This window comes from Gammaproteobacteria bacterium (assembly GCA_003696665.1).
Taxonomy (GTDB): domain Bacteria; phylum Pseudomonadota; class Gammaproteobacteria; order Enterobacterales.
In genome coordinates this window covers 1-46,014 of the sequence record RFGJ01000527.1, presented here as the reverse complement: position 1 = coordinate 46,014, position 46,014 = coordinate 1, and the positions used below count along the sequence as shown (strand labels likewise).

Below are 46,014 nucleotides of genomic sequence, written 5' to 3'. Positions count from 1 at the left end.
CTTAGGCCTCATCTCTTAGTGCTTGCAGAGCCGTCATCGCAAGTTGGGCTTTATCTTCAGGGACAAATATGTGGTCATGATAAAAACCGGCGAAGACATTGGCACTGATGCCCTCTGACGCGAGCCGTTCAGCGACGACCGCGGTCAAACCCACCGCCTCTAAGCTTGAATGCACCATCAAGGTGATCTGCTTGAATGTACCGTGAAATTCCAAGCCAGCCGCTTGAGCCACTGAGACATCGAGCACGACCGTCGTCCCTTCCGGCTCGTTGATTGTCGCCACTGGGCTGAGTTTCATTTCGTCTATTTGGCCATACGGCAAACAGCAGAATACGAAGGTGCCATCGTTCAATTTTGGCGACATAAAACGGATGAGTTCACGCAAATCCACAAGACCTGGCATTCGTTGTCTCCTCCCTGCTACAGTGCATTGACATCGACCTGGGAACGGCAACATGAAAATATTTCTACGCTACGCATACTCAGGCACCAACGCAAGGAATAGACACAAGCAAATAATTTCAGCTTCCCAACGGCATAGATAATTCGCCTAAAAAACTGTGTGATTTCACGTGTGAAACGCAGCCGAGACTAGAAACAACCCTTGCAATACAAAGGGCCTATGCAAAAAACGCGACTCGTCCCAGCACAAGTAAGTAATACTTTACTGAAGAGACCGAATAGGCCGGATTAGGGCTGTACTGAGCGCGGCGACCATGACTATGAATCGCGAGGTGTGTAAATAAAAAAACCAGCAGAAGCCGGTTTTAGATTTGGAGCGGGAAACGAGACTCGAACTCGCGACCCCAACCTTGGCAAGGTTGTGCTCTACCAACTGAGCTATTCCCGCTTAACATGGTCGGGGCGAGAGGATTTGAACCTCCGACCACATGCACCCCATGCATGTGCGCTACCAGACTGCGCCACGCCCCGATTGTGGTTGCGCCAAGCCGCGCGAAATGATAACCGATTGGTGCGAATTTGCAAGCTTGAAACGCCACCTATTCAACGCGCTTTAACAATTCGACAATTTGCTCCAAGTCGTTGATCAGTGCGTTGATCGTTTCTTTATCCGGCGCATTGATATCACCACTTTCGATTTTTTGTCGAGCACCACCAATGGTGTACCCCTCTTCGTACAACAAATGACGAATCTGTCGGATCACCAAAACGTCCTCTCGCTGATAGTAACGACGATTTCCTCGGCGCTTGACGGGTTTCAATTGGGGAAATTCCTGCTCCCAGTATCGGAGCACGTGCGGTTTCACATCACACAATGCGCTCACTTCACCAATGGTGAAGTAACGCTTTGCGGGGATCTCCGGTAATTCGTTGTTGTTACTTGTCTCCAGCATAGGCTTCTACCCTGGCCTTGAGCTTCTGTCCCGGCCGAAACGTCACGACGCGGCGAGCACTGATCGGGATTTCTTCTCCTGTCTTAGGGTTCCGTCCAGGACGTTCGTTTTTTTCCCGCAAGTCAAAATTGCCGAAGCCGGATAATTTAACTTGCTCGCCGCGCTCCAAAGCGCAACGAATTTCTTCGAAAAACTGTTCCACCAACTCCTTGGCTTCACGTTTGTTCAGGCCAAGCTCTTCGTACAAACGGTCTGCCATATCGGCTTTCGTCAGCGCCATTGCTACGCCCTCAGCTTTGCATTGAAGTCGTTTTCTAGTTTCGCGAGCACGTGTGATATCTGCTCGTTCACCTCGGTATCATTAAGAGTGCGCGATGGAACTCCAAACGTCAACCCCAACGCGACACTTTTTCTACCAAAATCAATGCCTTTACCGCGATATATGTCAAAGATTTGAACATCAAGCAGGTATTCCGCGCCAGACGCTCGCACTGAATCAAGAATTGCTTGGGCTGACACAGACTCATCAACCACAATCGCCAGATCGCGTTGGCTGTTTGGAAACTTGCCAAGTTCTGGCGCCTCCGGAATTGTCCTTTGGCGCAATGCAGCTTCATCCAACTCGGCAAGGATGACAGATGTTTTGATACCAAATTCGCGCAATATGTTGGGATGCGCTTCGCCCAGCCATCCCACAGGTTGGCCATCCACGGTTATCCGCGCCGTCCGTCCCGGATGCAGTGCCGGATGCACATCGGCGGAAAATCTAGGCTGCTTACCGATGGCCGAGAATAGTGTTTCCACCAACCCCTTTCCATCAAAAAAATCCACCTTTTCTTTTGCATAAAGCGGCTCAGGTAACCGTGTCCCAACGAGCGCAAAAGCAAGTTTCGGCACTTGCCGCCAATCATCCCCTTCGTTAAGAAATACCAATCCCGTCTCAAAAATGCGTATCCGATCGATGCGATGGCGTAAATTGTGAGAAACGGTGTTCAATAATCCCTGCCAAAGAGACGTTCGCATCACGGCAAGATCTGATGAAATAGGATTCAGTAGCGCCTTCGGCTCTTGATTCGGCGAGATGCAGCGCTCACGCTCTCTATCAACGAAAGCGTACGTAATGACTTCGGTTAACCCTCTCGAAATCAAAATTTGCTTGAATGTTTCTCTCGACACATTTGCTTCCGGCTCTGCCACAATGTGCAGCGCCGCCAAAGGCGGCTGTTCCGGAATATTGTTGTATCCGTAAAGACGAGCGATTTCTTCAACTAAGTCAGCTTCAATGGCGATGTCAAAGCGATAGCTCGGCGGCGTGACACGCCAACTCGACTGATCAACACGATTGATATTCATGCCCAATCTTTCGAGTATGTTCTCGACCTGCGCTTGATCAGGCGCGATGCCAAGGCTCCGCCCAATCTGCCCATGTCGCAATAGAATTGGTTCTCTTTTTGGCAAACAGCTTTCAACCACGGCTTCAACAATCGGCCCAGGCTGTCCACCAGCAATTTCAACAAGCAACTGTGTCGCCCGTTCCATCGCTGTGCGTTGCAACTCTGGGTCGACGCCTCGCTCATAGCGATGCGACGCGTCCGTGTGAAGACCGAAGCGGCGCGCCCGACCGGTGATGGCCAATGGATGAAACCATGCGCTTTCGAGGAATACATCGCTGGTCTGGTCACTGACACCAGAATGCTCTCCCCCCATAATTCCGGCCAAAGCGAGTGGTTTTCGCTCATCCGCAATCAGCAAACAATCTTCTGCTAACTCAATTTCGCGACCGTCGAGCAAGACGAGTTTTTCGCCAGACGCTGCCCACCGTACTTGAATGCCACCTTCGATTTCCGCTAAATCAAAGCCGTGCATCGGATGACCTAGCTCAATCAATACATAATTGGTTACATCGACCACCGGGTGGATGGCTCGAATACCCGCTCGTCGTAGGCGTTCCACCATCCAGATGGGCGTGGTTGCGCTCGAATCAATACCCCGAACAATACGACCTAGATAACGTCCACACCCCTCGGTCGCTTTGATTTCAACCGTACGTCGGTCATCAATGACTGGTGTCACGGGCGGCACTTCGAGATCCCGAAAAACAATCGAATTCAGCGCGGCCACTTCGCGCGCGATTCCCCGGATGCCCAAGCAATCACCACGGTTCGGTGTCAAGTCGATATCGATGACCTCGTCATCGAGCAAAAGATAGCGCCGAAGATCTTCCCCCACAGGTGCGTCAGGTGGTAGCTCCATCAGGCCGGCTCCGTCTTCGCTAAGGCCCAACTCCTTGGCTGAGCACAACATTCCCATGGATAATTGTCCCCGGAGTTTGGCTTTCTTAATCTTCAGGCCGCCAGGTAATGTTGCACCAATCTTGGCTAAAGGTACTTTAAGTCCTGCGGTCACATTAGGTGCACCACAAACGATTGGCCATGTTTCGGCACCATCACTCACTTGGCAGAGTTTTAACTTATCGGCGTCTGGATGTGGACGGCAATCAACCACCTGAGCGACCACAACATTCTGGAATGGTGGGGCGACGGGCTCAATGGCATCTACCTCTAGACCAGCCATCGTGAGTTGGTCTGCGATTTCTTGACTGTTTTTCTCGATCCCCGTCCACGCTTGCAACCATGAATATGGTACTTTCATTGTGCTTTGTCCTGCTTTAGATTCGTCTCGATCGTCTTAGTAGAAGGCGCGCAGAAAACGCATGTCATTCTCAAAAAAGCGCCGCAAGTCCCGAACGCCATAGCGCAACATCGTCAACCGCTCGACGCCCATGCCAAAAGCGAACCCCGTGTACGTCTCACTATCAATACCCACATTTTCTAGCACTTTGGGATGAACCATGCCACAACCCAAAACTTCTAGCCAATCGTGTTGCCCGCGCAGCCGAATGTCCACTTCAGCGGATGGCTCGGTGAAAGGAAAATAACTTGGCCGAAAACGAACTTCAAAATCCGACTCAAAAAAATGATTTAAGAAGTCATGAAGCACTCGTTTGAGATGACCGAAGTTAACCCCTTTATCGACCCAAAGCCCCTCAACTTGGTGGAACATTGGGCTGTGCGTCATATCAGAATCACACCGATACACTCGTCCTGGCGAAATAATTCGCAGCGGCGGTTTTTGCGACTCCATCACGCGAATCTGCACATCCGACGTCTGTGTTCTCAGCAAAGTGCCGTCTGCAAAATAAAATGTATCGTGCATCGCTCGTGCTGGATGATGCGGTGGGATATTCAGGGCTTCAAAATTATGGTAATCATCCTCAATCTCTGGGCCTTCTGCCACAGAAAACCCCATACTCACAAAAAATTCCGTAATCCGCGCGATGGTACGATTGACCGGATGCAAAGCCCCAATTTCTGCGCCTCTGGCCGGTTCGGTGACGTCAATGCGCTCAGACTCCAACTGTGCCGCCAAGGCTGCTTCTTTAAGGGCATGATGTCGATTGGCAATCGCTTTTTGAAGTTTCTGCTTGAGCGCATTGATTTGAGCTCCGACCTTCGGCCGTTCTTCAGCTGGCAAACGCCCCAGCGATTTTAGCTGCTCCGTCAATATCCCCTTTTTCCCCAAATACTGAACACGAATGCCTTCTAGCTCATCAATCGATTGGGCGCGATTTATTTTTTCGATACCTGCTTGAGCAATGTCTTCCAATTGCGCCATGCCCGAAACCCCAATTGTCATTTGGTTAACAAATAAAAAGGGAAGAGTCTGGTCGAGACTCTTCCCTTCCCGGTCTTTGCAAATCGTCCAAGTGCACTGTGTTTACTTGGACAAACCCGCTTTCGCCTGCTCGACCAACGCTGCAAAGGTTGTCTGATCGAATACCGCAATGTCAGCAAGAATTTTACGGTCAACCTCAACAGAGGCTTTCTTCAGACCATTGATAAAGCGGCTGTATGACAATCCGTGCATACGGGCTGCCGCGTTGATACGCGCGATCCAAAGACGGCGAAATTGGCGTTTGCGCTGACGACGATCACGATAGGCGTATTGACCCGCCTTAATAACCGCCTGCTTGGCAACTCGGAACACCCGGCTACGAGCACCGCGATAACCTTTCGCTGCCTTTAAAATCTTCTTGTGCCGCCGACGCGCAGTGACTCCACGTTTTACTCTTGGCATGATTCAATCCTCCGTCTCAATTAATCGACCAACATACGACGTACGGCTGGCACGTCAGCTGCTGCCACCATGGGATTGCCACGCAAATGGCGCTTACGTTTGGTGGTTTTTTTGGTCAATATATGACGACGGAATGAATGCTTGCGCTTATAACCGCCTGATCCGGTTTTGCGAAAGCGCTTAGCCGCGCCTCTATCAGTCTTAAGTTTTGGCATGTTTCACCTCATTTTTCTGGCAGGCCGTCGCTTGATGCGACCGTTTCATTGCCTGGCTCAGTTGCACAATCCGAAGGTGGCCTTTCGGCACTTCACCAACCCCCGGCGCCTTACTTTGCTGCCGTTGACAGCGACGCTCATATCAACATGAGCTACTTCTTTTTGGGACTGATGACCATAATCATCTGGCGGCCTTCCATCTTTGGAAAAGCCTCGACAGTCCCGAGTTCTTCGCAATCTGCTTGAACACGCTCAAGCAATTGCTTACCGAGTTCTTGGTGGGCCATTTCCCTTCCGCGGAAACGAACCGTCACCTTCACCTTATCCCCATCTTCAAGGAACCGTTTGATATTCCTTAATTTGACGTTGTAATCGCCGATATCCGTATTGGGTCGAAATTTAATCTCCTTGACTTGTATTTGTTTCTGTTTCTTTTTCGCCGCCGCTTTTTGCTTATTGCGTTCAAACAGAAACTTGCCATAGTCCATCAGGCGGCAGACTGGCGGTTGCGCCTGAGGACTAATCTCAACTAAGTCGAGGCCCTCTTCCTCGGCCCTGTCCAACGCAGTCTGAATATCGACGATGCCAATCTGCTCGCCATCGGCGCCAATCAAGCGCACTTCTGGCACGTTAATTTCCTCATTCAAACGGTGCTCGCGCATATTGCGAGCGTTTCTAAATCCGGCTTTGATGGTTTAGTCCTCCTGTTGCTCTCTACCTTTTGCGGCGATGTCGGCCTTGAGCAGTTCAACAAACGCCTCTAAAGACATGGCCCCCATGTCTTTTCCATCCCGAGTGCGAACGGAAATCGTCTGTGCCTGCACTTCTTTGTCACCTGCGACGAGCAGGTAAGGAACACGCCGCAATGTGTGCTCACGGATTTTAAAGCCGATCTTCTCGTTTCTCAAGTCAGATTTCACTCTAAAACCACTGTCATGCAACTTTTTTGTTACCCGCTCGACATATTCGGCCTGTTTATCTGTAATGTTCAAGACAACAGCTTGCCATGGCGCCAACCACGTCGGCATCTTACCGGCATAGTTTTCGATAAGAATTCCGATAAAGCGCTCAAGCGAACCTAGAATCGCTCGATGCAACATGACCGGAGTATGCTTCTGACCATCTTCTCCTACATACTCGGCACCAAGCCGCCCCGGCATGGAGAAATCGACTTGAATTGTACCGCACTGCCACGCCCGTCCAATACAGTCGAGCAAGGTAAACTCAATTTTCGGGCCATAGAAGGCCCCTTCTCCTGGCAGCTCCTCCCACTTCAGCCCCTTATCATCAAGGGCTCTGGCAAGCGCAGCCTCTGCTTTGTCCCACACTTCGTCCGATCCAACCCGTTGCTCCGGCCGTGTTGATAACTTGATTATCACTTCATCAAAGCCAAAATCACGGTATACCTTAAAAAGCAAATCGATGAAGCTGGACACTTCCTGCTGTATTTGATCCTCTGTACAGAAAATGTGAGCATCATCTTGAACAAAATTTCGCACACGCATCAAACCATGAAGTGCCCCGGACGGTTCATTGCGATGGCAAGAACCGAACTCAGCCATTCGAATTGGCAAATCGCGATACGAAGTCAAACCTTGTTTGAATATCTGAACATGGCATGGGCAATTCATTGGTTTAATGGCGTACTGACGGTTTTCACTTTCCGTTGTGAACATCTGCTCTTTAAATTTGTCCCAATGCCCAGATCGTTCCCACAAAGACCGGTCGACCACCTCCGGCGTGCGAACCTCTTGATACCCGTGGTCCCGTAGCACTTGCCGGATGTAGTCCTGAATAACAGTGTAAATGGTCCAACCATCATTGTGCCAAAAGACCATCCCAGGGGCTTCTTCCTGAGTGTGAAACAAATCGAGTGCTTTACCAATCCGCCGGTGATCACGCTTTTCAGCTTCTTCAAGTCGGCGCAAGTAGGCTTTTAAGGATTTCTTATCTGGCCACGCGGTTCCGTATATCCTTTGCAACATTTCATTACGTGAATCGCCACGCCAGTAGGCACCAGCCACCTTTGTCAGTTTGAAGGCTTTGAGCTTGCCGGTGGATGGAACATGCGGGCCTCGACAAAGATCGATGAAATTTCCCTGACGATAAAGCGAAATGATTTCGCCTTCTGGAATTTCTCTTATGATCTCAGCCTTGTATTTTTCTCCCAACTTTTCAAAAAACGCTATCGCCTCGTTACGATCCCATTCTTCGCGCTGCACAGGCAAATCAGCTTTGGCGAGCTCTTCCATTCGTTGTTCAATGCGGCGCAGGTCCTCCTCGGTGAACGGTCGCTCATAAGCAAAGTCATAATAAAACCCATTTTCAATGACAGGCCCAATCGTCACTTGCGCGCCCGGGAACAAGTCCTGAACGGCTTGCGCCAGCAGATGCGCTGTTGAATGCCGAATAATTTCAAGTCCTTCGGGATCGCGATCCGTGATAATGCTCAAATCGACATCGTTTTCGATCAAATAACTGGTATCCACAAGCCGACCATTGACCCGTCCGGCCAACGCAGCCCGAGCTAGGCCCGGCCCAATATCAGCAGCGACATCGGCAACAGTGATTGGCTTCTCGTACCGACGTTCACTGCCGTCGGGCAGTCTCACGACAGGCATCCGCGATATCTCCCATTACTGTGCTAAAACCAAGAAATTGAGCGCAAGCATACCAACCCAAGGCCAACTGTCAAGCAACCTCGTGCGCTGTGGCTTCGTCTCGGGGCTCTGAGTCCTCGATAGGAACAATTTTGAAATTCAAAAGCGCATACACAATAGCCACAATCGGGTTGACCCAGTTAAAAATCGCATACGGCGCATAACTTAGCGTCGCAATGCCAAGCGTCCCGGCCATATAAGCCCCGCAGGTATTCCATGGGATAAGCACTGAAGTGAGCGTGCCGCTATCCTCAAGCGTACGTGAAAGATTCTTTTCGGCCAACTTCCGCCGTGCAAATTCAAGCCGGTACATACGGCCCGGAATCACGATGGCCATGTACTGATCGGCAGCAATCACGTTCATCCCGATACAAGTGGCAATGGTCGCAATGATCAATGATGCCGTACTGTGCACCACGCCAAGAATGGCATCAACGATGCGTCCCAACATCCCAACCGTCTCCATGACCGCACCGAAAGTCAATGCTGTCAGTATTAGCCAAACGGTGTTCAACATGCTGCTCATGCCACCACGCGTCAACAGTTTGTCCAGGGCTTCAAGTCCTGTATGACTTTCATAGCCGGAAAACAACGCCATCCATGCGCCCTTCACTGCTCCCGCCACACCTTCTGTGCCAGCCAATTGCATGAGCCGTGGTGGTTGGAAAAAAAGCGCAAACAACGCACCGACCAACGCACCAATCATGATTGTCGGGAATGCTGGGAATTTGACTGCCGCCAAAATAAGCACAAGCAATACCGGCAGTAATAACCATAAACTCGGTGCAAATAAATCGGCAATTCTCCCCTGAATCAGGTTAATGTTTTCTACGGCGGCGCCGTGATCGACCCCCAGGCTCAACACTGTAAACGCCGCTAAGGCAATTATGAGAGAAGGCGCCGTCGTCCACGTCATATGCCGGATATGCGAAAAAAGGTCGGTACCAGCCACCGCCGGTGCGAGGTTTGTGGTGTCTGACAATGGTGACATCTTGTCACCAAAGTAGGCCCCAGAAATGATAGCGCCTGCAGTAATCTCAGGCGATAGCCCCATGCCGACCGCAACGCCCATTAAACTCACACCAACCGTTCCCGCTACGGTCCAAGAACTTCCAATCGCGAGGGAAACAATGGCGCAAATCAGACACGTTGCCAAATAGAAAACCTTTGGTGATAACAGATCCAGACCGTAATAAATCATTGTGGGGACAATGCCCGCGGCAATCCAGCTGCCAATCAGCGCACCCACCGCAAGCAAAATCAGTATCGCCGCCAAGGCCATGCTAATGCCTTTGACAATCCCGGCTTCAATACTCTTCCAGTCAAAGCCGAGGCGCAGCCCAAGCAGACTTGCTATTCCGGCAGCGATGAGTAAGGCGATCTGGTTGGCACCATAGGACGAATCGGCGCCAAAAAAGCGAACTGAAAAAAACAGCATGACGACTAAGCAAACAACTGGCAGAAAAGCCTCCCAAAGTTTGGGAGCCCGGCGTTCATGCCTAGCGCCAGCCATCATCATTGGCCTCCAAACAACAGTTTGGCCAAATCGAAACCAAAAAAGCTTGTCGAAATGGTGACTAAAACGATCACACCAAGCACTACAGGGCAGACGTAACTGATAGCAAAGTCAACATATTTCAATAACCACGAGTCTTTTAACCCTGCATCGCTGCCCACCAATTCCGCATTAAAACGTTGTTTTCTCCACACATAAGCAGTAAACACTGAAATCAAGAATCCCCCAAGTGGCAGAAAAGTGTCATTGGCGACAAGGGCAATGAAGTCTAAAAACGGCAATTTACCGGTCTGGCCGGGCAATTGAATAAATTGACTCAATGTCTCCACAGCGCCATAACTGAGCATTGAGGGAATGCCGATGAGGTAAATCAGTATGGCGACTGCCCAAGTCGCCACAGGTCTTGCGATTTTCTTTTCATCCACCAAATAAGCTGTCGGCACCTCAAGCAATGAAATTGTCGACGTGAATGCGGCAAAAGAAAGTAACAAGAAAAAAACGGCACCAATGATACGCCCTAGAATCGGCCCGATTTGCTGAAAAATAGTGGGCAAGGTCTGAAAGATAAAGCCAGGCCCTCCGCCCACTTCAGCCATCTTGTTCATGTCTCCGCCCGTCAAATAGGCCACAAACGGGAACATCATCAAGCCAGCAAGGAATGCCACAGTGACATCCGCGATGGTAATGGTGGCCGCTGCAGATACGATATTGGTTTTCTTCGAAACATATGATCCATAGGTGATAAGCGCCCCCATGCCAAGCGACAAACTGAAGAACGCCTGGCCAAGTGCTTTGAAAATGGTGCGGGCATCGACCTTTGAGAAATCAGGCTGTAGATAAAATTTCACACCCTCCATTGCATGAGGCAATGTCAACGCATAGACCACCAAAATCAACACAATCACCAACAGTGCGGGCATAAGAATCTTCGCAGCGCGTTCGATGCCATGTGAGACACCTTTTGCCACTACATACGCCGTAGCCCCCATAAAAATGAGACCGTAAAGACCGACAGTCACCCAATCCGCCGTGAATTCACCAAAATGATCACCAATGGCAAAATCGCCGATAGCCATCTCGAGAAAATAACCAAATGCCCAAGCGGCAACGACATTGTAGAAACTTAAAATAAGAAATCCGGCAAGGACACCCAAAAAACCCACTGAAGCCCACCGCGGATGCCCCAACGCCCGAAACGCACCAATTGGATTTTTCTGTGTATGCCGGCCGATGGCAATTTCAGCCGTCATCACTGGGAAGCCGAGCAGGAAACAACACGCCAAATAGACCATCACGAACGCAGCGCCACCACCGGCGCCGACCTCAAAGGGAAACTTCCAGATATTACCGAGTCCGACAGCAGATCCTGCCGATGCGAGAATAAAGCCTAGACGAGAATCAAAATGATCGCGTGCAGCCATGTTTATGTCTCTAGTTATCGTTGTTTATTTTTTGGCGGACGCTTCACCCTATGATGATCGTCCCTCCCCACAGCTTTGCTTCATTCGAGCATAGACGCCCGAAGAATTCAACTCCCGGACACGCACGAAGCCAAGCCAAATAAAAGTGGATCAGGCGGGTGAACCCCGCCTGATCTCAGTTGCCCTTGGCCGCCAAAAGCGCCTCTTTCAGCTCTGGCAATGCTTTGAATAGATCCATCACCAATCCATAATCCGCCACTTGGAAGATTGGCGCTTCCTCGTCTTTATTGATGGCAACGATAACTTTTGAGTCCTTCATGCCGGCCAAGTGCTGAATCGCGCCAGAAATACCAACCGCAATGTATAGATCTGGTGCCACAATTTTGCCGGTTTGGCCAACTTGATAGTCGTTCGGCACAAAACCTGCATCGACCGCAGCGCGTGACGCCCCAACCGCTGCCCCGAGAATGTCTGCAATTTCTTCGAGCATCTTAAAATTCTCGGCGCTTCCCATGCCACGCCCACCAGAAATCACTATGCGAGCAGCTGTCAGTTCAGGTCGCTCGGACTGGGTCAATTCTTGTGAGACGAAGCGCACGTTTGAGGGCGCTGGCACAGCCTCGATCTCCACGACTTCTGCCGTGCCGCCTTCTGCCGGAGTCGCATCAAATGCGGTGGTTCGTACGGTGATGACCTTTTTCCCATCTTTTGAACGCACCGTAGCGATGGCATTCCCAGCATAAATGGGTCGCTTAAATGTGTCCGCAGACTCAATTGCCACGATGTCCGAAATTTGTGCCACCCCCAATTTCGCAGCAACGCGGGGCATGACGTTCTTACCAAAGGTGGTCGCCGGTGCCATGATAAAGTCGTAATCGCCAGCGACAGACAAAATTTGTGCGGCTAGATGCTCAGCCAACGGATGGGCAAAGTCATCATGTTCAGCCACCAAAACTCGACTTATCCCTTGTGCCTTGGCCAGTTCTTGAGCCAACGGCTTTTGCTCACTGTCGGTAGCAAACAGGACATCGACCGAATGTGCCAACTGTTTGGCAGCTGTGATGACACTGTAAGTTGCTGGTTGAATATGCTGGGCATCATGTTCTGCTATCACCAAGGCTTTCATTAGAGCACCTTCGCTTCGTTTTTAAGTTTATCCACCAATTCTGCCACTGAGGCCACCTTGATTCCCGCTTTTCGTTCGGCTGGGGGCTCTACCTTCAACACCTCAACATGTGGTGTCAGATCAACCCCCAATGATTCCGCCTCGATAACATCCAGTGGCTTACGCTTTGCCTTCATAATGTTCGGTAACGACGCAAAGCGAGGCTCATTGAGTCGCAAATCGGTCGTGACGACGGCCGGAAGCGACATTTCTAGGGTCTCCAGACCACCATCGATTTCACGCGTCACCAGCAATTTGCCATCGTTGATTTCTACCTTGGACGCAAAAGTCCCTTGCGGCCAGTCCATCAAAGCCGCCAACATCTGGCCTGTCTGGTTATTATCACTATCAATGGCTTGCTTACCCAGCAGCACCAGATCCGGCTTTTCCGATTCAACGATTTTTGCAAGCACTTGTGCCACGTGATAACTGTCAAGCGTTTCTTCTGTATGGACGAGAACGGCCCGATCCGCCCCCAAAGCAAGGGCCGTCCGTAATGTCTCTTGTGCTGCCTGAGGGCCAATGGAAACCACGACCACTTCGTTTGCGACACCCTTTTCCTTCAGTCGCACTGCCTCTTCGACAGCAATTTCACAAAACGGGTTCATCGACATTTTGACATTGGCGGTATCGACACCACTGCCATCTGCCTTCACCCGTACCTTGACGTTCGCGTCCACGACACGCTTGATCGCGACCAGTATCTTCATGCGTTATCTGCCTCACTATTTAGTTCAACTAGAAACATGTTGGCATAGCAAATTGCGCCAGATCATGCCCGCAGTTGTGCAAGAGATCAACAAATCCAAGAAAAATTCGCCACAAATGATACAATCTGCCTTCAAATACTCAACCGAAAAACCATGTCAAGGAGTCGCCTGTGTCACGAGAATCCATGGATTTCGATGTCGTTATCGTCGGCGCTGGTCCTGCAGGATTAGCCACAGCCATTCGTTTGGCGCAACGTGCGCAAGCCGCTGGGCGCGAGTTGAATATTTGTGTCATCGAAAAAGGCGCCGAAGTCGGCGCTCATATTCTCTCGGGTGCTGTCCTCGAGACCCGCGCACTCGACGAGCTTCTGCCGGATTGGTCCTCGCTCGGAGCCCCCATCAACGTACCGGTACGCAAGGAGAAATTCCTCCTACTAGGAAAGGAAAAATCCATACAATGGCCAAATGCCTTGCTCATCCCAGCGCAGAAAAACCATGGCAATTACATCGTTTCTCTCGCCAACATTTGTCGTTGGCTAGCGGAGCAGGCCGAAGCCATGGGCGTCAATATTTTCCCGGGCTTTGCCGCCAACGAAATTCTCTACGAGGGTGATCGTGTCGTCGGCGTGGCCACAGGAGACATGGGCGTCGACAAAAACGGCCAACCTAAAGCCAACTATCAGCCAGGCTTTGAACTGCGCGCTCGCTACACTGTGTTCGCTGAAGGGTGTCGCGGTCATCTCGGTAAGCAGTTAATTCAAAAGTTCGCGCTTAACGAAGGACGAGACCCTCAGCACTACGGCATCGGGATCAAGGAATTATGGGAAGTGCCTGAAGAGGTCCACGAAGAGGGTCTTGTGCTCCATACCGCTGGATGGCCATTGGATAACCACACTTACGGCGGATCATTCATGTATCACCTAGACAACCGACAAGTCGCCGTTGGGTTCGTGGTGGGCTTGAGCTACCAAAATCCGTATTTATCGCCATTCGAAGAATTCCAACGTTTCAAAACGCACCCAGCCATTCGCCGCTATTTGGAAGGTGGAAGAAGAATTGCCTATGGCGCCAGAGCCTTGAACGAAGGTGGCTGGCAATCGTTACCCAAACTCACCTTTCCAGGCGGCATGTTGGTCGGTTGTGAAGCGGGCACCTTGAATCTCCCTAAAATAAAAGGGACGCACACGGCCATGAAATCGGGCATGGTGGCCGCCGACGCCATGGCTGACGTGTTATTATCGGATAAGCCGGAGGATGCACCGATTGAACTGACACAGTACGAGGCAGCCTTTCGCGAGTCTTGGGCATATGAGGAGCTCTATCGAGCGCGAAACGTCTACCCGGCGTTTCATAAGTTCGGCACTTTGGGCGGCATCTTGTTCACAGGACTTGACCAAATCGTATTCCGTGGCAGGCTGCCCTTCACGTTGCATGCACGCACGCCCGACCACGCGATGCTGAAAAAAGCCTCGCAAGCGAAGCCCATTGATTATCCCAAACCCGATAACAAGTTGACGTTTGATAGACTGTCATCCGTCTATTTGTCGAACACCAATCACGAAGAAGATCAACCCTGTCACCTAAAATTGAAGGATCCGGACATCCCCATTAAGGTGAACCTACCCGAATACGATGAACCTGCACAACGCTATTGCCCAGCCGCTGTTTATGAAGTGGTTGAGGACGATGCGGGAAGTCGTAAATTTCAGATCAATTTCCAAAATTGTGTTCACTGTAAAACTTGTGACATCAAGGACCCGTCGCAGAATATCGAGTGGACAGCCCCCGAAGGTGGCGGTGGGCCGGTATATCCGAACATGTAAAAAAAGGCGACCGCTTGGTCGCCTTTTTATTTCAACAGCAACATTACGATGCGTTCAGTGCCGAAAAAATCGCATCTCGAATTTCTTCAACACTTCCTTTACCTGATACCTTGATATACTTTGGCGCGTTGGCATCCCCAGATTTTGCCCAATTCAAATAATAGTCCGTCAACGGGCGGGTCTGTTGATGATAGACAGCAAGGCGCTTGCGCACAGTTTCTTCCTTGTCATCATCTCGCTGCACTAAAGGCTCTCCCGTCACATCATCCGTCATGTCATTTTGTGGAGGATTGTATTCAACATGATACACCCGACCGGACGCCGGATGCACACGCCGACCAGACAAACGTTTGACGATTTCGTCATCATCGACGTCGATCTCAATGACATAATCGACGCCAATGCCATGGGTTTTCATCGCTTCTGCCTGCGGAATGGTCCGAGGGAAACCATCCAGTAAATAACCATTCTTACAATCGTCGGCTTTGACACGCTCTTTGACCAAGCCAATGATGATGTCATCAGGCACAAGGCCGCCACTTTCCATAATCGCCTTGGCCTGAATGCCCAATGGCGTACCCGCTTTCACAGCCGCCCTCAACATATCGCCGGTTGAAATCTGCGGAATGCCAAAGCGCTCCTTGATGAATTGCGCCTGAGTCCCCTTACCTGCGCCCGGAGCGCCTAGCAAAATCACTCTCATCGTCACCCTCTTTTATCTCTTCACAATATCAACGCGAAAATTATGGGCAATAAGATACCGACCTTCGCCAGTTATCACAAGGCAAATATCTGCAATAGACTGGCCTTACCTCTGGCGTGCTGTTGGGTTTCTACTTTCACCCGTCAAAAGGATTCGGCATAATCGTCGCATTACCAACAATCATGTCGACACGATGATAAAAACCATCATAGAACCGTTTCGAATCAAGTCTGTCGAACCGCTGAAAATGACCACTCAGGATGAACGGGAACAATTGCTAGAAGCGGCTCGATACAATCTATTTTCCCTTAAAGCCGAAGATGTGTTGATTGACTTGCTCACCGACTCTGGCACCTCAGCAATGAGCACTCGCCAGTGGGCAGGTATTCAAATGGGTGATGAGAGCTACGCAGGTTCACCTTCCTACTATCGTTTCGAAACGGCACTGCGCGAACTCGCCCCCTTCAAACACATTATCCCAACTCACCAAGGACGTGCCGCAGAAAAGATTCTTTTCAGTATCATCGGTGGCCCGGGGAAGATCATTCCGAATAATACGCACTTCGACACCACTCGTGCGAATATTGAAGCCACAGGTGCTGTGGCACTTGACCTGGTCAAAGAGGAAGGGCTCAATCCCCAACTTGAGGCGCCATTCAAAGGCGATATGGATACTGACCGTTTAGAGGCACTGCTCCGCGAGCAAGGGGATCAGGTGCCGTTGGTCATGCTAACAGTCACAAACAACTCGGGCGGCGGTCAACCAGTGTCCATGGCGAACATCCGTGCTGTCAAAGAAATTTGTGAGAAATACGGAAAGCCTCTTTTTCTGGACGCCTGCCGGTTTGCCGAAAATGCGTATTTCATCAAACTTCGTGAGCCCGGATATTCCGACAAGACGCCCAAGGAAATCGCCCAAGAGATGTTTTCGCTTGCCGATGGCATGACCATGAGCGCGAAAAAAGATGCCTTGGTGAATATGGGTGGCTGGCTTGCGCTGAACGACGATCAGTGGGCTATGGAAGCCCGCAACGTTTTAATTCTCACGGAAGGCTTCCCAACATACGGTGGGCTCTCTGGACGAGACCTCGAAGCCATGGCCGTCGGTCTTCAAGAAGTCGTTGACGAAGACTACCTACAATATCGCATCGCCTCCACTACCTATCTTGGCAAAGCGCTTGACAAAATAGGCATCCCCATTGTGAAACCGGTCGGCGGCCACGCCGTCTACATTGATGCTCGCGCCATGTTGCCACATATCGACCCGTTACAATATCCGGGACAAGCCTTAGCTGTCGAAATGTATCGTGTCGGCGGTATTCGCGCCTGTGAAATTGGCACTGTGATGTTTGGACGGCAGCCAGATGGCTCGGAAAAACCAGCGGCCATGGATCTTGTTCGCATGGCCATCCCACGTCGCGTCTACACGCAAAGCCATATCGACTATTGCATTGAAGTGCTAGAGGAAGTCTATCGAAACAAGGATAAGCTCAGAGGCATGCGCATCACCTGGGAGCCCCCCATGCTGAGACACTTCACAGCCCATTTTGAGCCAATCAAATGATCGGACTCAAAGTGAAAAACAGAAAAGGCGGCATAAGCCGCCTTTTCTAGTATCACCTTAGGTTATTGCTGGCTGAGCAATAGGCGATTCAATCGCTGCGCAAACGCCGCCGGATCTTCAAGAGTGCCTCGTTCGGACAATTGTGCCTGCTCAAAAATCAAAAGTGCCCAGTCAGAGAAAAGTTGCTCTTCCATATCCGACTGCATTTTTTCAATCAAAGGATGTTTAGGGTTGAGCTCAAGGATTGGTTTACCTTGAGGCACTTCTTGGCCCGCGGCTTTTAAAATTTGCGCCATTTGTGGACCAAGATCGTGTTCATTCAGGACGACGCACGCAGGGCTATCCGTCAGGCGATGCGTGAGACGAACATCGGCAACACGATCGCCGAGGACTTTCTTGACCCGCTCAAGAAACGGCTTGGCTTTCTCGAAAGCAGCCTCTACTTCCTTGCGCGCGGCATCGTCGTCGAGTTCACCTAAGTCCAGCTCCCCTTTCGCCACATTTTTCAATGGCTTGCCATCGAATTCATCTAAATAGCTGACCAGCCATTCGTCAATTCGATCCGTCAGCAACAACACTTCAATCCCTTTCTTACGGAAAATCTCAAGATGAGGGCTGTTCTTGGCTGCCGCGAAGCTCTCGGCGGTCAGATAGTAAATGGCCTTTTGCCCATCTTTCATCCGTGCGACGTAGTCCGCCAACGAAACATTCTGTGTCGCATCCGAACCATGGGTCGAGGCAAACCGCAGAAGGCGCGCAATTTGCTCCCGGTTCGCATAATCCTCGGCAGGCCCTTCTTTCATCACTTGGCCAAACTGATCCCAGAATTTTTGATACTTCTCTGGATCGTCTTTGGCAAGTTTTTCAAGCATATCTAATACCCGCTTGGTGACCGCACTTTTTAGGCTTCTCGTCACCGCGCTGTCTTGCAAAATTTCACGAGATACGTTGAGCGGCAAATCATTTGAGTCAATCACGCCGCGAACAAAACGGAGATAAACGGGGAGGAACTGCTCCGCATCGTCCATGATAAAGACACGTTGGACATACAGTTTCAAACCTCGTACCCGTTCACGATTCCACAAGTCAAATGGCGCCCTTGACGGGATATAAAGCAAGGAGGTGTATTCCAGCTTGCCCTCGACCTTGTTATGAGACCACGTTAAAGGCGGTTCAAAATCGTGAGAAATGTGTTTATAAAATTCAATGTACTCGTCATCCGAAATATCGTTTTTCGGACGTGTCCACAATGCCTGTGCTTTGTTGACCTTCTCCCATTCTATTTTGTCAGTTTTTTCTTCTGTCGCCTTCGGCATCTGAATCTCGAAAGCAATGTGCTCTGAGTATTTGTGGATGATCTGCCGAAGCCTATAATCTTCCAAAAATTCCTTGGCGTCCTCTTTCAAATAGAGGATAACATCCGTGCCGCGCTCTGGCTTATCAATGACTTCAACTTCAAATTCGCCGTCGCCTTTGGATGACCATCGCACCCCTTGGTCCGCGTCAAGTCCGCGCGACTCGACAACCACTTTATCGGCGACAATAAACGCACTATAAAACCCAACGCCAAACTGTCCGATCAACTGGGCATCCTTTTGTTTGTCGCCGGTTAATTGCTTGAGAAACTCTCCCGTGCCCGACCGGGCAATGGTGCCCAAATTGCGGATGGCTTCTTCTTTGGTCATCCCAATCCCGTTATCCGAAACGGTCAAAGTTCCTTTGTCCTTATCCGCATGAATTCTGATGACCAGCGGTTCTGCTGCAAGTTCATGCCTTTCAATTGATTTCAAACGCAACCGGTCACAGGCATCGGCAGCATTGGAAATCAGCTCACGAAGAAAAATCTCCCGGTGTGAATACAGGGAATGAACCATCAAATGCAAAAGCTGCTTAACTTCTGTCTGAAAACTATGCTTCTCGACATGGTTTGCCGCTGACATCTTTCACCCCTTCTGTCATATGAATATTCTGTTATGCTAACCATCAAGATGGGGGTAACCAACAGGATTTCAAGGCGTGATTCCTCTCATATCCGAGTCTATTACTGCATACTGCGAATCGATGGGGATGGCGGAACCGCCGCTACTGGCAGAATTAAGGGAGGTGACTAACGCCTCTGTACCACACCCGCAGATGCTCAGCGGTCCACTCGTAGGCCGCACCCTGGCCTGGCTGATTCGCATGCACCGGCCCAAACGCATCCTTGAGATTGGGACCTATACGGGATATTCCGCTTTGTGGATGGCCGGTTCCATGCCATCGGATGCCGAGCTGCATACGGTTGATCGTGATGAGAACGTCGTGCGCATCGCCCGTTCATTTGCCGAGAGGCACGACGCTTATAGGCGAATATATTTTCATATTGATGACGCGGTGCCGTTCGTTAAAAAAGCTAACGAGCATTGGGATTTCGTATTTCTGGACGCTGACAAAAGTCGATATCCTGAATATTTGTCGCTACTCACGCCACGCGTTCAAAGTGGTGCCATTCTGGTTGCCGATAATTGTTTGTGGTCTGGGCGTGTGGTACAGGCCGAGGCTACAGATGATGACACACAGGGCATACGGGCGTTTAATCAAGCGCTAAACAAATCCTCGCAATGGGAAAATGTGCTGTGGCCGATTCGGGACGGACTACATGTCGCCATTCGGCAATGAACAGTTCAGCCCTCGTATTCGGTACGACTGGCCAGCGCGCGTGCCAGAGTATGCCCATCGACGTAATCGAGTTGACCGCCAACTGGCACGCCTTGCGCGATTCGACTCAGTCGCACGCCTGCTGATTTGAGCATTGTGGCGATATAGTGGCAGGTAGCTTCGCCTTCGACTGTTGCGGAAAGCGCCAGAATCACTTCCCTGGGCTTCAAAGTGTCAACACGTGCCGCCAACTCAGATAAGCCAAGTTCCTCAGGACCAATGCCATCCAACGGCGACAAACGCCCGCCAAGGACAAAATACCGTCCTTGAAAAAGCCCACTTCGTTCAAGCATTTCGACATCGGAAGGTGTCTCTACGACGCACAGAAGATTGTCGTCGCGGCCTGGATGCGCACAAAGTCGGCAAATTTGTTCTTCGGTGAAGTTTCTGCACAGTTGACAATGCGTGATGGTATCAATTGCCTGCAATAACGTCTGAGCGAGATATTTTGCCCCCTCGCGGTCACGCTCAAGTAAGTGAAACACCATACGCGAAGCAGTTTTCCTGCCCACACCAGGCAGGCAACGAAACGCATTCAACAATCTCTCAAGTAAAGTAGTTTCAGACACGGTTTGCTTTCACCACATTAGAACGGCAATTTAAATCCTGGAGGCAGATTAATCCCGCCCGTCAGTTCCGCCATTTTTTCCTTAGCCGATTGCTCAGCGCGTCGGACGGCATCATTGACTGCCGCCGCGATCAGATCCTCCAAGATCTCTTTGTCTTCGGAAAGCAGTGACTCATCAATGTGGACGCGCTTGACATCGTGGCGCCCGGTCATGACCACTTTGACCAACCCGGCACCGGCCTGCCCTTCGACCTCCATATTGGCCACTTCTTCCTGAATTTTTTGCATTTTTTCTTGCATTTCTTGGGCTTGCTTCATTAAGCCACCCAATCCACCTTTAAACATCGTGATACTCCTCAATCTATTTCATTTCTGGGTTCGCTCGTCTCGTCGGTCGGACGAACCGATCCCGGTCGCACCTTTCCATCAAATTGTTTGACCAACCCCTGAATCAGAGGGTTGGTCGCCACATGCACTTCCGCTTCCGCTTGACGCTGCGCCAGCTCCTTCTGTCTTCGTTGTGCGGCAGTTTCGCCTTCAGGAATCTCTGTCTGTTCATGGATCAGGTCAAGATGCCATGTTTTGCCGAATACTTCTGCTATGGCCTCCTGAATGCGCGCCAACCGTCGGTCTGTAAACATTGATTTGGCCAGCCCCCGGCAATACAACCGCACGTTTTTGCCATGCACGCCCCCCCACACGCAATGCAGAATGATCTGCTGTGCCGGACCTGACAATGGCATCGCGCGCGCGACATCTGGCCATGTTTCCGGCGTGATGTCCTCAGGGTTCACTTTCGCACCCCCCGTTTGTGGTTCTGGGACTGTCTCGACGACATCACTGACAGGCACTTGTGATGCCGGGTCTACTTCTTCATCGGTCACATGCGCATTTCCTTTGACCTTGTCACCATTTATCCGATTTGACTTGGCGCTTATGTGAGCCGATTGGATTTTACGCACAGTTGGGCGGCTAGGCTCGCTCTTTGGCTCTGGACTAAAGGCCAACATCCGCAACACCAACATCTCAAAACCAATTCGACTGGTCGGTGCGAGGGGTAAATCTCTCCTTGCTCGCAAAGCGATGTCGTACATGAGTTGCACCCACTTCGGATTGACTGTTTCGGCCAGTCTAGCGACTTGCTCGTCAACATCAGTTTGCCGACTGGGCACGACCTGAATAATGGCTAATTCATGCAGTATATGAATGATGGCGTCCACCACTGGCAGGAAGTCTGATGAAAACGCCTCAAATTGTTCAACGCACTCAAATGCCCTATCGCCATCTCCCGCCCATAGCGCCTCGAGTAAGTCATGAACTGGTGCCCGCTCCACACATCCGAGCATCTGGCGCACACCTTCGGTTGTTATCTTCCCCGCCCCGTGCGCAATGGCCTGATCTAACAAACTCAGGGCATCCCGCATACTTCCTTGTGCAGCTTCGGCAAGATCATGTAGCGCGCCGTCCTCAAAATGTACCGATTCTTTTCGCAAAATATCGGCCAGATGCTGGGCAATCTCCTCTGGCGCCAAGTGACGCAAATGAAATTGCAAGCAACGAGACAGCACAGTCACGGGCAGCTTTTGTGGATCCGTTGTCGCCAAAAGAAACACCACATGCTCAGGGGGCTCTTCAAGCGTTTTGAGCAACGCATTAAAGCTGTGGGTCGAGAGCATGTGTACCTCATCAATGAGATATACCTTATAACGACCTTGTGTCGGCCGATACTGGACGTTATCCAACAACTCTCTTGTATCATCTACTCGCGTACGAGAGGCCGCATCGACTTCCAGCAGATCCACAAATCGCCCGTCGGTAATCGCCTGGCAATTGGGACAGGTGCCGCACGGTGTCGCCGTGACACCCTGTTCGCAATTAAGACATTTAGCAATAATGCGCGCAATGGTAGTTTTACCGACCCCGCGTGTGCCGGTAAATAGAAAGGCGTGATGAACACGACCACTATCAAGTGCCGTGGTTAAAGCGCGTTTGATGTGTTCTTGGCCGACCAGTTCGGCAAAATTTTGAGGGCGCCATTTACGCGCCAAGGCGAGATAACTCATAGTCTATCGAATCGGCTCGATGTTTACGCCAGTGTACCACGACGGTGAAGGATTTTATTAGAAAATGGCGGCGGCCCTGCAAGCCGCACCCCGGCACCTGCATCAATCGCTACCGTTGCTCCCTTCCGGGCCTGGCGGGGTTCACGATCTAGCAGTGCGAGGGGACCCACAGAGCCACCATCGCGTCGTGGCGTACTATGCCGCATTCCATCACATTTGACAAGCGGCATTCTGAATGAACTCGTCTGCACAAAAAAACACCCCGTTGTCACGGGGTGTCAATACGACAAAGTTTGGGAGGATTTTTGGTGGGTCGTGCAGGAATCGAACCTGCGACCAACTGATTAAAAGTCAGCTGCTCTACCGGCTGAGCTAACGACCCGAAACAAGTGGCGCATATAATACTGTTTTTTTCTCAAATGACAACCGTTGACCGAAAATTTTTTCTATTTTTCTTCCAACCACGCCTGTTGAATGGCCTCAAGTATCTTCTCTCCACTACGCTTTGGGTCGTCATCAAAGTCAGGCAACTCTGTGACCCATCGATGCAAATCAGTAAAGCGAACCGTCAACGGGTCGACATCTGGATGCCGCTCATCCAAAGCAATCGCAATTTCGTACACATCAGTCCACTTCAAACCCATAGTGCTAGTCCTCTATCAACGGCTTTCAGAGACTTGATTAATCGTGTATTTGGGGATCTCTACGACCAAATCCTCACCGTCCACATGCGCCTGACAACTGAGACGGGACTCCGGCTCCAAACCCCAAGCCTTATCCAGCATATCTTCTTCTAGCTCGTCAGGCGCATCCAGGGAATCATAACCTTCGCGAACAATCACATGGCACGTCGTACAAGCACAGGACATCTCGCACGCATGCTCTATTTCAATACCATGACGCAAAGCTGCCTCAATGATCGTTTCCCCTGGGTTCGCTTCGACAACAGCCCCTTCTGGGCAAAGTTCTTCATGTGGCAGAAAAACAATTTTCGGCATTATTTGACCTCATTCACCTGGTGTCCAACCAACGCAGCCTGAATACTCTTGTTCATCCGCCGTGCTGCGAAGGTCTCAGATTGTGTTTCCAATCGCTTGGCCGCCTGCTCAATGGCTTGCCTGTCCTCTGTCTCCAACTGCCTGCGAAGGTCTTGCATGGCCTGTTCCAAAATATTTCGCTCCTCATCGGACAAGAGCTCACCATCTTGCGCAATGGCTGCCTCCAACGCTTCCAACAGCCGTTGAGACTCAACTTTTGTTTCCTGCAACACGCGGCGGTCACGATCCTGTTCGGCATTTGCAATAGATTCTTCTATCATTTTCGCCACTTGTTCGGGAGCCAATCCATAACTCGGCTTGACTTCGACCTGTGCTTTCGCTCCCGTCGTCGTCTCTTCCGCCGTCACGTTCAACAATCCATCGGCGTCTACATTGTAGGTGACCCGTATGCGCGCCACCCCTGCCGCCATCGGTGGGATGCCTTTCAGTGTAAACCGGGCAAGGCTTCGACAATCCTGCACCAACTCACGCTCCCCTTGAACCACATGGATGAGCATGGCGGTTTGGCCGTCCTTATAGGTAGTAAATTCTTGGGCGCGTGCAACAGGGATCGGTGTGTTGCGTGGGATAATTTTTTCAACCAGCCCTCCCATGGTCTCAATGCCAAGCGACAACGGGCACACATCGAGCAGTAGTACATCATTGTCACGGCTATTCCCTATCAAGGTTTCTGCCTGTCTCGCCGCGCCAAGCGCTACTACCTGATCTGGGTCAAGTTCAGTCAGCGGCTTTCGGCCAAAGAAGGCTTCCACAGCCTCACGCACATGCGGGACCCGTGTGCTTCCACCCACCATGACAATATCTCGAATCTCCTCCCGTGCCACTTGGGCATCCCGAATGACTCGCTTACACACACGAATCGCTCGTTGCACAATCGGTTCAATCAACCGATTGAATTGGTCACGTGTGATTGTCACCTCGCCAAAATTCCGTTCTCCAAGCTTCAATTCGGTCGTCACGGTCTCTTCGTTGGTCAAACGCTCCTTGATTGCTCTTGCTGTTTCCATCAGGTATCGCTCTAGCGGATCTTGACTTGTTAATTGCAAGGATTTCTCCTGCATCAACCATTGTGCCAATGCCTCGTCCATGTCATCTCCGCCGAGCTGAGTATCACCACCGGTCGCGATGACTTCGAAAACGCCTCTGGTAAAGCGCAGTATGGAGACATCGAAGGTGCCCCCGCCCATGTCAAAAACCACATGGATGCCTTCTTCCCCACTGTCAAGACCATACGCGACTGCGGCCGCAGTTGGCTCATTCAACAGCCGTAAAACTGGCAGCCCCGCTAAACGAGCAGCGTCCTTGGTCGCTTGTCGTTGGGCATCATCGAAATAAGCAGGCACCGTGATGACAGCACCTTCAATCTCGCCGCCAAGCCGAGCTTCGGCGAAACTTTTCAAATAACGCAAGATGTCTGCCGATACCTCGACCGCTGTTTTCGGCCCTTGGCGAGTCAAAATGGCTGGGGGGTTCTGATCGGTGACTTGATAAGGAAAGGCGCCATCAAGACCTTTCAGTTCTTCACGGCTACGCCCCATCATCCGCTTGACCGACACAACGGTATTGGCGGCATCACACACAGCAAAAGCCCGCGCACTTTTGCCAACCCGCACCTCCTGATCGCCGTAATGCACCACAGATGGTATCAGCCATTCGCCTGCCGCATCTTTTAGAACTTCTGGTGTTCCGTTTCGAACTGTGGCCACAAGGCTGTTCGTTGTGCCCAGGTCAATGCCTACAGCCAAGCGACGCTTGTGCGGCTGACCACTCTGTCCCGGCTCGGCGATTTGCAGTAAGGCCATGGTTTATTCGCACTCCACTATATGTTTTACCAATCGCCATCGTCCAACGCCGCTTCAACTCGAGCACATTCATTTTTCAATTTGCCCAAGAAGCGCAGCCGAGTGAGAAGCGCATGTAAAGCGTCTTCGTCAATGACGGTTTCTTCAAATAATTGGTCCAGCTGGCGCTCAACAGTCTGAACCTCATCAAGGATACTGTCCTGGAACCGTTCCAGTGCCTCTATATCCTTGTTCCGCTCAATCGACGCCAGCTTTTCTCTTGCTTCCATTTGCTGCATAAGCAGGACCGGATCACTGACTGTGCTGTCTGCGTTGGGAAGACAAACGCCTCGTATTCTGGCCAAAGCTTCCGCCCGTTTCACCGGATCCACCAATTGCTGGTAAGCATCATTGATGCGCGCACTCAAATTGGCGGCCTGAAGCCTTGCAGCGGCATCATCCCGGACATGCCTATCCGGATGTGTTGCCATTTGGAGTTTCTGCAGACGCTCGCGCAGCACACTTTTGTCAATACAGTACCGCAATGGCAGTTCAAAAAGCTCGTAGGGATTGTCTGTCATACCGCAAAACTTTCCCCACAACCACATTCGCCTTTGGCATTGGGATTGGTAAATTTAAAGCCCTCATTCAGCCCTTCTTGCACAAAATCCACTTCGGTGCCATCGAGATACACCAAACTTTTCTTATCGACGACTAGCAGAAATCCGTCATACGGAAAGACTTCATCGTCGCTATTGAGTTGATCGACAAATTCCATCACATAGGCAAAACCGGAACACCCGGAGGTGGTCACACCCAACCGGACCCCAATGCCTTTCCCACGCGATGCAAGCGCTTTTTTCATTTGCGCTTGGGCGCGCTCAGTCAATGTGATCGCCATGATATCGCCGTTTATTCCGCTTGTGATTTTTTGCGTTGGTAGTCTTCAATGGCAGCCTTGATGGCATCTTCTGCCAAAACCGAGCAGTGGATTTTGACCGGTGGCAGCGCCAGTTCTTCGGCGATATCACTGTTTTTGATTTTCCTGGCTTCTTCGAGCGTCTTACCTTTGACCCATTCGGTCACAAGTGAGCTTGAGGCGATGGCGGAGCCGCAACCATAGGTTTTGAAGCGGGCGTCCTCAATAACCCCCTCTTCATTCACCTTAATTTGGAGCTTCATCACGTCGCCACACGCCGGGGCACCCACCATACCGGTGCCTACATTTTTCTCGTTGGGATCAAATGATCCGACATTACGAGGATTCTCGTAATGGTCAATTACTTTGTCGCTATACGCCATTGCCCACCTCCACTATCGTGATTACTTTCAATGTGCTTGCCATTCTACTTTTTCAAGATCAATGCCCTGTTGGTACATTTCCCACAGCGGAGACATCTCTCTCAAACGCCCTATGGCCTGACGCACTTGTTCAACGGCAAAATCGATTTCTTCTGCTGTTGTAAAACGTCCCATTGAGAAACGAATTGAACTGTGTGCCAGTTCATCACTCAACCCAAGTGCGCGCAGCACGTAGGATGGCTCAAGGCTTACGGAAGTGCAGGCCGAACCGCTGGAAACAGCTAAATCCTTCAGCGCCATCATTAAGGATTCACCTTCGACGAAATTGAAACTGACATTCAAAATGCCCGGCACAGACCGAGATAAGTCACCATTGACATGCACCTGTTCTATGTCCTTGATGCCGTTCCAAAGCCGCATCTTGAGCCCTCGTATCCGTTCTGCTTCTGCTGCCATCTCTTCCTTGGCAATGCGGCACGCTTCGCCCATACCGACAATTTGATGTGTTGGTAATGTGCCGGAACGCATGCCCCGTTCATGTCCGCCGCCATGCATCTGAGCTTCGATGCGAACTCGTGGCTTACGGCGAACGTAAAGGGCGCCAATCCCTTTAGGACCATAGATTTTATGGCCGGACATCGAGAACAGGTCGATCGGCATTTTCGCCATGTCGACCGGAATTTTGCCAAGACTTTGCGCGCCATCGACATGGAAAACAATCTTGCGCTCCCGGCAAAAGGCACCGATCTCCTCGATCGGCTGGATCGTGCCGATTTCATTATTCACATGCATCACCGACACCAAAATCGTGTCGTCACGCACAGCGTTCTGAATCGCTTCCAATGACACCACACCGTTGGCGGACGGTGCAACATAAGTCACCTCGTAGCCTTCCCGTTCCAAATGACGACAGGTATCAAGCACTGCTTTATGTTCAATTTTTGTCGTGACAATATGCTTACCACGACTGCGGTAAAAATGTGCAGCCCCTTTGATCGCCAAGTTATCGGACTCGGTCGCGCCAGATGTCCAGACAATTTCACGCGGGTCTGCTCCAATCAGTTCCGCAACTTGCTGTCTCGCAACATCTACCGCCTCCTCTGCCTCCCAGCCGAACCGATGCGAACGGGACGCAGGATTACCAAAATGGCCATCAGGCGTGAGATATTGCATCATCTTCTCGGCCACCCTCGGATCGACCGGAGTTGTCGCGGCATAATCCAAATAAATTGGCTTCTTCATCATTTCTCCAAATTCAAATCTTCAAGACGCAACTTTACGTTTGACTACCGACTGTTCCTGCACGGTGATGTATTGTGGAATATCCCCTGAAATCACCGCAGCTAAACTTACCGAACTTAAGAATCCGCTGATTTGCCGATTCAGTGCATCCCACAGATCATGTGATATACAACGTGCACCATCGTGGCAGTTGCCTTTCCCTTTACATGCAGTGGCGTCCATTGGTTCATTCACCGCAGCAACGACGTCCGCCACAGTAATACTTTCAGGCGCCTGACTTAGCATATAGCCACCACCAGGCCCCCTTCGGCTCACAACAAGTCCTGCTCGTCGCAGCTTGGCAAACAGCTGCTCAAGATAGGACAAACTGATGCCTTGGCGCTCGGCGATATCGGATAACGCAACAGGGTTGTCCGCGCGTGCAACATCAAGCATCGCCGCGACTGCATAACGCCCTTTAGTCGTTAGCCGCATCTGTTTTTCCTCGTTCGCCTTTTCTTACCCAATATTGTCCAATACCTGACTATTTTAGTCAAGTTTATTCCTACTCTCTTTACGGCGACAGGGACCTGCTTCTTCATCAAGTTCCGGTATCTGTAGTTTTGGCAAATCGAACTCAGGCAACTCAATGCCTTGTGTCTTCAAATGGCGAATCAGCTGTGACAAGCGCGCCTCCAGGGCTTCTGTATAATCGCCCATGGCGCAAACCGCGCGTGTCAGAGGGTCCTGCACGCCCGGCCGAAGGCCATAAGCCTCGAAATGCGCCTCTCCATGAGCCCCATTCCCGGCCAATCTTCCTGGCACGCCAATGACGGTCGCACCAGGCGGAACGTCTTTAACAACAACGGCATTGGAGCCAATCTTTGCGTCATCCCCAATGGTAATTGGCCCAAGTATCTTCGCGCCTGCCCCGACAATAACGCGATCACCCAAGGTAGGATGCCGTTTCCCCTTGTCCCAGCTTGTGCCACCGAGTGTCACACCATGATAAAGCGTACAGTCATCCCCCACCACAGCGGTCTCGCCAATGACAACGCCCATCCCATGATCGATGAAGAATCTTCGACCAATCTTGGCACCGGGGTGAATTTCAATGCCAGTTAACCAACGAGCCAAGGTCGACAATGTGCGAGCCAGCCAAAACCACTCTCGATTCCATAGCTTGTGCGCGATTCGATACCACCAAATGGCGTGCAACCCGGGGTAATTTGTGAGCACCTCAAAACGGTTGCGTGCTGCAGGATCACGCGCGAACACGCTGTCGATATCTTCCCGCATTCGGTCGAGCCATTTCATCAGGATCCCCCTCTGTCGCGTTTTAGCTGCTTTTCCACCGCAGTTAACATACCCCGTAAAATATTCATCTCAACCTTATCTGGTGCCGCTCGACCGAAGAGCAGACGCAAACGTGGCATCAATCGTCGTGGTTTCTCAGGATCTAAGAATCCGATTTGAATTAAAACCGACTCCAAGTGGGCATAAAAACACTGCATTTCTTCACTTGATACAGGCTTTGGGCGCTTTGGTTGCCATTCTTTATCGGTGCACTCCAGCGCCCACTGGCGTAGTTCGTAGCACACCACCTGCACAGCCATGGCCAAATTTAACGAGGAATACTCAGGGTTGGTTGGGATAGTCAAGTGTGCATGACACAATTCCAGTTCGTGATTGGTCAATCCATTGTTTTCTCGCCCAAACACCAGAGCCACACGACCTTTTGCATAGTCATGCGACAATGCGCTGGCAAGCGTTCTGGGCGAATGTTGCTCAGGCTCGAGCGATCGGCTTCTTGCGCTTGTCCCAATGATCCAGTGGCAATCTGCGATAGCGTGCTCAACATCGTCGACAACAAGCGCGCGTTGTAATATGTCGTCGGCCGATGAGGCCCGTTCAGTGGCAACTGCGGAAGGAAACTGTTTGGGGCGCACCAGCACGAGTTCAGAAAAGCCCATGGTTTTCATGGCGCGCGCCGCGGCGCCAATGTTTCCGGGGTGCGACGGCTCGACCAGCACAATGCGAAATCTGGAGAGCCAGTGGCGACATGGATCGTTCGACATTTGTCTGACAGGCAGATGAACGGGAGGCAGATTCTACCAGAGACTGCCCCGCCGTTGCGACTGCCGAAATCCCTTTACGCGCACACAAGCATAAAATTCGACGTCAAGCTAGGCGTCCAGTGTGCACGCACCACTGGCACAGCCCCCACCTTCGCCGCCACAAGGCGCCGAATTTTCTTTTGCCGACTCTTTATTTTCGGACTTTTTCCCTTTGTCTCGAAAGTCGGTGACATACCAACCACTGCCTTTCAGTTGAAAGCCAGCGGCAGACACTACTTTCTGTAGGCTCGGTTTACCACAGCTTGGGCAATCGACAATCGGTGGATCCGTACGTTTTTGCAACTTTTCTACGACCTCACCGCATGAGGCGCACTCATATTCAAAAATTGGCATGGTTTTTTCTCCACGTGTGTACTATCTGCCAAAGCATGCTCGGGCACGATTATGGGGTTAATCGCAATTTTTTCAAGAAGCGTTCACCAGACTGTATGCGGTTGCTACAATAACAGCCAACATTCCTAACGAGACAAAGATCAATGAGAACAACTCAGTATTTCCTCGCCACGCTACGTGAGACACCGTCTGACGCAGAAATTGTCTCGCATCGCCTCATGTTGCGAGCGGGTTTGATTCGAAAGCTGGCATCGGGCCTCTACACTTGGTTACCGACAGGTCTCCGTGTGTTACAAAAAGTGGAAAAAATCGTACGGGAAGAAATGAACGCCATTGGTGCTGTGGAGTGCCTGATGCCGGGGGTTCAACCTGCGGAGCTCTGGCAGGAGTCTGGTCGGTGGGACAAGTTTGGCCCAGAGCTATTGCGATTTCAGGATCGGCATCAGCGCGATTTCTGCCTTGGCCCCACACATGAAGAAATCATTACTGACTTGATCCGGAATGAGGTCAGAAGTTACAAGCAACTGCCACTGACACTGTTCCAAATTCAGACGAAATTTCGCGACGAAATACGCCCCCGCTTTGGGGTCATGCGTGCGCGAGAATTCATCATGAAGGATGCCTATTCCTTCCACCTTGATGAGGCCTCGCTCAAAGAAACTTATCAAAAAATGTACGAAGCCTACTCACGCATTTTGGACCGCATGGGACTCCGGTACCGCGCAGTGATTGCGGATACTGGTGCAATCGGCGGCTCAGGTTCACATGAGTTTCACGTGCTCGCCGACTCTGGGGAAGACATCATTGTCTATTCTGACACCAGTGACTATGCTGCCAATATTGAAAAGGCGGAAGCGCTGGCACCTTCAGACGCGCGCCCGGCCCCAAAGGAAGAAATTCGTAAAATCAGCACACACAATGCCAAGACAGTCGAAGAAGTTGCCAATCTTTTGCAAATTTCGACCAAACAGATTTTGAAAACACTTGTCGTGCATGGAGAAAAAAGCGATGAGAACCCCTCGGGGCTTGTGGCACTTGTGCTCCGCGGCGATCATCAATTAAATGAGATCAAAGCGCAAAACTTGTCGGGCGTGCAGTCCCCCCTGTCACTGGCGTCTGAGCAAGAAATTCGGGAGGCCATCGGCTGTGGTCCCGGCTCCATTGGGCCAGTGAATCTTTCTATCCCTGTCATCGTCGATCGCACCGCGGCGTCCATGAGCGATTTCTACTGTGGCGCCAATGAAGATGGCTATCACTTCGCCGGCGTGAACTGGGAACGTGATTGTCCACTTGTACGGGTGGAAGACATCCGCAATGTTGTTGAAGGAGATCCAAGTCCTGATGGTCAAGGTCATCTAAAAGTCTGCCGAGGCATTGAAGTTGGACATATCTTCCAACTGGGTCGGCAATATTCCGAAAAGATGAAAGCTACAGTATTAGATGCGGATGGCCAAGCTCGGGTCCTCACCATGGGATGTTATGGCATCGGCGTTTCCCGTATCGTGGCCGCCGCCATTGAGCAGAACCATGACGAACATGGCATCATCTGGCCCGATGCGATAGCACCTTTCGAGGTGGCTATTATCCCAATGAACATGCATCGCTCATACCGTGTTCAAGAAGTGTGTGAGCGTTTGTACAACGACCTCGTGGCAAGAGGTGTTGAAGTGTTATGGGATGACAGAAAAGAGCGCCCGGGTGTGTTATTCAATGACATGGATTTGATCGGCATACCGCATCAACTTGTGATTGGCGAAAGAAGCCTGGATCAGGGACAGATTGAGTACAAGAAACGCACGGGCGAACGGACCACCGTTGCCTTGGAGAAGGCTGTGGATTGGGTATGCGATACGCTTGGGCGTTAATTGCCATATTTTATCTCGTGAGCGTCCGTGCGGCTCAGCAACAACCGCCGGACGCACAATTTCAAGTGCTCCTCAAACAGACCATCGCCAAAGCCAGCAGTTTTCGCGATCGATTTGATGCGCAGGTGTGGTTGACCGACATGAGCACCCGTCTGGCCAAATATGCAGCATCAATCCCATTAAAAGAGCGGATGCTCATGCTGCGTACCGTACATCGAGAGGCGACCCGACACGGGCTTGATCCACATTTAATACTTGCCGTCATGGATGTCGAAAGCCGGTTTGACCGCTTCGCTGTCTCCCGCGCTGGCGCACGCGGGCTGATGCAGGTGATGCCTTTTTGGAAGCAAGTTTTCGGTCGCTCAAACGACAACCTGTTCGATATCGAAACCAATATTTACTACGGCTGCACTATTTTGGCGACTTATCTCGCGCAAGAAAATGGTGATATCTACCGCGCCTTAGCCCGTTACAACGGATCACTTGGCCAACACAAGTACCCACGCAAGGTCATGAAACACCTTCGCGCACGGTGGTATCGGAGGTAGCCATGGCTTGGCCACACCGCAATCACAACAAAAAGAAGATAGGGTTAGTTCTGACTGGTGGCGGTGCCAAAGCGGCCTTCCAGGTCGGTGTGCTCGCAGGGATTTCCGAAATTCTTGGACAACCCCAAACCACGCCATTTCATATCATCAGTGGCGCATCAGCCGGTGCCATCAACGGCACCATACTGGCTGCCTTCGCCGATCGATTCGATTATGGCGTCGCGCGACTGGTGGAGACCTGGGGGAATTTTCACGTTCAACAAATTTACGAAACGCATTTCACTAGCCTCATGCGAAACACTGGCCGTTGGCTTGGGCACTTTCTCCGCTCGCCAGGACGCCCCGTCAAACCCATTAGTTTGTTGAACAATCAACCGTTGGCGGAGTTGCTGTCATGTACCGTTCCGTTTGAGCAAATCCAAAAGAATATTACGCAAGGAGTACTGACGGCCGTCAGTGTCACGGCATTCGGTTACAGCAGTGGCGAATCCATCAGTTTCTTTCAGGCGACAGAATCACAAGAAAGTTGGAAGCGTTATCGTCGTGCTGGTGTGCGCAGTTATCTTGGCATCCGCCACTTATTAGCCAGCAGCGCCATACCCGTTGTGTTCCCAGCGCAACGGATTCACCGAGAATATTTCGGCGATGGCTCAATCGGATTTCTTTCGCCAATTAGCCCAGCTTTGCATCTGGGTGCCGACAAAATCGTGGTCATCACGACCGATCCGCCAGAACAGGTCGAAAATTGGCGACACAAACCTATCCATTACCCAAGTTTTGCCCAGATTGGCGCTCGCTTGTTAGACAGTATCTTTACAGATTCCCTCGCCTCTGATTTAGAACGCCTTGAGCGTATCAACCAAACTTTGTCCCATATCAAGGGTGGATTTTTCAGTCGTCACAAAGTCCCGCTGCGACATGTGGATTATTTGAAGTTCGAGCCAGAAATCAACATCGCTGAGCTCGCCAACAAAGCGTTTGATGCGCTACCTTCACTGTTGAAGTTTTTTCTACGCCGAGCAGGTATGGATAGGCATCACGGCGGTGAAATCTTGGCATTTTTGGTGTTCGAGGACGTTTTTACTCGTGTTCTCATTGATCATGGCAAGCAGCAGGCCTACGCTCAAAAAGACCAGATTCTCAATTTTTTTGAAGAACGTTAGTCAAGCATCCAACTTAAATATGAGCTATATTTCTGATTACGATTCGCCCACAGCGCATAGCAGCACATTGAAAGCGCAAGATAAGCCACATCCACTAAAAGAGCAGCTGTTAACGCGCGAACTTGACGAGTCGCGTGCGATCCAGCGTGCCTTATATGAAATCAGTGCACTGGCACTAGAACATCAGCTTAGCGAAGATTTTTTTCGTAAAATACATGACATTATTAGCACGCTGATGTACGCCGAAAATTTCTTTGTTGTCCTCAAAAAACCAGAACAAGCCAGCTTTTATTTTCCCTATTTTGTCGATTCTGTTGACGTCGATCTTTCGCCCGAAAGCTTGCGCCATGTCCCAAAAGAGACATTGGGAAAAAGCTTAACCGGTTATCTCCTGCGCTCTGGCAAAACACAACACATTGACCAAAAAACCATGTTGGCGATGACCGAATCCGGGGACATTGCCCCCATGGGAACCAACTGTGTCGATTGGCTAGGCGTACCGATAAAACACAAAAATACCATCTTGGGCGCCATTGTCGTCCAGAGCTACCTGCCCAATGTTGTCTACGAACAAAGGCATGAGGAAATTTTGGAATTTGTGGCGCGCCAGATTGGTTTGGTGCTGACGTGGAAACATTACGAGGCAGCTTTGGCCCGTGCCAATAGCAAACTCGAACAGCGAGTTGAGCAACGTACGCGACAGTTGCAAAAAATCAATGAAAACCTGAAGGCTGAAATCGAAGAACGAAAGCGGGCAGAACATTTACAATCGCAGCTAATTCGCATCACTGAAATTGCAAACAGTAGCGAGCATCTCGACGAATTCTTCGAAAAACTACACGGCATTATTAACGAACTGACATCAGCGCCAAATTTCTTTATCGCTCTGGTCGATGAAGATTCAAATATGTTGACCTTTCCCTATTATGCCGATGAACGCGAGCCGGTGCCGCAACCCAGGCCCCTTGATTCAACCAAAGGGCGTGGCGGCGGCCTAACTGAACGCGTGATTCGCACTGGGCGCTCTTATCTCTATCGTAAAGACAAAGACGGTGCGTTTCCTGGCCGTGGTGCCAAGCCATATTCGTGGCTTGGTGTCCCGCTGCGCTTTCATAAACACACATTTGGGGCACTTGTCGTTCAGTCTTATGATAGCGATGTTTACTATGGTGCTGCCGAGAGTCTACTGCTTAAATATATTAGCCGGCACGTCGCAACGGTGATACTGCGTCGAAAGCATGAAGAAGCACTTGTTGCCGCGAACCGACAACTGAAACTGGCGCAAGAGGAGTTGGAACAACGCGTCCACGAACGTACCGCTCAGTTACAAAAAACCAACGAACGGCTATCAAGAGCACTGGATGAGAAAACCAGAATCGAGAAGCAACTCGAGCACCAAGCGTTGCACGATCCGCTCACAGGACTCCCCAATCGAGCCCTGTTCATGGAACGTCTCAATTGGTTTGTTGAGCGTCTCAAGCGTGACGCTCGCGCAACTTTTAGTGTGTTGTTTCTTGACCTTGACCGGTTTAAATACGTCAATGACACCTTGGGCCACCATATTGGCGACGAGTTGCTTATCGAATGCACACAACGCATTAAAGCGTGCATTCGTTCTCACGATTTGCTGGCACGTCTCGGCGGAGATGAGTTTTGCATATTGTGCGACACAACGGAGCTGAAGGTCTCCCAGAAGGTGGCTGAACGCATTATTCATGCGCTTGAGAAACCGTTTTATATCGCCCGCCATGAGATTCATACGAGCACCAGCATTGGCATTCGGCCAGTTACTGATTCAAGAGAATCAACCAGCAGTATTATGAGCGATGCCGACGCAGCGATGTACCAAGCCAAAAACCAGGGTCGAAGTCGGTGGACCGTTTTTGATGAAAAGCTGTCTCAACAGATCCGCAGCCGAGTCCGTTTAGAACAAGAGTTACGTGCTGCGCTCAATTCTGATCAAATATTTCTGCAGTTTCAGCCCATTATTGATTTTTGCACCCAAAGCATCACCGGGTTTGAGGCATTGGTGCGTTGGAAACACCCGACTGAAGGCTTGATCCCACCCGGCATATTCATCCCCATCGCAGAAGAAACAGGACTGATTCAACCGCTTGGCAGAGTCATTTTTGAAACCGCAGTAACCACTCTCAAGCTGTGGCAAAGTCATCCTAGATTGGCGGCAATGACGATGCACGTCAATCTTTCACCGCGACAAATCACGCAGCCACGATTTCACGAGAACCTTCTTGAAAGCATTGTGAAAGCTTCTGTACCGCCCGAACGTCTCACTTGTGAAATTACCGAGAGTGTTTTAATTCAAAGTTTTGATACAGCGAAAAATAGTCTTGAGGAACTAAGCCAACATGGTATCCAAATCTGTCTGGATGATTTTGGCACCGGCTATTCATCGCTTTCTTATTTACACAGTTTCCCATTTGATGCCATGAAACTAGACCGCAGCTTTACAAAGGACATGGAAAATTCAGAAAAAGCGCGGAATTTGGTGCAGTCTGTGCTCAACCTCGCCCATGGATTGGGGTTTGACTTGGTGGCTGAAGGCATTGAAACACAGGCACAGTTGCAAACCTTATTGGAACTTGGCTATCAAAAAGGCCAGGGCTATCTTTTTAGCCCGCCTTTAGACACCGCCGATATCGTTCGTTTTGTCGATCAGTTTCAATTCTCTGTCATCAAAGACGAGACTCACTGATTCGACTTGTGGAAATAATCCTGTCACTGAGACGTCAGAAAAACCAAGCCCCGCTAACCAATAATGTCCACTTTGACACTGTACGACCGGCCAAAAATCGCGTAGAAAAGCGGGGATCTTCCGTGCTTGAAAGAGCTTTTTAAGTGGCCGATGTTTGCCATCCCAACAAGCGATCCATGGCAATGACTTGTTTTTCACAACTTGTGCCAACGGATACCATTTCAGGCCAGCAGCCGCCCCTGCTTGTTGTCTAAACGCTATACGCCACAATCCACACTGCAATACTTTTTCATCTCGCGGGATAACTTCCTCATCAACCTGCCGCAATTGATTCTGCCAGTCCACTGGTAGTAGAAATGCTCGCCCCTGGCCTACAATCAAACGACCATCCGCCAACGTTTGCTGCCATTTCGTATCGGGAGAAATTTGGGATAATTCTTTGTCAATATCCGCTAACCAGTCGTAGGATCGGACCGGACCGGCATGCCGCTGCCACCAGTGGTACAATAAATTGAGTCGACGCCGCTTTGACAGGTTCCGATAGCGATCCAGTCGCAATGCCCCATACTCTAAGCAAATGGACAAATCCATTTCCGCCAATTCCGCTAGAAGGTCTGCTTGATCACGCATAATCTGTGCAGTACGGGCAATATTGACACGGGCATTTGGCCGCACTTTTTCTAACAACGGCACCAATTCATGTCGTATATGATTGCGCGCAAATCCGAAATCGTCATTCGTCGGATCCTGAACATACTGCCACCCTTGATCATTGATGGCCGTCATAATGACATCACGCGCCACGTTTAGCCATGGCCGCGCAATCCACCGTCCACGATATTCGGTCAATGGTGCCATGCCCGCCAAACCGTGTGCTGACGTCCCACGCATGATGCGAAATAACAACGTTTCCACCTGATCGTTTAAGTGGTGACCGAGGACAATCACTTCATCTTTGGCAGATAGGCGTGTGAAAGCTCGATACCTTGCCTCACGCGCCGCCGCTTCTATTCCTTGGCCTGTTGTCACCACCTTCACTCGCTCATAATCAAACGGAATAGCCTTGTGGCGTGCCAAATTGCCGACAAATCGCTGCCAGGCATCCGCTTCTTCAACAAGGCCATGGTTAACGTGGATGACTCGAACCTGCGGCAATTTTCCTTGTTTCGACAACCTGTGTGCAATGTGCAAAAGCGCCACAGAATCGGGGCCACCTGAGCATGCGATCACCCAAGTAGCCTCCTTCAGGCCCTCTGGAAGTCTTCGATAAAATGAGAGTAATGCTTCCTCAAGCTGCTTGACGCTCACTCATCATCAACCAAAATTCAACGTCGAATAAGCCATAATTTTTTGATAGCGCTGGCAAACCAGCTCATCCGCTGGCAAATCTTTTAAACTTTCGAGATCAGCGGCAATCCGAGCCCCTAAGCGTTCCGCCATCAGTTTTGGATTGCGGTGTGCGCCGCCCAATGGTTCTTCAACGACAGCATCAATCAAGCCCAGTTCTAACAAACGGTGTGCTGTGATGCCCATCGCTTGCGCTGCTTCCTTGGCCTTCTCCGCTGACTTCCATAAAATCGAAGCACAGCCTTCGGGGGAAATGACAGAATAAGTGCTGTACTGCAGCATATTGACCCGATCGCCCACACCTATCGCCAATGCACCACCAGATCCCCCTTCCCCGATCACATTCACCACAATTGGAGTCCGAAGCCCTGACATGAGTTTCAAGTTCGCGGCAATTGCCTCGCTCTGACCACGCTCCTCGGCCCCAATGCCAGGATATGCACCAGGTGTGTCAATAAAAGTAATCACGGGCAAGGAGAATTTTTCGGCCAACTGCATTAGCCGTTTTGCCTTTCGGTACCCTTCGGGTCTAGGCATGCCGAAATTTCGCTTAACTTTCTCGCGCGTCTCCCGACCTTTCTGATGGCCAATGACAACGACCGGCTGGCCATGAAAACGAGCGGTACCGCCAATCAAAGCGTAGTCGTTCGCATAGGCTCGATCGCCACACATCTCATCGTATTCGGTAAACAAATACTCGATGTAATCAAGCGTATATGGACGTAAAGGATGTCTGGCCAGCTGAGCGATCTGCCATGCATCAAGGCGACTAAAAATTTGTCGTGTCAGCTCTTCGCTCTTACGGCGTAACCGCTCCACTTCTTCCGAGATATTAATGTTGGTATCGTTCCCCAAATGCCGGAGTTCTTCAATTTGTGCTTCCAGTTCCGCAATTGGTTGTTCAAATTCGAGAAAATTCAGGTTCATCTTTTCCGCCTGTTACCGACCCGTTAATACACACAAATAACGTTTTCTTTGCCGAGCAGTTCTTCTAACCGAGTGATGAGATCATCGCTCGGCACCACATGCCAATTTTCGCCACAGTCTATCACAGCTTCAGCCAGTTCTGTTCGGACATGCAAAGAGATCGGAGTTGTTCCTCCTTGATATGGCGCGAGTTGCTGTTTCAACTTGATCTGCATATCCGACGGCGACTTAGTGAGGTCGACATATAGTGCAATATGACTCATTCTCTCGCTTCGAAATGTTTCAAGATTCCAAAGCGACTGCGCCTGTAAAACGTATCGATCTGGCTCCTGTCTATCCGGCCAAACAGCGCCATTGACGATAATGACTTTATCCTTGACAAGAAACGCCGCATATTGATCGTACAAATTCCGGCCAACCATCACCTCAAGTCGCCCCGTCTTGTCATCAAGCAGCACTATGCCAAATGCGTCGCCAGTTGCCTTAGTGCGCTTGACATTAACCGCCATGACCAAGCCTGCCACGGTGACCGTCTCTCCCTTTTTGGTCGGTGCCACATCCCGCAACCGGTAGGACAGCATCGGTTCAAGCTCTTTTTCAAATCGCGTAAAAGGATGTCCGGTCAAGTAAAGCCCAAGCGTTTCCTTTTCCATGGCTAATCGATATTTCTCTGGCCATGGCTTCACCTTTTTCATGTGTCGTGCCACCTGTTCGGCTCCCGGCAAAGGACCGCCAAACAAGTCAGACTGACCAATCGCCAAATCCCTCTCCTTTTGTTCAGCCGCCATGATCGCCTCATCCAAATTTGCCATCAATTCGGCTCTGTGGTGTCCAAGACAATCCATCGCGCCACCTTTAATTAAGGCTTCCAGTGTTCGCCGGTTGACCTTACGCAAATCGATACGTGCACAAAAATCGTAAAGATCACGGTAAGGGCCATTCTGATCACGTTCAGAAACGATGGCATCAATGGCAGCCTGACCGACGCCTTTAATAGCGCCCAGCCCATAGAGAATCGTCTTCTCATCTTTGACAGAAAACTGGTACTGGCCACGATTGATGTCCGGCGGTAACACTGTGATTCCCCGGCTACGCGCATCATCTACGTAAATGACGACCTTATCCGTGTTGTCCATTTCCGAAGACATGACAGCCGCAAGAAAAGCCGCCGGATAATGGGCCTTTAGCCAAGCGGTTTGAAAAGAGACCAGCGCATAAGCGGCCGAATGTGACTTGTTAAAGCCATACTTGGCAAATTCCTGCATTAAGTCGAAAATCGAATTCGCTTTTTCTTCATCAATCCCATTTTTGACCGCACCTGCTACGAAAATGGCGCGCTGCTCATCCATGACCTCTTTTTTCTTTTTGCCCATAGCACGCCGCAACAAGTCCGCACCACCGAGCGAATACCCCGCCATGACTTGAGCAATTTGCATGACCTGTTCCTGATAGAGGATGGTGCCGTAAGTCGGACGAAGAATTGGCTCAAGCATAGGATGTGGATACTTTACCTGTTCCAGACCATGCTTTCTGTTCACAAAGTCAATATGCATTCCAGAGCCCAAGGGTCCTGGCCGGAACAACGCCACCAAGGCCACGATGTCCTCAAATGTTGAAGGTTTTAATTGGCGGATCAGCGTTTTCATGCCAGCAGATTCCAATTGGAATACCGCTGTCGTATCCCCTTTTTGCATCAAGGCGTACGCAGCACGATCTGTCAGGTCAAGTTGATTGACGTCAATGGCCGGAAGGCCCTGCTCCGAACGCAAACGATTGATGGTTTGCACCGCCCAATCGATGATGGTCAACGTTCTTAGGCCAAGGAAATCAAATTTGACCAACCCGGCGGCTTCCACATCGTCTTTGTCGAACTGGGTCACCAGATTTTGTCCATGCTCGTCGCAGAGGACCGGAACATAGTCTGTCAGGCGACCTGGTGCGATCACAACACCACCTGCATGCTTGCCATGACCGCGAATGACGCCTTCAAGTTTTTTGGCGAGATCCCAAATTTCTCTAATTTCTTCGTCTTCTTGGTAAGCCTGCCGAATGCTTTCTTCACGCTCAAAAGCTGCATCAAGTGTGATGCCGACATCATTTGGGATCATTTTGGAAAGTCGGTCGCACATTCCATACGGCTTACCTAAGACTCTCCCCACATCGCGCACCACCGCTTTCGCCGCCATCGTACCAAAGGTGATAATTTGCGACACCGCACCCCGGCCGTACTTCTCCGCGACATAGTCAATCACGCGATCGCGTCCTTCCATGCAAAAGTCCACGTCAAAGTCTGGCATTGAGACGCGCTCCGGGTTCAGGAAGCGTTCGAACAGTAAGTCATAGGCGAGTGGGTCCAATTCTGTGATTTGCAAAGCATAGGCAACCAACGAACCGGCGCCAGAGCCACGCCCCGGTCCCACTGGAATTCCATTTTTCTTGGCCCACTGAATAAAGTCCGCCACTATCAAAAAGTAACCCGGAAACCCCATTTGGATGATGATGTCAATTTCAGTGTTGAGCCGCTCATCATAGGGTTTGCGCTTATCCGGAAAATCCGGAGCCGTCGGGTCAAACAGTTGCTGAAGACGCTTTTCCAGGCCTTCCTCGGCCACTTTTCGAAAATAAGACTCAAGCGTCATGCCATCCGGAATCGGAAACTCTGGCAAAAAGTATGTGCCAAGCGGCAGCTCAACATTACAGCGCTTGGCGATTTCAACGGTATTGTCAATTGCCTCCGGTATGTCCTCAAATAGCTCCTGCATCTCTTGTGGAGACTTAAGATATTGATGCGGTGAGTAATTTCGGGGGCGTTTCGGATCGGCAAGTATGCGTCCTTGATGAATACACACACGCGCCTCATGCGCTTCAAAATCCTCCATATCCGCAAAACAAACGTCATTGGTCGCGACTACGGGAGTCTGACTGCCTTCCGCCAATGGCATGACAAGATGCACATAGCGTTCTTCCTCCGGTCGCCCAGTGCGCACCAGCTCAATGTAAAACCGGTCTGAAAACAGGTGTTTCCATAATCCCAGCCGTTCTGCCGCCACATCTGGCTTGTCAGCAAGCAGCGCCCGACCAATATCGCCGCGACATCCCCCCGAAAGCGCGAGCAAGCCGTTGGTATCTTCCGCGAGCCAAGCAAACTCTATGGCCGGTTGGCCATCACGCTGTCCCTCTGTATAAGCACGCGAGACTAGATGTATAAGACGCTTGTAGCCAGTTAAATTCTGTGCCAACAACAATATACGAAATGGCTTATCCGAAAACCGCTCATCCCTCACCCGCACATCACAACCAACGATCGGCTTGATTCCCTGATCCAACGCGCTCTTGTAGAAGGTCACCAAACCACAAAGATTGCTATCATCTGTGAGCGCAACAGCGGCCATAGAACGTTGCGCGGCCAATTTCGGCAACTGCTTGGCCCGAATCAAACCATCGACCATGGAATAATCGCTATGGACGCGCAGATGCACAAATCCAGACATTAAAATAAAACCCCTTGCGATAATACAGCCTTGACCGGCGCGAAGCTTTTTCGATGCACAGGACTGGCCCCGAGCGTTCTCAACGCCTCTAAGTGGGCTGGCGTCGGGTAACCGGCATTCTTGTCAAACCCGTATCCCGGGTATTTTTCAGCCAACGAGTGCATCAAGCGATCCCGCGCCACCTTGGCGACGATGGAGGCTGCCGAAATACACGGGTACTTCGCATCTCCCTTGACGACAGCGGTAGATGCATAGCGCCAGCTTGGGCAGCGATTACCGTCCACAAGGACATGTGTTGGCTGAACGGCCAGAGCTGAAACTGCACGCTTCATAGCCAGCATAGTGGCTTCGAGAATATTGAAGGCATCAATTTCTTCAACAGATGCCACACCGATATTCACGCTGATGGCTTGTGTGTAAATTTCGTCATTCAGACACTCTCGGCGTTTGGCAGACAGTTTTTTCGAATCCGCAAGCCCCTGAATTGGATTGGGGTCTGGCAAGATGACCGCTGCCGCCACCACAGGACCAGCCAACGGACCACGCCCCACTTCATCGACGCCAGCCACTAAATCCATCAGCCTCGCTCCATTAATTTAATCACAACCTCCGCGGCCAGTTCGTTACCCCCACGATCAAGCATCGGCCAAAGTGCGCGAAAGTCACTCGAAATTTTCGCCCGAACTGCTGGTGCTATGATGTTTTGCAGCGCCGCCACGAGGTTGTCGACTGTCGCCTCATTTTGCAATAACTCTGGCACCGGATGTGTCTCCAACAACAAATTGGGCAACGTGACCTGCTTTACCTGCAACATTCGCGAAAACAGCGCATAACTCAATCTCGGCAATCGATAGGCGGCCACATGTGGCGTGTCTAGCATTGCCGCCTCTAAACTTGCGGTGCCGGAAGCTAAAATCGCTGCGCTCGCCACTTTCAGCACTTTCCGGCTATGACCAAGTTGCCATTTCACCTGTGGCCGTATATTCGTCGGCAAAGCCGAAAATAGGCCCTGAAGTTGTTCATAACGCTCACCATTGGCCGCGACAACAATCGCTTGCCAATGAGGCTGGTTTTTCTGGAAGACATGCGCGACACGCAAAAACATATCGCCCAACTGGCTCACTTCTGTGGCTCGAGAGCCTGGCAATATGGCAAGCACTGGTTTTTCGGCAAGCCCGAGCTCCTCGCGAATCTGAGCCTCCGTCGGCAGGGATTTCAACTCGGCCACCATCGGATGGCCAACACAAGTCGCTGCCACACCGGCTTTTTCCAAAATAGGCACCTCAAATGGAAAAAGCGCCAATAGATGGTCAACTGCTCGCTGAATCAGCTGAATACGTTTCGGCCGCCAAGCCCATATGGTGGGGCAAACATAATGAACCACTGGAATGCCACTGGCCTTCAACTTCTGCTCAAGTGACAAATTAAATTCTGGTGCATCAATGCCAATAAAGATATCTGGCTTGTTCGTCTGCCAACGCTCGACCAGTTGAGAACGGATATGCAATAACTTTGGCAAACGCCTGAGGATGGCACCAAGCCCCATGACCGACAACGCCTCGATCGGAAACAATGTCGTCATGCCTTGCGCTTCCATCAATGGCCCGCCGACCCCTTCAAACTCGACCTTGTCAGCAAGTTTTTGACGCATTGCCTGCATCAGTTCGGCGCCGAGTCGATCACCCGACGCCTCGCCAGCCACTATTGCAATTTTAAGCACCATGGGCCTCCCTCAACGGATAATTCCCCGCTGAGACTCCCGGATAAACGTCACCAAAGGTTCGGTCAAAGGCGATTTCATCTGCACAATCTGTTCGAGCGCTTCTTGCAGCGGCAATTGACTGCGATAGAGCAACTTGTAGGCGCGTTTGATAACTTGTATGTCATCGGCCGAGAAACCACGGCGACGCAGACCTTCGGTATTCAAGCCGCGCGGCTTGGCAGGCTGTCCGTCAGCCATCACGTAAGGTGGGACATCTTTCAAAATAGAAGCCGAAATCGATGTGAACGCATGTGCGCCAATTCGACAAAATTGGTGGATGCCAGTAAATCCGCCCAGAATGACCCAATCATCTAGGTGGACATGTCCAGCCAAAGTCGCATTATTGGCGAGAATGCAATGATTACCAATGACACAATCGTGGGCAACATGCACATACGCCATCAACAGATTGTCATCGCCAATGCGTGTGACGCCACGATCTTGCACGGTGCCCCGATGAATGGTGACAAACTCACGAATGACGTTGTCATTGCCGATTATCGTCTCTGTCGGCTCACCCTGATACTTTTTGTCTTGATTGGCCTCTCCGATGCTCGCAAATTGATAAATTTGATTCCGCTGCCCAATACGGGTACGTCCATGGATAACCACATGCGGCCCAATTTTTGTGCCCGAGTCAATCTCAACCTCTGCACCAATCACACAGTATGGCCCGATTTCTACATCTGGCGCAATTTGCGCACCAGCTTCTACCACGGCAGTTGGGTGAATCACGATACCACCTCTTTCTGTGCACACATCAAACGTGCTTCACAAACCACTTCGTCATCCACATAGGCTTGCGCCCAAAATCGCCAAACATCGCGACGTTGACGCTCAAACTTGACACACAATCTCAACTGATCACCCGGGATCACGGGTTTGCGAAATCGAGCACCATCAATTCCTACAAAATAGTACAAATGATCCGGATCAGGGGTCTTTTGTGCCGAATGAAACGCCAAAATTCCCGTGGCCTGTGCGAGAGCTTCCAGAATTAGAACGCCCGGAAAAATTGGTCTTTCCGGGAAATGCCCCGTAAAACACGGCTCGTTAACAGTCACATTTTTTATCGCCACCAAACAATCGCCGGGCACACATTCCAAAACACGATCGACCAGCAAAAATGGATAACGATGCGGCAAGTATTTTAATATTTCTTGAATATTCATAACCTACTCCAGACCGAATCTTCTTAGTCTTCGGCGTCTCGTAGCGATTGGATGGTGCCAACCAGCCGCTCCAATTCATTCAGCTTACGAGCCATTTGGTCAAGTTGTGAAAACCGTGCTGCTGCTTTACGCCATTCGACGTACGGCATCATCGGGGTGCCCGAGGCATAAGCACCCGCATGGCGGGGCGACTTGGTGACCAATGTACGGGCAGCAAAATGGCTTTTAGGTGGGATATTAAGGTGGCCAACCACACCAACCCCGCCGGCCAAGGTTGTTTCTCGTCCAATCACTGTGCTTCCTGCGATAGCGACGCACCCCGCCATCGCGCATCCTTCTCCAACCACGACATTGTGTGCAATGTGGACTAGGTTATCGATGATGACACCATCTTCGATGACTGTGTCTTTCAACGCCCCCCTGTCGATGGTGCAATTTGCGCCTATTTCCACACCACTGCCAATCCGCACCTTGCCGTTCTGTGGAATCCGGACCCAACGGCGACCATCTTTGGCATAACCGAACCCATCCGATCCAATCACGGTGCCTGACTGAATGCGGACATCGTCACCCAATAGGCACTCGTGAGCAATGGT

Annotated in this window: 44 protein-coding genes, 3 tRNA genes and 1 other RNA gene; 7 read left to right on the top strand and 41 right to left on the bottom strand. The window is 50.9% G+C overall.

Features of this window, described 5'->3' with window-relative positions; translation table 11 throughout:
• Position 1: 1 nt before the first annotated feature.
• The 15 genes from D6694_13045 to D6694_12975 form a co-directional block, all read right to left on the bottom strand.
• A complete protein-coding gene (locus D6694_13045) occupies positions 2–403 on the bottom strand; it encodes an ACT domain-containing protein (protein RMH37973.1) in 402 nt (133 codons plus the stop codon).
• A gap of 371 nt (positions 404–774) precedes the next feature.
• Positions 775–850, bottom strand: a tRNA-Gly gene (locus D6694_13040).
• A 6-nt stretch (positions 851–856) separates the two neighbouring features.
• Positions 857–933 (bottom strand) — tRNA-Pro (locus D6694_13035).
• 68 nt (positions 934–1,001) lie between these two features.
• Positions 1,002–1,355 (bottom strand): MerR family transcriptional regulator, encoded by a 354-nt coding sequence (locus D6694_13030; GenBank protein ID RMH37972.1) that lies wholly within the window; start codon positions 1,353–1,355, stop codon positions 1,002–1,004.
• On the bottom strand, positions 1,339–1,635 hold the full coding sequence (gene ihfA / locus D6694_13025) for an integration host factor subunit alpha (GenBank protein RMH37971.1): 297 nt from the start codon (positions 1,633–1,635) through the stop codon (positions 1,339–1,341). The genes D6694_13030 and ihfA overlap by 17 nt, the downstream gene beginning before the upstream one ends.
• A gap of 2 nt (positions 1,636–1,637) precedes the next feature.
• A complete protein-coding gene (locus tag D6694_13020) occupies positions 1,638–4,007 on the bottom strand; it encodes a phenylalanine--tRNA ligase subunit beta (protein RMH37970.1) in 2,370 nt (789 codons plus the stop codon).
• Between the two features lie 36 nt (positions 4,008–4,043).
• Positions 4,044–5,030 (bottom strand): phenylalanine--tRNA ligase subunit alpha, encoded by a 987-nt coding sequence (locus D6694_13015; protein ID RMH37969.1) that lies wholly within the window; start codon positions 5,028–5,030, stop codon positions 4,044–4,046.
• Between the two features lie 102 nt (positions 5,031–5,132).
• Positions 5,133–5,492 (bottom strand): 50S ribosomal protein L20, encoded by a 360-nt coding sequence (locus D6694_13010; protein RMH37968.1) that lies wholly within the window; start codon positions 5,490–5,492, stop codon positions 5,133–5,135.
• A gap of 20 nt (positions 5,493–5,512) precedes the next feature.
• The gene (locus tag D6694_13005) at positions 5,513–5,707 is read right to left on the bottom strand and encodes a 50S ribosomal protein L35 (protein ID RMH37967.1); all 195 of its coding nucleotides are present in this window, start codon (positions 5,705–5,707) and stop codon (positions 5,513–5,515) included.
• Positions 5,708–5,859: 152 nt separating this feature from the next.
• Complete coding sequence (locus tag D6694_13000) at positions 5,860–6,369, bottom strand: translation initiation factor IF-3 (GenBank protein RMH37966.1); 510 nt, start codon at positions 6,367–6,369, stop codon at positions 5,860–5,862.
• 33 nt (positions 6,370–6,402) lie between these two features.
• On the bottom strand, positions 6,403–8,328 hold the full coding sequence (thrS, locus tag D6694_12995; protein RMH37965.1) for a threonine--tRNA ligase: 1,926 nt from the start codon (positions 8,326–8,328) through the stop codon (positions 6,403–6,405).
• A 70-nt stretch (positions 8,329–8,398) separates the two neighbouring features.
• Positions 8,399–9,880 (bottom strand): Na+/H+ antiporter NhaC, encoded by a 1,482-nt coding sequence (gene nhaC, locus D6694_12990; protein RMH37976.1) that lies wholly within the window; start codon positions 9,878–9,880, stop codon positions 8,399–8,401.
• Between the two features lie 2 nt (positions 9,881–9,882).
• Positions 9,883–11,304 carry a sodium-dependent transporter gene (locus tag D6694_12985; protein RMH37964.1) on the bottom strand — a complete coding sequence of 474 codons (1,422 nt, stop codon included), beginning with the start codon at positions 11,302–11,304 and terminating at the stop codon, positions 9,883–9,885.
• A gap of 175 nt (positions 11,305–11,479) precedes the next feature.
• A complete protein-coding gene (locus D6694_12980) occupies positions 11,480–12,430 on the bottom strand; it encodes an electron transfer flavoprotein subunit alpha/FixB family protein (GenBank protein ID RMH37963.1) in 951 nt (316 codons plus the stop codon).
• Positions 12,430–13,179, bottom strand: a complete 750-nt coding sequence (locus tag D6694_12975; protein ID RMH37962.1) for an electron transfer flavoprotein subunit beta/FixA family protein — start codon at positions 13,177–13,179, stop codon at positions 12,430–12,432. Before D6694_12975 ends, D6694_12980 begins: the two co-directional genes overlap by 1 nt.
• A gap of 170 nt (positions 13,180–13,349) precedes the next feature.
• Between D6694_12975 and D6694_12970 the strand changes: the two genes are divergently transcribed.
• Positions 13,350–15,002: an electron transfer flavoprotein-ubiquinone oxidoreductase gene (locus D6694_12970; protein RMH37961.1), complete on the top strand. Its 1,653-nt coding sequence runs from the start codon at positions 13,350–13,352 to the stop codon at positions 15,000–15,002.
• Positions 15,003–15,045: 43 nt separating this feature from the next.
• Here the strand turns inward: D6694_12970 and D6694_12965 are convergent, their stop codons facing one another.
• A complete protein-coding gene (locus D6694_12965) occupies positions 15,046–15,705 on the bottom strand; it encodes an adenylate kinase (GenBank protein ID RMH37960.1) in 660 nt (219 codons plus the stop codon).
• Positions 15,706–15,901: 196 nt separating this feature from the next.
• Here D6694_12965 and D6694_12960 point away from each other — a divergent pair, with 196 nt between their 5' ends.
• Positions 15,902–17,269 carry a tryptophanase gene (locus D6694_12960; GenBank protein RMH37975.1) on the top strand — a complete coding sequence of 456 codons (1,368 nt, stop codon included), beginning with the start codon at positions 15,902–15,904 and terminating at the stop codon, positions 17,267–17,269.
• Positions 17,270–17,331: 62 nt separating this feature from the next.
• Here D6694_12960 and htpG read toward each other — a convergent pair whose 3' ends face one another.
• Entirely contained in the window at positions 17,332–19,209 is a 1,878-nt protein-coding gene (htpG, locus tag D6694_12955) for a molecular chaperone HtpG (protein RMH37959.1), read from the bottom strand.
• 121 nt (positions 19,210–19,330) lie between these two features.
• Between htpG and D6694_12950 the strand changes: the two genes are divergently transcribed.
• Positions 19,331–19,927, top strand: a complete 597-nt coding sequence (locus D6694_12950) for an O-methyltransferase (protein RMH37958.1) — start codon at positions 19,331–19,333, stop codon at positions 19,925–19,927.
• A 5-nt stretch (positions 19,928–19,932) separates the two neighbouring features.
• Here the strand turns inward: D6694_12950 and recR are convergent, their stop codons facing one another.
• The 16 genes from recR to D6694_12870 all read right to left on the bottom strand — a co-directional run bounded on the left by recR (position 19,933) and on the right by D6694_12870 (position 30,430).
• Complete coding sequence (gene recR / locus D6694_12945) at positions 19,933–20,535, bottom strand: recombination protein RecR (GenBank protein RMH37957.1); 603 nt, start codon at positions 20,533–20,535, stop codon at positions 19,933–19,935.
• A 17-nt stretch (positions 20,536–20,552) separates the two neighbouring features.
• A complete protein-coding gene (locus D6694_12940) occupies positions 20,553–20,879 on the bottom strand; it encodes a YbaB/EbfC family nucleoid-associated protein (GenBank protein RMH37956.1) in 327 nt (108 codons plus the stop codon).
• A gap of 11 nt (positions 20,880–20,890) precedes the next feature.
• Complete coding sequence (locus D6694_12935) at positions 20,891–22,597, bottom strand: DNA polymerase III subunit gamma/tau (GenBank protein RMH37955.1); 1,707 nt, start codon at positions 22,595–22,597, stop codon at positions 20,891–20,893.
• 74 nt (positions 22,598–22,671) lie between these two features.
• Positions 22,672–22,768: signal recognition particle sRNA small type (ffs, locus tag D6694_12930), an RNA gene on the bottom strand.
• Between the two features lie 135 nt (positions 22,769–22,903).
• A tRNA-Lys gene (locus D6694_12925) sits at positions 22,904–22,979 on the bottom strand.
• 64 nt (positions 22,980–23,043) lie between these two features.
• Positions 23,044–23,235 carry a Fe-S assembly protein IscX gene (gene iscX, locus D6694_12920; protein RMH37974.1) on the bottom strand — a complete coding sequence of 64 codons (192 nt, stop codon included), beginning with the start codon at positions 23,233–23,235 and terminating at the stop codon, positions 23,044–23,046.
• A gap of 21 nt (positions 23,236–23,256) precedes the next feature.
• Positions 23,257–23,595, bottom strand: a complete 339-nt coding sequence (gene fdx / locus D6694_12915; GenBank protein RMH37954.1) for an ISC system 2Fe-2S type ferredoxin — start codon at positions 23,593–23,595, stop codon at positions 23,257–23,259.
• The gene (gene hscA / locus D6694_12910) at positions 23,595–25,457 is read right to left on the bottom strand and encodes a Fe-S protein assembly chaperone HscA (protein RMH37953.1); all 1,863 of its coding nucleotides are present in this window, start codon (positions 25,455–25,457) and stop codon (positions 23,595–23,597) included. The genes fdx and hscA overlap by 1 nt, the downstream gene beginning before the upstream one ends.
• A 26-nt stretch (positions 25,458–25,483) precedes the next feature.
• Positions 25,484–26,044 (bottom strand): Fe-S protein assembly co-chaperone HscB, encoded by a 561-nt coding sequence (gene hscB / locus D6694_12905; protein RMH37952.1) that lies wholly within the window; start codon positions 26,042–26,044, stop codon positions 25,484–25,486.
• The gene (gene iscA / locus D6694_12900) at positions 26,014–26,337 is read right to left on the bottom strand and encodes an iron-sulfur cluster assembly protein IscA (GenBank protein RMH37951.1); all 324 of its coding nucleotides are present in this window, start codon (positions 26,335–26,337) and stop codon (positions 26,014–26,016) included. The genes hscB and iscA overlap by 31 nt, the downstream gene beginning before the upstream one ends.
• Before the next feature lie 11 nt (positions 26,338–26,348).
• Entirely contained in the window at positions 26,349–26,738 is a 390-nt protein-coding gene (gene iscU, locus D6694_12895) for a Fe-S cluster assembly scaffold IscU (GenBank protein RMH37950.1), read from the bottom strand.
• Positions 26,739–26,765: 27 nt separating this feature from the next.
• Positions 26,766–27,980, bottom strand: coding sequence for an IscS subfamily cysteine desulfurase (locus D6694_12890; GenBank protein ID RMH37949.1), 1,215 nt, complete (start codon positions 27,978–27,980; stop codon positions 26,766–26,768).
• A gap of 21 nt (positions 27,981–28,001) precedes the next feature.
• Positions 28,002–28,454: an Rrf2 family transcriptional regulator gene (locus D6694_12885; GenBank protein ID RMH37948.1), complete on the bottom strand. Its 453-nt coding sequence runs from the start codon at positions 28,452–28,454 to the stop codon at positions 28,002–28,004.
• Between the two features lie 54 nt (positions 28,455–28,508).
• Positions 28,509–29,276: a serine O-acetyltransferase gene (cysE, locus tag D6694_12880; protein RMH37947.1), complete on the bottom strand. Its 768-nt coding sequence runs from the start codon at positions 29,274–29,276 to the stop codon at positions 28,509–28,511.
• On the bottom strand, positions 29,276–30,037 hold the full coding sequence (locus D6694_12875) for an RNA methyltransferase (GenBank protein RMH37946.1): 762 nt from the start codon (positions 30,035–30,037) through the stop codon (positions 29,276–29,278). The genes cysE and D6694_12875 overlap by 1 nt, the downstream gene beginning before the upstream one ends.
• Before the next feature lie 108 nt (positions 30,038–30,145).
• On the bottom strand, positions 30,146–30,430 hold the full coding sequence (locus D6694_12870) for a zinc ribbon domain-containing protein (GenBank protein ID RMH37945.1): 285 nt from the start codon (positions 30,428–30,430) through the stop codon (positions 30,146–30,148).
• Positions 30,431–30,573: 143 nt separating this feature from the next.
• Here D6694_12870 and D6694_12865 point away from each other — a divergent pair, with 143 nt between their 5' ends.
• From D6694_12865 to D6694_12850, 4 genes are read left to right on the top strand one after another with little or no spacing between them, the layout of a single operon-like run.
• Positions 30,574–32,295 (top strand): proline--tRNA ligase, encoded by a 1,722-nt coding sequence (locus D6694_12865; GenBank protein RMH37944.1) that lies wholly within the window; start codon positions 30,574–30,576, stop codon positions 32,293–32,295.
• Entirely contained in the window at positions 32,274–32,843 is a 570-nt protein-coding gene (locus D6694_12860; protein RMH37943.1) for a lytic transglycosylase domain-containing protein, read from the top strand. Before D6694_12865 ends, D6694_12860 begins: the two co-directional genes overlap by 22 nt.
• 2 nt (positions 32,844–32,845) lie before the next feature.
• Positions 32,846–34,006 carry a patatin-like phospholipase family protein gene (locus D6694_12855; protein RMH37942.1) on the top strand — a complete coding sequence of 387 codons (1,161 nt, stop codon included), beginning with the start codon at positions 32,846–32,848 and terminating at the stop codon, positions 34,004–34,006.
• Positions 33,945–36,719, top strand: coding sequence for an EAL domain-containing protein (locus tag D6694_12850; GenBank protein RMH37941.1), 2,775 nt, complete (start codon positions 33,945–33,947; stop codon positions 36,717–36,719). The genes D6694_12855 and D6694_12850 overlap by 62 nt, the downstream gene beginning before the upstream one ends.
• On the opposite strand, the gene tilS is transcribed toward D6694_12850, so the two are convergent.
• The 8 genes from tilS to D6694_12810 all read right to left on the bottom strand — a co-directional run.
• Positions 36,648–38,027, bottom strand: a complete 1,380-nt coding sequence (gene tilS, locus D6694_12845; GenBank protein ID RMH37940.1) for a tRNA lysidine(34) synthetase TilS — start codon at positions 38,025–38,027, stop codon at positions 36,648–36,650. The genes D6694_12850 and tilS overlap by 72 nt on opposite strands.
• A gap of 6 nt (positions 38,028–38,033) precedes the next feature.
• Positions 38,034–38,993 (bottom strand): acetyl-CoA carboxylase carboxyl transferase subunit alpha, encoded by a 960-nt coding sequence (gene accA / locus D6694_12840; GenBank protein RMH37939.1) that lies wholly within the window; start codon positions 38,991–38,993, stop codon positions 38,034–38,036.
• Positions 38,994–39,016: 23 nt separating this feature from the next.
• Positions 39,017–42,484 carry a DNA polymerase III subunit alpha gene (locus D6694_12835; GenBank protein RMH37938.1) on the bottom strand — a complete coding sequence of 1,156 codons (3,468 nt, stop codon included), beginning with the start codon at positions 42,482–42,484 and terminating at the stop codon, positions 39,017–39,019.
• On the bottom strand, positions 42,484–43,062 hold the full coding sequence (locus D6694_12830; GenBank protein ID RMH37937.1) for a ribonuclease HII: 579 nt from the start codon (positions 43,060–43,062) through the stop codon (positions 42,484–42,486). The genes D6694_12835 and D6694_12830 overlap by 1 nt, the downstream gene beginning before the upstream one ends.
• On the bottom strand, positions 43,062–44,207 hold the full coding sequence (lpxB, locus tag D6694_12825) for a lipid-A-disaccharide synthase (GenBank protein ID RMH37936.1): 1,146 nt from the start codon (positions 44,205–44,207) through the stop codon (positions 43,062–43,064). The genes D6694_12830 and lpxB overlap by 1 nt, the downstream gene beginning before the upstream one ends.
• Before the next feature lie 9 nt (positions 44,208–44,216).
• A complete protein-coding gene (locus D6694_12820) occupies positions 44,217–44,981 on the bottom strand; it encodes an acyl-ACP--UDP-N-acetylglucosamine O-acyltransferase (protein RMH37935.1) in 765 nt (254 codons plus the stop codon).
• On the bottom strand, positions 44,978–45,418 hold the full coding sequence (gene fabZ, locus D6694_12815) for a 3-hydroxyacyl-[acyl-carrier-protein] dehydratase FabZ (GenBank protein ID RMH37934.1): 441 nt from the start codon (positions 45,416–45,418) through the stop codon (positions 44,978–44,980). Before fabZ ends, D6694_12820 begins: the two co-directional genes overlap by 4 nt.
• A 23-nt stretch (positions 45,419–45,441) precedes the next feature.
• A partial coding sequence (locus tag D6694_12810; protein RMH37933.1) for a UDP-3-O-(3-hydroxymyristoyl)glucosamine N-acyltransferase occupies positions 45,442–46,014 on the bottom strand: 573 nt, incomplete at its 5' end.

What these genes read in the sequence shown, in the direction of transcription:
- D6694_12950 (RMH37958.1), top strand. Translation starts at nt 19,331, where the DNA reads ATGGGGATGGCGGAACCGCCGCTACTGGCAGAATTAAGGGAGGTGACT.
- D6694_13000 (RMH37966.1), bottom strand. Translation starts at nt 6,369, where the DNA reads ATGCGCGAGCACCGTTTGAATGAGGAAATTAACGTGCCAGAAGTGCGC.
- D6694_12830 (RMH37937.1), bottom strand. Translation starts at nt 43,062, where the DNA reads ATGGATTTAGTGGCTGGCGTCGATGAAGTGGGGCGTGGTCCGTTGGCT.
- D6694_12975 (RMH37962.1), bottom strand. Translation starts at nt 13,179, where the DNA reads ATGAAGATACTGGTCGCGATCAAGCGTGTCGTGGACGCGAACGTCAAG.
- thrS (RMH37965.1), bottom strand. Translation starts at nt 8,328, where the DNA reads ATGCCTGTCGTGAGACTGCCCGACGGCAGTGAACGTCGGTACGAGAAG.
- D6694_13030 (RMH37972.1), bottom strand. Translation starts at nt 1,355, where the DNA reads ATGCTGGAGACAAGTAACAACAACGAATTACCGGAGATCCCCGCAAAG.
- D6694_12985 (RMH37964.1), bottom strand. Translation starts at nt 11,304, where the DNA reads ATGGCTGCACGCGATCATTTTGATTCTCGTCTAGGCTTTATTCTCGCA.
- ihfA (RMH37971.1), bottom strand. Translation starts at nt 1,635, where the DNA reads ATGGCGCTGACGAAAGCCGATATGGCAGACCGTTTGTACGAAGAGCTT.
- D6694_13005 (RMH37967.1), bottom strand. Translation starts at nt 5,707, where the DNA reads ATGCCAAAACTTAAGACTGATAGAGGCGCGGCTAAGCGCTTTCGCAAA.
- D6694_12855 (RMH37942.1), top strand. Translation starts at nt 32,846, where the DNA reads ATGGCTTGGCCACACCGCAATCACAACAAAAAGAAGATAGGGTTAGTT.
- hscB (RMH37952.1), bottom strand. Translation starts at nt 26,044, where the DNA reads ATGTGGTTGTGGGGAAAGTTTTGCGGTATGACAGACAATCCCTACGAG.
- iscU (RMH37950.1), bottom strand. Translation starts at nt 26,738, where the DNA reads ATGGCGTATAGCGACAAAGTAATTGACCATTACGAGAATCCTCGTAAT.
- fabZ (RMH37934.1), bottom strand. Translation starts at nt 45,418, where the DNA reads ATGAATATTCAAGAAATATTAAAATACTTGCCGCATCGTTATCCATTT.
- D6694_12870 (RMH37945.1), bottom strand. Translation starts at nt 30,430, where the DNA reads ATGCCAATTTTTGAATATGAGTGCGCCTCATGCGGTGAGGTCGTAGAA.
- D6694_13020 (RMH37970.1), bottom strand. Translation starts at nt 4,007, where the DNA reads ATGAAAGTACCATATTCATGGTTGCAAGCGTGGACGGGGATCGAGAAA.
- lpxB (RMH37936.1), bottom strand. Translation starts at nt 44,207, where the DNA reads ATGGTGCTTAAAATTGCAATAGTGGCTGGCGAGGCGTCGGGTGATCGA.
- D6694_12935 (RMH37955.1), bottom strand. Translation starts at nt 22,597, where the DNA reads ATGAGTTATCTCGCCTTGGCGCGTAAATGGCGCCCTCAAAATTTTGCC.
- D6694_13045 (RMH37973.1), bottom strand. Translation starts at nt 403, where the DNA reads ATGCCAGGTCTTGTGGATTTGCGTGAACTCATCCGTTTTATGTCGCCA.
- D6694_12865 (RMH37944.1), top strand. Translation starts at nt 30,574, where the DNA reads ATGAGAACAACTCAGTATTTCCTCGCCACGCTACGTGAGACACCGTCT.
- cysE (RMH37947.1), bottom strand. Translation starts at nt 29,276, where the DNA reads ATGAAATGGCTCGACCGAATGCGGGAAGATATCGACAGCGTGTTCGCG.
- iscA (RMH37951.1), bottom strand. Translation starts at nt 26,337, where the DNA reads ATGGCGATCACATTGACTGAGCGCGCCCAAGCGCAAATGAAAAAAGCG.
- D6694_12980 (RMH37963.1), bottom strand. Translation starts at nt 12,430, where the DNA reads ATGAAAGCCTTGGTGATAGCAGAACATGATGCCCAGCATATTCAACCA.
- D6694_13015 (RMH37969.1), bottom strand. Translation starts at nt 5,030, where the DNA reads ATGGCGCAATTGGAAGACATTGCTCAAGCAGGTATCGAAAAAATAAAT.
- D6694_12835 (RMH37938.1), bottom strand. Translation starts at nt 42,484, where the DNA reads ATGTCTGGATTTGTGCATCTGCGCGTCCATAGCGATTATTCCATGGTC.
- fdx (RMH37954.1), bottom strand. Translation starts at nt 23,595, where the DNA reads ATGCCGAAAATTGTTTTTCTGCCACATGAAGAACTTTGCCCAGAAGGG.
- nhaC (RMH37976.1), bottom strand. Translation starts at nt 9,880, where the DNA reads ATGGCTGGCGCTAGGCATGAACGCCGGGCTCCCAAACTTTGGGAGGCT.
- hscA (RMH37953.1), bottom strand. Translation starts at nt 25,457, where the DNA reads ATGGCCTTACTGCAAATCGCCGAGCCGGGACAGAGTGGTCAGCCGCAC.
- D6694_13010 (RMH37968.1), bottom strand. Translation starts at nt 5,492, where the DNA reads ATGCCAAGAGTAAAACGTGGAGTCACTGCGCGTCGGCGGCACAAGAAG.
- D6694_12860 (RMH37943.1), top strand. Translation starts at nt 32,274, where the DNA reads ATGCGATACGCTTGGGCGTTAATTGCCATATTTTATCTCGTGAGCGTC.
- D6694_12875 (RMH37946.1), bottom strand. Translation starts at nt 30,037, where the DNA reads ATGTCGAACGATCCATGTCGCCACTGGCTCTCCAGATTTCGCATTGTG.
- D6694_12940 (RMH37956.1), bottom strand. Translation starts at nt 20,879, where the DNA reads ATGTTTAAAGGTGGATTGGGTGGCTTAATGAAGCAAGCCCAAGAAATG.
- htpG (RMH37959.1), bottom strand. Translation starts at nt 19,209, where the DNA reads ATGTCAGCGGCAAACCATGTCGAGAAGCATAGTTTTCAGACAGAAGTT.
- D6694_12965 (RMH37960.1), bottom strand. Translation starts at nt 15,705, where the DNA reads ATGAGAGTGATTTTGCTAGGCGCTCCGGGCGCAGGTAAGGGGACTCAG.
- accA (RMH37939.1), bottom strand. Translation starts at nt 38,993, where the DNA reads ATGAACCTGAATTTTCTCGAATTTGAACAACCAATTGCGGAACTGGAA.
- D6694_12885 (RMH37948.1), bottom strand. Translation starts at nt 28,454, where the DNA reads ATGCGGCTAACGACTAAAGGGCGTTATGCAGTCGCGGCGATGCTTGAT.
- D6694_12850 (RMH37941.1), top strand. Translation starts at nt 33,945, where the DNA reads ATGGCAAGCAGCAGGCCTACGCTCAAAAAGACCAGATTCTCAATTTTT.
- D6694_12890 (RMH37949.1), bottom strand. Translation starts at nt 27,980, where the DNA reads ATGAAGAAGCCAATTTATTTGGATTATGCCGCGACAACTCCGGTCGAT.